Annotated in this window: 42 protein-coding genes; 22 read left to right on the forward strand and 20 right to left on the reverse strand. The window is 75.0% G+C overall.

Annotated features, from left to right (window positions below):
- Window positions 1-223: 223 nt before the first annotated feature.
- Both ACFVHB_RS31630 and ACFVHB_RS31635 read right to left on the reverse strand, forming a co-directional pair.
- Window positions 224-1,000, reverse strand: coding sequence for a hypothetical protein (locus tag ACFVHB_RS31630; RefSeq protein ID WP_380329060.1), 777 nt, complete (start codon window positions 998-1,000; stop codon window positions 224-226).
- Between the two features lie 344 nt (window positions 1,001-1,344).
- A complete protein-coding gene (locus ACFVHB_RS31635; RefSeq protein ID WP_380329122.1) occupies window positions 1,345-2,301 on the reverse strand; it encodes a hypothetical protein in 957 nt (318 codons plus the stop codon).
- A gap of 192 nt (window positions 2,302-2,493) precedes the next feature.
- Here ACFVHB_RS31635 and dapE point away from each other — a divergent pair, with 192 nt between their 5' ends.
- Window positions 2,494-3,567, forward strand: coding sequence for a succinyl-diaminopimelate desuccinylase (gene dapE, locus ACFVHB_RS31640; protein ID WP_380329062.1), 1,074 nt, complete (start codon window positions 2,494-2,496; stop codon window positions 3,565-3,567).
- A 121-nt stretch (window positions 3,568-3,688) separates the two neighbouring features.
- The gene (locus ACFVHB_RS31645; RefSeq protein ID WP_380329064.1) at window positions 3,689-4,498 is read left to right on the forward strand and encodes a TIGR00730 family Rossman fold protein; all 810 of its coding nucleotides are present in this window, start codon (window positions 3,689-3,691) and stop codon (window positions 4,496-4,498) included.
- A 17-nt stretch (window positions 4,499-4,515) separates the two neighbouring features.
- Here the strand turns inward: ACFVHB_RS31645 and folP are convergent, their stop codons facing one another.
- Entirely contained in the window at window positions 4,516-5,328 is an 813-nt protein-coding gene (gene folP / locus ACFVHB_RS31650) for a dihydropteroate synthase (protein WP_380329124.1), read from the reverse strand.
- Window positions 5,329-5,467: 139 nt separating this feature from the next.
- On the opposite strand from folP, the gene ACFVHB_RS31655 reads away from it, so the two are divergent.
- Both ACFVHB_RS31655 and ACFVHB_RS31660 read left to right on the forward strand, forming a co-directional pair.
- On the forward strand, window positions 5,468-5,905 hold the full coding sequence (locus tag ACFVHB_RS31655; protein WP_380329066.1) for a DivIVA domain-containing protein: 438 nt from the start codon (window positions 5,468-5,470) through the stop codon (window positions 5,903-5,905).
- Window positions 5,902-6,513: a DNA-3-methyladenine glycosylase I gene (locus tag ACFVHB_RS31660; RefSeq protein ID WP_380329068.1), complete on the forward strand. Its 612-nt coding sequence runs from the start codon at window positions 5,902-5,904 to the stop codon at window positions 6,511-6,513. Before ACFVHB_RS31655 ends, ACFVHB_RS31660 begins: the two co-directional genes overlap by 4 nt.
- A gap of 50 nt (window positions 6,514-6,563) precedes the next feature.
- Here the strand turns inward: ACFVHB_RS31660 and ACFVHB_RS31665 are convergent, their stop codons facing one another.
- Window positions 6,564-7,364 (reverse strand): enoyl-CoA hydratase-related protein, encoded by an 801-nt coding sequence (locus ACFVHB_RS31665; protein ID WP_380329069.1) that lies wholly within the window; start codon window positions 7,362-7,364, stop codon window positions 6,564-6,566.
- Window positions 7,365-7,663: 299 nt separating this feature from the next.
- Here ACFVHB_RS31665 and ACFVHB_RS31670 point away from each other — a divergent pair, with 299 nt between their 5' ends.
- Window positions 7,664-7,831, forward strand: a complete 168-nt coding sequence (locus tag ACFVHB_RS31670; protein ID WP_014137929.1) for a DUF3117 domain-containing protein — start codon at window positions 7,664-7,666, stop codon at window positions 7,829-7,831.
- A 188-nt stretch (window positions 7,832-8,019) separates the two neighbouring features.
- Here ACFVHB_RS31670 and ACFVHB_RS31675 read toward each other — a convergent pair whose 3' ends face one another.
- Window positions 8,020-8,652 (reverse strand): O-methyltransferase, encoded by a 633-nt coding sequence (locus ACFVHB_RS31675; protein ID WP_380329126.1) that lies wholly within the window; start codon window positions 8,650-8,652, stop codon window positions 8,020-8,022.
- 375 nt (window positions 8,653-9,027) lie between these two features.
- Between ACFVHB_RS31675 and sigE the strand changes: the two genes are divergently transcribed.
- The 4 genes from sigE to ACFVHB_RS31695 all read left to right on the forward strand — a co-directional run bounded on the left by sigE (window position 9,028) and on the right by ACFVHB_RS31695 (window position 12,366).
- On the forward strand, window positions 9,028-9,762 hold the full coding sequence (gene sigE / locus ACFVHB_RS31680; RefSeq protein ID WP_380329128.1) for an RNA polymerase sigma factor SigE: 735 nt from the start codon (window positions 9,028-9,030) through the stop codon (window positions 9,760-9,762).
- Complete coding sequence (locus ACFVHB_RS31685) at window positions 9,759-10,826, forward strand: anti-sigma factor family protein (protein WP_380329070.1); 1,068 nt, start codon at window positions 9,759-9,761, stop codon at window positions 10,824-10,826. Before sigE ends, ACFVHB_RS31685 begins: the two co-directional genes overlap by 4 nt.
- A gap of 126 nt (window positions 10,827-10,952) precedes the next feature.
- Window positions 10,953-11,402 carry a sec-independent translocase gene (locus tag ACFVHB_RS31690; RefSeq protein WP_380329072.1) on the forward strand — a complete coding sequence of 150 codons (450 nt, stop codon included), beginning with the start codon at window positions 10,953-10,955 and terminating at the stop codon, window positions 11,400-11,402.
- Window positions 11,403-11,691: 289 nt separating this feature from the next.
- Window positions 11,692-12,366, forward strand: a complete 675-nt coding sequence (locus ACFVHB_RS31695) for a hypothetical protein (protein ID WP_380329073.1) — start codon at window positions 11,692-11,694, stop codon at window positions 12,364-12,366.
- 84 nt (window positions 12,367-12,450) lie between these two features.
- Here ACFVHB_RS31695 and ACFVHB_RS31700 read toward each other — a convergent pair whose 3' ends face one another.
- The 4 genes from ACFVHB_RS31700 to ACFVHB_RS31715 all read right to left on the reverse strand — a co-directional run bounded on the left by ACFVHB_RS31700 (window position 12,451) and on the right by ACFVHB_RS31715 (window position 16,308).
- The gene (locus ACFVHB_RS31700; RefSeq protein ID WP_380329075.1) at window positions 12,451-13,611 is read right to left on the reverse strand and encodes an Mrp/NBP35 family ATP-binding protein; all 1,161 of its coding nucleotides are present in this window, start codon (window positions 13,609-13,611) and stop codon (window positions 12,451-12,453) included.
- A gap of 56 nt (window positions 13,612-13,667) precedes the next feature.
- The gene (locus ACFVHB_RS31705; RefSeq protein WP_380329130.1) at window positions 13,668-14,252 is read right to left on the reverse strand and encodes a DUF1003 domain-containing protein; all 585 of its coding nucleotides are present in this window, start codon (window positions 14,250-14,252) and stop codon (window positions 13,668-13,670) included.
- A 37-nt stretch (window positions 14,253-14,289) separates the two neighbouring features.
- Complete coding sequence (locus ACFVHB_RS31710; RefSeq protein WP_380329076.1) at window positions 14,290-15,573, reverse strand: magnesium transporter MgtE N-terminal domain-containing protein; 1,284 nt, start codon at window positions 15,571-15,573, stop codon at window positions 14,290-14,292.
- A 192-nt stretch (window positions 15,574-15,765) separates the two neighbouring features.
- Complete coding sequence (locus tag ACFVHB_RS31715; RefSeq protein ID WP_380329078.1) at window positions 15,766-16,308, reverse strand: hypothetical protein; 543 nt, start codon at window positions 16,306-16,308, stop codon at window positions 15,766-15,768.
- Window positions 16,309-16,443: 135 nt separating this feature from the next.
- Here ACFVHB_RS31715 and ACFVHB_RS31720 point away from each other — a divergent pair, with 135 nt between their 5' ends.
- Window positions 16,444-17,427: a DMT family transporter gene (locus ACFVHB_RS31720; RefSeq protein ID WP_380329080.1), complete on the forward strand. Its 984-nt coding sequence runs from the start codon at window positions 16,444-16,446 to the stop codon at window positions 17,425-17,427.
- Window positions 17,428-17,470: 43 nt separating this feature from the next.
- Here the strand turns inward: ACFVHB_RS31720 and corA are convergent, their stop codons facing one another.
- The gene (gene corA / locus ACFVHB_RS31725) at window positions 17,471-18,595 is read right to left on the reverse strand and encodes a magnesium/cobalt transporter CorA (protein WP_360182068.1); all 1,125 of its coding nucleotides are present in this window, start codon (window positions 18,593-18,595) and stop codon (window positions 17,471-17,473) included.
- A 456-nt stretch (window positions 18,596-19,051) separates the two neighbouring features.
- On the opposite strand from corA, the gene ACFVHB_RS31730 reads away from it, so the two are divergent.
- Window positions 19,052-19,708: a suppressor of fused domain protein gene (locus ACFVHB_RS31730; protein ID WP_380329082.1), complete on the forward strand. Its 657-nt coding sequence runs from the start codon at window positions 19,052-19,054 to the stop codon at window positions 19,706-19,708.
- 134 nt (window positions 19,709-19,842) lie between these two features.
- Here the strand turns inward: ACFVHB_RS31730 and ACFVHB_RS31735 are convergent, their stop codons facing one another.
- The 5 genes from ACFVHB_RS31735 to ACFVHB_RS31755 all read right to left on the reverse strand — a co-directional run bounded on the left by ACFVHB_RS31735 (window position 19,843) and on the right by ACFVHB_RS31755 (window position 25,279).
- Window positions 19,843-20,703 carry a PHP domain-containing protein gene (locus ACFVHB_RS31735; protein WP_380329084.1) on the reverse strand — a complete coding sequence of 287 codons (861 nt, stop codon included), beginning with the start codon at window positions 20,701-20,703 and terminating at the stop codon, window positions 19,843-19,845.
- Window positions 20,704-20,748: 45 nt separating this feature from the next.
- Window positions 20,749-21,387: a DUF6758 family protein gene (locus ACFVHB_RS31740; RefSeq protein ID WP_380329086.1), complete on the reverse strand. Its 639-nt coding sequence runs from the start codon at window positions 21,385-21,387 to the stop codon at window positions 20,749-20,751.
- Between the two features lie 318 nt (window positions 21,388-21,705).
- A complete protein-coding gene (locus ACFVHB_RS31745) occupies window positions 21,706-21,852 on the reverse strand; it encodes a hypothetical protein (RefSeq protein WP_380329087.1) in 147 nt (48 codons plus the stop codon).
- Window positions 21,853-22,287: 435 nt separating this feature from the next.
- Window positions 22,288-23,169: an alpha/beta fold hydrolase gene (locus tag ACFVHB_RS31750; RefSeq protein WP_380329089.1), complete on the reverse strand. Its 882-nt coding sequence runs from the start codon at window positions 23,167-23,169 to the stop codon at window positions 22,288-22,290.
- Between the two features lie 169 nt (window positions 23,170-23,338).
- Window positions 23,339-25,279: a DEAD/DEAH box helicase gene (locus ACFVHB_RS31755; protein WP_380329132.1), complete on the reverse strand. Its 1,941-nt coding sequence runs from the start codon at window positions 25,277-25,279 to the stop codon at window positions 23,339-23,341.
- A gap of 607 nt (window positions 25,280-25,886) precedes the next feature.
- On the opposite strand from ACFVHB_RS31755, the gene ACFVHB_RS31760 reads away from it, so the two are divergent.
- Entirely contained in the window at window positions 25,887-26,615 is a 729-nt protein-coding gene (locus tag ACFVHB_RS31760; RefSeq protein ID WP_380329091.1) for a ferritin-like fold-containing protein, read from the forward strand.
- Between the two features lie 3 nt (window positions 26,616-26,618).
- Here ACFVHB_RS31760 and ACFVHB_RS31765 read toward each other — a convergent pair whose 3' ends face one another.
- The 3 genes from ACFVHB_RS31765 to ACFVHB_RS31775 form a co-directional block, all read right to left on the reverse strand.
- Window positions 26,619-26,936 carry a hypothetical protein gene (locus tag ACFVHB_RS31765; protein ID WP_380329093.1) on the reverse strand — a complete coding sequence of 106 codons (318 nt, stop codon included), beginning with the start codon at window positions 26,934-26,936 and terminating at the stop codon, window positions 26,619-26,621.
- A gap of 152 nt (window positions 26,937-27,088) precedes the next feature.
- Window positions 27,089-27,316, reverse strand: a complete 228-nt coding sequence (locus ACFVHB_RS31770) for a DUF3107 domain-containing protein (RefSeq protein WP_380329095.1) — start codon at window positions 27,314-27,316, stop codon at window positions 27,089-27,091.
- Between the two features lie 132 nt (window positions 27,317-27,448).
- A complete protein-coding gene (locus tag ACFVHB_RS31775; protein WP_380329097.1) occupies window positions 27,449-28,111 on the reverse strand; it encodes a TetR/AcrR family transcriptional regulator in 663 nt (220 codons plus the stop codon).
- Between the two features lie 241 nt (window positions 28,112-28,352).
- On the opposite strand from ACFVHB_RS31775, the gene ACFVHB_RS31780 reads away from it, so the two are divergent.
- From ACFVHB_RS31780 to moeZ, 5 genes are all read left to right on the forward strand, one after another.
- Window positions 28,353-29,282 (forward strand): alpha/beta fold hydrolase, encoded by a 930-nt coding sequence (locus tag ACFVHB_RS31780; protein ID WP_380329099.1) that lies wholly within the window; start codon window positions 28,353-28,355, stop codon window positions 29,280-29,282.
- Window positions 29,283-29,664: 382 nt separating this feature from the next.
- A complete protein-coding gene (locus ACFVHB_RS31785) occupies window positions 29,665-31,350 on the forward strand; it encodes a DUF3492 domain-containing protein (RefSeq protein ID WP_380329101.1) in 1,686 nt (561 codons plus the stop codon).
- Entirely contained in the window at window positions 31,350-32,447 is a 1,098-nt protein-coding gene (locus ACFVHB_RS31790) for a hypothetical protein (protein WP_380329103.1), read from the forward strand. Before ACFVHB_RS31785 ends, ACFVHB_RS31790 begins: the two co-directional genes overlap by 1 nt.
- A gap of 163 nt (window positions 32,448-32,610) precedes the next feature.
- The gene (locus ACFVHB_RS31795) at window positions 32,611-33,612 is read left to right on the forward strand and encodes an NAD-dependent epimerase/dehydratase family protein (protein ID WP_380329105.1); all 1,002 of its coding nucleotides are present in this window, start codon (window positions 32,611-32,613) and stop codon (window positions 33,610-33,612) included.
- 295 nt (window positions 33,613-33,907) lie between these two features.
- On the forward strand, window positions 33,908-35,086 hold the full coding sequence (gene moeZ / locus ACFVHB_RS31800) for an adenylyltransferase/sulfurtransferase MoeZ (protein WP_380329107.1): 1,179 nt from the start codon (window positions 33,908-33,910) through the stop codon (window positions 35,084-35,086).
- 80 nt (window positions 35,087-35,166) lie between these two features.
- On the opposite strand, the gene ACFVHB_RS31805 is transcribed toward moeZ, so the two are convergent.
- Window positions 35,167-37,929, reverse strand: a complete 2,763-nt coding sequence (locus ACFVHB_RS31805) for a flippase-like domain-containing protein (RefSeq protein WP_380329108.1) — start codon at window positions 37,927-37,929, stop codon at window positions 35,167-35,169.
- Window positions 37,930-38,063: 134 nt separating this feature from the next.
- Between ACFVHB_RS31805 and ACFVHB_RS31810 the strand changes: the two genes are divergently transcribed.
- The 4 genes from ACFVHB_RS31810 to ACFVHB_RS31825 all read left to right on the forward strand — a co-directional run bounded on the left by ACFVHB_RS31810 (window position 38,064) and on the right by ACFVHB_RS31825 (window position 46,611).
- A complete protein-coding gene (locus ACFVHB_RS31810; protein ID WP_380329110.1) occupies window positions 38,064-38,420 on the forward strand; it encodes an MGMT family protein in 357 nt (118 codons plus the stop codon).
- A 113-nt stretch (window positions 38,421-38,533) separates the two neighbouring features.
- The gene (locus tag ACFVHB_RS31815; protein ID WP_380329112.1) at window positions 38,534-41,860 is read left to right on the forward strand and encodes an ATP-dependent helicase; all 3,327 of its coding nucleotides are present in this window, start codon (window positions 38,534-38,536) and stop codon (window positions 41,858-41,860) included.
- Between the two features lie 57 nt (window positions 41,861-41,917).
- On the forward strand, window positions 41,918-45,208 hold the full coding sequence (locus tag ACFVHB_RS31820) for an ATP-dependent DNA helicase (protein WP_380329114.1): 3,291 nt from the start codon (window positions 41,918-41,920) through the stop codon (window positions 45,206-45,208).
- 191 nt (window positions 45,209-45,399) lie between these two features.
- Complete coding sequence (locus ACFVHB_RS31825; protein WP_380329116.1) at window positions 45,400-46,611, forward strand: PP2C family protein-serine/threonine phosphatase; 1,212 nt, start codon at window positions 45,400-45,402, stop codon at window positions 46,609-46,611.
- A gap of 81 nt (window positions 46,612-46,692) precedes the next feature.
- On the opposite strand, the gene ACFVHB_RS31830 is transcribed toward ACFVHB_RS31825, so the two are convergent.
- Entirely contained in the window at window positions 46,693-47,670 is a 978-nt protein-coding gene (locus tag ACFVHB_RS31830) for an endonuclease/exonuclease/phosphatase family protein (protein ID WP_380329118.1), read from the reverse strand.
- Window positions 47,671-47,742: 72 nt separating this feature from the next.
- On the opposite strand from ACFVHB_RS31830, the gene ACFVHB_RS31835 reads away from it, so the two are divergent.
- Entirely contained in the window at window positions 47,743-48,402 is a 660-nt protein-coding gene (locus tag ACFVHB_RS31835; protein ID WP_380329120.1) for a PadR family transcriptional regulator, read from the forward strand.
- The last annotated feature ends 356 nt before the right edge of the window (window positions 48,403-48,758 follow it).

Here is a 48,758-nt window from a genome sequence, read left to right on the forward strand (position 1 = left end):
AGCTTCACAGGCCCCTGAGCCGTCCGGTCCTCACGGATCTCGAAGTCCAATGCATCCCCTGAACTGGGGTGTTGCAACGACTCCTAGAACGCAAGGGACGGACACCGGCCCTTCGCCGTACTGCTCCGGAGCTTGCCCGGCGGCGCTGCTTGGGGCCGCTGCTTGGGGGTGCTGCTGAGGGGTGCTGCCGCTGAGCCGGGTGCTGCTCCGGGGCCGCGGTGGGTCAGCCGATCGGCAGGCCGCCGAGGCCGCCGCCGCCGACGCCGTTGAGCAGACCGGTGATCGGGGAGAGGCCGGACAGCGGGGAGTTCGGGCCCAGGTCGGCGCCGCCGAGGCGGTTGGCCGAGCCGTGCTCGGCCAGGCCCAGCACGTCGGCACCGGGCAGCGCGGAGGTGGCCTCGGCCGGCAGCGCGCGGCTGACCGCCCCGAGCGGGAGCGCGTCGGTGACGGCGTTCGCGCCGGGGACGGCGCCGGCGAGCGAACCGGCGCCGGGCAGGTTCTGGGTCAGGCCCGCGGTCTGGGAGAGGCCGCCGACCGGGTTGGCGGCGGCGCCCGCGCTGCGGCCGGTCGCGCCGTGGCCGCCGGTGACGGCCTCGCCGAGCTTGTCGGCCAGCGTGGCGGCGACCTTCGGGGTGATGGTGGAGAGCTGGCCGGTGGTGGCCGCGGTCTTGTCGACCGGGGCGGTCAGCGAGCCGGCCTTCTCGTTCGCCTCGGGGAGCTGGTGGGCGACGATGTTGCCGGTGGCGTCGGCGGTGGCCGGGACGCCCGCGGCGACGGTGGCCGCTCCGGTGCCCCCGGCGGCCTGACCCAGCTCGTGGGTGGTGTGCTGCAGGGTCGAGCCCGCGTCGGTGTTGGTCAGCTGGCCCAGCGGGGCGGCCAGGTCGGACTTGGGCAGCAGGGCGTCTGCGGCGGACGCGGAGCCGGCCGCGACCAGCGGGGTCGCGCCGGCCGCCACGAGCAGCGCGGCCTGGGCGATCCGGCGCGTGAGGGGGTGAGACATGGGGCTCCTCGAAGGGTCTGGGTCCGTCCCGTCCGCCGGGCGGACGAGGGTATTACCGCTCCAGGAGCCAGAAGGTTTCGGCCGGGGCGAGGAAAAGGACCGGCCGACGATCTGATCGTATGTTCGGTGCCGGGCCGGGTCGGCCGCCCCGGCCGCGGGGCGGAGGTCCCGTGCGCCAAGGGAGAGACGGTTCTGCAACCCGGCCCGCCGCAACGTCCGCCCCGTCCACCGGAGTTGACAGCAACCACCCGTTCGGCGGCCACCCGGACACCAGTGCGTCAACACGACGCGCACCGCCGGAGCGGGCGTTCGCGCAGGCCCGCGCGGCCCGCGGCCGGGCGCGTTCAGGACTTGGCGAGCGAGACCAGCACCAGCTTGGTGGAGGTGCCGGTCGGCTGCGGCTTCCAGCCGTCCTCGGACTTGGCCTTGCGCCAGATCTTCCCGTCGTAGGCGACCGTCTCGATGCCCAGCTGCTGGGCCTGGGTCACCGCCCAGTGCGCCACCGCCCAGCCGTTCTGCCGCTCGGCGTCCGGCCCGGCGTCGGTGCTGGCGGTCGGGTCCGGGGTGAGCGAGACGGCGTTCTCGGCGCCCTTGACCGACGAGTTGTACCCGGGGGCGGGCGTCACCGTGCGGCCGAACTCGCGGCGCACCCGGTCGCCCAGCACCTGCGTCCGGTCCGGCTTGGCGGCCGGGGAGGCGGAGGGCGTCGCGGGGGCGGAGGCCTGGTCGGTCGCCGCCGCCGAGGCGGCCGCGTCGTCGCTCTCCGGCGCGGCGAAGTCGTGCACCACGCAGGTGAGCGAGGCCGGCTCGCGGCCGGCCAGGGCGGAGGCCAGCAGCGTCGCCTTGGTCTCGTGCTTGGCGTACGCCTGCGGGTAGCCGCTCTTCTGGACCTGCTGGGCGGCGTCGGTCAGCGGCAGCCGGGTGTAGCCGGGCACCTTGACCAGGCCGTCCAGGAACTTGTTGGTCGCGTAGACCGGGTCCATGATCTGCTGCACCGTGCCCCAGCCCTGCGAGGGCCGCTGCTGGAACAGGCCGATCGAGTCCCGGTCGCCGCCGGCCAGGTTGCGGATCTTGGACTCCTGCATCGCCGTCGCCAGCGAGATGGTCACCGCCCGGTCCGGCAGGCCGCGGGCGTGCGCCACGGCGGCGATCGTCGCCGCGTTGGCCGCCTGCGGGATCTCCAGGGTGCCCTCGCCGGCCGGGGTCTTCACCGAGCAGCCCTCGGGGGTCAGCAGCTTCTGGTCGCGCAGCCAGAACAGGCCCACGGCGACCACCGCGAGCACCAGCAGCCCGATCAGCACCAGGCGCAACGGCCTACGGCGCCGCCTGGGCGCCGCGTCGCCGCCCTGCCCGCCGCTCTTCCTCCTGCCGGCCACCGCCGCCCCTCTCCACCGTGATCCTGCCCCGACACCGTACCCACTCGGACGGATGTGCGGCGCCCACGGTTCTCGGATTCCCCGCCGCCGGGCCCGCCCCGACTAGGCTTTTCCACCATGAGCAGCCCGAACACGCCCCTGGACCTCACTCTCGACGGCGGCGCGCTGACCGCCCGGCTCGTCGACTTCCCGTCGGTCAGCGGCGACGAGCAGGCGCTCGCCGACGCCGTGGAGGCCGCCCTGCGCGGCTACCCCCACCTCACCGTGGACCGGCACGGCAACAACGTGGTCGCCCGGACCGACCTCGGCCGGGCCGAGCGCGTCCTGCTCGCCGGCCACCTGGACACCGTGCCGATCGCCGACAACCTGCCGTCCTACGTCGAGGGCGACCTGCTCTACGGCTGCGGCACCTCGGACATGAAGTCCGGCGTGGCCGTCCAGCTCCGGCTGGCCGCCACCCTGCCCGAGCCCAACCGGGACCTCACCTTCGTCTTCTACGACTGCGAGGAGGTGGAGGCCCACCGCAACGGCCTCGGCCACCTCGCCGCGGAGCACCCGGACTGGCTGGCCGCCGACTTCGCGGTGCTGATGGAGCCCAGCGGGGCCACCGTCGAGGGCGGCTGCCAGGGCACCCTGCGGGTGCAGGTCCGGCTCACCGGGGTGCGCGCCCACGCGGCCCGCAGCTGGCTCGGCGACAACGCCATCCACCGCGCCGCCGAGGTGCTCACCCGGCTCGCGACGTACCGGCCGCGCCGGGTGGAGATCGACGGCCTGGAGTACCGCGAGGGCCTCAACGCGGTGCGCGTCGACGGCGGCGTGGCCGGCAACGTCATCCCGGACGAGTGCGTGGTGACGGTCAACTTCCGCTACGCGCCCGACCGCAGCGAGGCGGACGCGGAGAAGCACGTCCGCGAGGTCTTCGACGGCTTCGAGGTGACCGTCACCGACTCCGCCCCGGGCGCCCTGCCCGGCCTCGACCGGCCCGCCGCACGGGCCTTCCTGGCCGCGACCGGCGGCGTCGCCCGGGCCAAGTTCGGCTGGACGGACGTCGCCCGGTTCAGCGCCTTCGGCGTGCCCGCGGTCAACTACGGCCCCGGCGACCCGAACCTCGCGCACAAGCGGGACGAGCACTGCTCGCTCACCGCGATCGCCGAGACCGAGGCGCGGCTGCGCGCCTGGCTGACCGACTGACTCCGGCGGGACGCCGCGGCGGGGCGGCCGGGGGAGGAGGGGCTGAACGCCATCTTCCGGTCGCCCAGCCGACCTTTCGCCGTTGCCCGTAAACGGGGATCAACGGGCGTAGGGTTTCGTCATGACAGGCACTGGAGACGAAAAGCACTACGGTCACGGTCCCGAGCGGGTGGGCGAGCCGCGCCCGAAGAAGGCCTGGCCCGAGAAGCAGAAGGGCCCGGTGCTGGTGCGCCGGGACCAGGTCGGCGAGAGCACGACGGACCAGCGCCTGCTGGACACCACCGGCCCGACCGACTGGCTGCACACGGACCCGTGGCGGGTCCTGCGGATCACCTCCGAATTCGTCGAGGGCTTCGGCGCACTCGCCGAACTCCCGCCCGCGATCAGCGTCTTCGGATCCGCCCGGACCCCGGTCGACTCGCCCGAGTACGCGGCCGGCGTGGCCATCGGCCGGGCGCTGGCCGAGGCCGGCTACGCGGTGATCACCGGCGGCGGCCCGGGCGCCATGGAGGCGGCCAACCGCGGCGCCTCGGACGCCGGGGGCCTGAGCGTCGGCCTCGGCATCGAGCTGCCCTTCGAGCAGGGGCTCAACGAGTTCGTCGACCTCGGGCTGAACTTCCGTTACTTCTTCGTCCGCAAGACGATGTTCGTGAAGTACGCCCAGGGCTTCGTCGTGCTGCCCGGCGGCCTCGGCACGCTGGACGAGCTCTTCGAGGCGCTCACCCTGGTGCAGACGAAGAAGGTCACCCGCTTCCCGGTGATCCTCTTCGGCAGCGAGTACTGGGGCGGTCTGGTCGACTGGCTGAAGAACACCCTGGTCGCGCAGGGCAAGGCGGCCCCGCACGACCTGGAGCTGTTCCACATCACCGACGAGATCGACGAGGTCATGAAGATCCTCGCCGACGCCCGCCGTCCGGTGGACGAGATCTAGGACCGGCGGGCGCCGGTTCAGGCCAGCCCCCGGCGGGCCACCGCCGGGGGGCGGGTGCCCCGGATCGAGGCGACCATGTCCAGCACCTGCCGGGTCTCGGCGACCTGGTGGACCCGGTAGACCCGCGCGCCGAGCCAGGCCGAGACGGCCGTGGTCGCCAGGGTGCCGAGCAGCCGCTCGTCCACCGGCTTGTCCAGCGTCTCGCCGACGAAGTCCTTGTTGGAGAGCGAGACCAGCACCGGGAACCCGGTCGCGGTCATCTCCGGCAGCCGCCGGGTCGCCTCCAGCGAGTGCCGGGTGTTCTTGCCGAAGTCGTGTCCCGGGTCGATGATCACCGCGTCCCGCCGCACGCCCAGCCCCACCGCCCGCTCGGCCAGCCCGACGGTCACCCGCAGGATGTCCGCCATCACGTCCTCGTACCCGACCCGGTGCGGCCGGGTGCGCGGCTCGGCGCCGCCCGCGTGGGTGCAGACCAGGCCGACGTCGTGCCGTGCGGCCACCTCGGCGAGCTTCGGGTCCACCCCGCCCCAGGCGTCGTTCAGCAGATCCGCGCCGGCCTCGCAGACCGCCTCGCCGACCTCGTGCCGCCAGGTGTCCACGCTGATCACGGCCTCCGGGTGGCGCTTGCGCAGCTCCGCCACGAACGGGACGGTGCGCCGCAGCTCCTCCTCGACGGTGACCTCGTCGCCCGGCCCGGCCTTCACCCCGCCGATGTCGAGGATCGCGGCGCCCTCGGCCATCGCGCGGTCGGCGGCGGCGAACGCGGCCTCGTCGGCGAAGGTGGCACCCTTGTCGAAGAACGAGTCCGGGGTCCGGTTGACGATCGCCATGATCACCAGCTCGTCGTCACCGAATTCCCGTGGTCCCAGGCGCAGTGCCACCGATGTCTCCTCCACAGCTGCCGCGGGTGCGATGATGGCCCCCGGTCTCTCGGGAACCATGATCCCACCAGGACGGAGGCCGGCCGGGATGTCGGGAGGACAGCACGTGTTCTGGGTGATCGTGGTGGCCATGGCCGTGGTGGTCGGCGGCGCCGCGCTGGTGGCGCTGGGCGGGGGCGGCTCGCTGCCGGAGGCGGTTCAGGACCGGATCGCCGCACGGCTGCCGCAGGACCGGCCGCTGAGCCAGGACGACGTCGACGGCATCCGGCTGCCGATGGCCGTCCGCGGCTACCGGATGGACGAGGTGGACGACGTCCTCGACCGGCTGGGCGCGGAACTCGCCTACCGGGACGCGCGGATCGCCGAGCTGGAGGCCGCCGCCGCGCTGCGCGGCGCGATCGAGGCCGGCGACGGCCCGGCCGCCGGCGCCGAACCGCTGCCCGGCCTGGAGGAGTTCGCCAAGGTGGTCGAGCCCGCGAACCTCACCAAGCGGCCCGAGGACGCGAAGCCGGCGGCGGACCAATGAGCGCGAACGGCGCCGTGGTCGGCCCGGACGGCCTGCTCCGCTGCGGCTGGGGCGACTCCACGGACGACTACCGGGTCTACCACGACACCGAGTGGGGCCGTCCGGTGCGCGGCGACGACGCGCTGTTCGAGCGGGTCTGCCTGGAGGCCTTCCAGTCCGGGCTGTCCTGGCTCACCATCCTGCGCCGCCGTGAGGGCTTCCGGTCCGCGTTCGCCGGCTTCAAGATCGCCGAGGTCGCCGAGTTCGGCCCCGCGGACGTCGAGCGGCTGCTCGGCGACGCCGGCATCATCCGCAACCGCGCCAAGATCGAGGCCGCCATCGCCAACGCCAGGGTCGCCCGTGACCTCGACGGCGGCCTGGACGCGCTGATCTGGCAGCACGCCGGCGACCCGGACCGGCCGGCCCCCCGCAGCCTGGACGAGGTACCGGCCGTCACGCCCGAGTCGACGGCGCTGGCGAAGGCGCTCAAGAAGGCGGGCTTCCGCTTCGTCGGCCCGACCACCGCCTACGCGCTGATGCAGGCCTGCGGCCTGGTGGACGACCACCTGGCGGACTGCCACGTCCGCGCCGCCCTCGCCGAGGCCCGGAAGGGCCCCGGGCGGGCGTAGGGCCGCCGGGGGCAGCCGGGGGAGCCGGGGTAGCCCCGGCGGTTTCATACCTAGCGGCCGAGGTACTTCGGCTTCTCCTTGGCGATGAACGCGCGGACCGCGATCCGGTGGTCCTCGCTGCCGCCCGCCAGCGTCTGCAGCTCGTCCTCCTTGTCGAGCAGCTCGTCCAGCGAGTGCGAGGCGCCGTACGCCAGCGACTCCTTGATGGCGCCGTACGCCACCGTCGGGCCCTCGGCCAGCTCCTTGGCGAAGACCCGCGCGGTGGCGGCCAGCTCGGCGAGCGGGACCACCTTGGTGGCCAGGCCCAGCTCCATCGCCTCGGTCGCCTTCACGGTGCGCGGCAGCATCAGCAGCTCGGTCGCCTTGGCGTGCCCGACCAGCCGCGGCAGCGTCCAGGAGGCGCCCGAGTCGGCGGTCAGCGCGATCCCGGCGAACGCGGTGTTGAAGCCGGCGGTGTCCGCGATGATCCGGAAGTCGCAGGCGAAGGCCAGCGAGGCGCCCGCGCCCGCGGCCACGCCGCCGACCGCCGCCACCGTCGGCTTGCGCATCCCGGCCAGCGCCCGCAGCAGCGGGTTGTAGTGCTCGGCGACGGTCTTCAGCGCGCCCTCACCGGTCTCCTCGGCCTGCTTGAGCAGGCCCAGGTGCTCCTTGAGGTCCTGTCCGACGCAGAAGGCCCGCTCCCCGGCCCCGGTCAGCAGCACGGCCCGCACGGCCGGGTCCTCGGCCGCGGCGACCACGGTGTCGCGCAGGGCGACCTTGGTCGCGGTGTCCAGGGCGTTCATCGCCTCCGGGCGGTTGATGGTGATGACGGCCAGGCCGCCGTCCAGCTCGTACAGCACGGAATCGGACATGGGCGAGGGGCTCCCTTGGGTGATCGTCACGGGTCGGTCGTGTGTCAGGATGCCGGAGCGCACGGCCGGGTGGGGAGTGTGAGGTATCGCACCTTCCGGTGGCGTACGCACCTGCGCCGCGCCGGGGCTTATGGCGGTAAATGTGCCGGTTGGGGCCGGTCCGGCCCTGGTTGCACCGAGAGTGATGTTGGTCATCAGGCCGTGGCATGCGGGATAATGGCTTCCGATCAATGCGTTCGATACCGGCGGTGGACGGACTGCCGGTGCGTAGCTGAGCGGTTGCAGGAAGGGGAACGAGCATGGCGGCCATGAAGCCGCGGACGGGTGACGGCCCGCTCGAAGTCACCAAAGAGGGGCGGGGCATCATCATGCGCGTTCCGCTCGAAGGCGGCGGACGCCTCGTGGTGGAGCTCACGCCTGACGAGGCCGACGCCCTCGGCGAGGCCCTGAAGAAGGCCTGCGGCTGACCGCAGCGGGTGCTCGCCATCTCCTGGAGATGTGCTGCCGGGCCCGGGTACGACGATCTCGTCGACCCGGGCTCTGTGGTTCCCGGAGTCCGTGGTTCCCGGCCCTGTGCTTGCCGGGCCCTGTTGCTTCCCGGGCCCTTTGTTTCCCGGGGCGGCCCCGGGCCCGCCCGCTACCGCCTCGGGCCGCTCTACCGCTTCACGGCGCAGAGCAGCCCGTCCGAGACCGGCAGCAGGGCCGGCAGCAGCGCCTCGCTCTCCCGGACGTCCCGGACCAGGTCGCGCACCGCGTGCGTCTGCGGGTCCTGCAGCTCCGGCTCGGCCAGCCGGCCCTCCTGGAAGACGCCCTCGAAGCAGACCATCCCGCCCGGCCGCAGCAGCCGCAGCGACTCCGCCAGGTACTCCCGGGACTCCGCCGGATCCCCGTCGCAGAACACCAGGTCGTACTGGCCGTCCGCGAGCCGGGGCAGCACCTCCAGGGCCCGCCCCGGTATGAACCGCGACCGGTTGGCCGCGAACCCGGCCGCCTGGTACGCCTCCCGGGCCAGCTGCTGGCGCACCGGCTCGGAGTCCACCGTGGTGAGCACGCCGTCCGGCCGCATCCCGCGCAGCAGGTAGACCCCGGAGACGCCCGTCCCGGTGCCGATCTCGGCCACCGCCTTGGCGTCCAGCGCCGCCGCGAGCAGGCGCAGGCAGGCCCCGCCGCTCGGTCCGATCGCCTTGATGCCGGTCCGCGCGGACTGTGCCCGGGCGTAGGTCAGCACCGCGTCCTCGCCGACGTAGGTGTCGGCGAGGGCCGCGCGCGCGGGCCCGAACTCGCTGATGGCTGCCTCTTTCGGAGCCCCGGGCGGCGGCCCGGTGCGGAGCGGATGTCGAAGCGGATGTCGATATTTCCTGCCACAGATTACTGGCCGACCGGGAACCGCGTACGGCGGCGGGCCGTTGGGTGGAGCAGGGACCGGGTGAGCCGGTGCCCCCGGGCCGGTGGTCCGGGCCCGGTGCGTCCGGGCCGGGCCCGCGAGGGCCTGACGTACGGGGCTTGACGGCCCCGGCACTTTTATCCGGGCTTGACGGGTGAGGTGGATATGGTGGTGGCCCTGCTGGGCAGAAGAGCCGACCGAGGAGGTGTGGCCGAGGGCGACGTCCCTGTGCGGCGGCACATCCGCGGCACCACGTCGGCCCGTACGCCGAAGCCCGTGATGAACCAGCCTGCGCACTCCCCCCTGGACCTGCCGGCCGCCGAGACGCCGGCCGCCGGTACCACCGAGGCCCCCGCCGCCCTCGCGAGCTTCGCCGAGGGTCCCGACGCGCAGACCTGGACTCCGCCCACCTGGGAGGAGATCGTCGAGGCCCACAGCGCCCGCGTCTACCGCCTCGCCTACCGCCTGACGGGCAACCAGCACGACGCCGAGGACCTCACCCAGGAGGTCTTCGTCCGGGTGTTCCGCTCGCTGTCCACCTACACCCCCGGCACGTTCGAGGGCTGGCTGCACCGGATCACCACCAACCTCTTCCTGGACATGGTCCGCCGCCGCCAGCGGATCCGCTTCGACGCGCTCGGCGACGACGCGGCCGAGCGCCTGGCCAGCCGTGAGCCCAGCCCGGCCCAGGTCTTCAGCGACACCCACTTCGACGCCGACGTCCAGCAGGCGCTGGACACCCTCGCCCCGGAGTTCCGCGCCGCCGTGGTGCTCTGCGACATCGAGGGCCTCTCCTACGAGGAGATCGCGGCCACGCTCGGCGTCAAGCTCGGCACCGTCCGCAGCCGGATCCACCGCGGCCGCTCGCACCTGCGCGCCGCGCTCAAGCACCGCGCGCCCGGCGCGGCCCCCGGCCGCGAGCGCCGGGGCGGCTCCGAGGAGCCGGTGCCGGTCGGCGCCGTCGTCGGCGAGGCCACGGGCGCGCCCGGCGGGCGCGGACGGAGGCGATCGTGAGCGGAACCGGCCGGTCAGGGCCGGGCCGGCCGGACGCGGCCGGCAAGGCCGCCGCCCGCCGAAGCGGCTGGCCCCAGCTGGGCCGCCGCGGCCAGGACGGGCCCGACGTGCCCCTGCCGCCCGCCGCCGCCCTGCCGGGCGAGCCGGGGCTGCGCGCGGTCGCGGTCCGGCCCACCGAACCCGCCGCCGAGGAGCACCACCTCGGGGAGCGGCTCTCCGCCTTCGTCGACGGCGAACTCGGCCACGACTCGCGCGACCGCGTCCAGGCCCACCTGGCGACCTGTCCGCAGTGCCTCGCGGAAGCCGACGAGGGCCGCGCCGTCAAGCACCTGCTGACCCGCACCGACACCCCCGGCCCGTCCTCGGCGCTGATGGCCCGGCTGATGGCCGTGGGCGCCCTGCCGGACGAGCTCCCGGAGGAGCGGCCCCGGGCGGCGGACCGGCCGCGCCGGGACGACGACGACCTGCCCGGCGGCGGCCTCCCCGCCGCCGGGGGCACGCTCGGCGGCAGCCGGCTGAACGGCGGCTCCTTCGGCCGCGGCGCCGGCGCCTCCTTCGGCGCGGGCGCGCTCGGCGCCGACGCGCCGGTGCCGGGCATCGACCCGCGGGCCTTCGGGCGCGGCGGCTCGGTGCTGCGCCCGCTGATGGGCCGGCGGTCCGGCCGTCCCGAGGCCGCCGTCCGGCCGGAGCCGGCCGCGGCCGCTCCCGCCGCTCCCGCTCCCGCCGTCGCCCGGCAGGCCCCGCCGCGCGGGCGCCGCTTCGTGTTCGCCGCCGCCGGGGCCTTCTCGGTGGCCGCGGTGACGCTGGGCGGGGTCGGCGGTTTCGCCGCGCAGAGCGAGGAGCAGCACGGTACGTCGGTCAGCCCGGTGGGCAACACCGGACGCGGCGGCGGGCTGGTCCCGATGAACGCGCAGGTCCCGGTCGACTTCCCGGTCCGCCCGGTGGCCGCCACCCGCAGCGAGGCCCCGCCGCAGTCGCTGCCGGACCGCGCCGTACCGGATCGTGCGGTCCCGGACCGCGTGCCGAGCTCCGGCCTGGCCGGGCTGCACCACGAGACCCGGTAGCGCACTCCGGCCGCTCCGGCCACGGCCATCGGCAGGTCTTCACCACGGCTTCATCACATCGTGGGGCCGGGACCGGCCGGTGGCCATTACGCTGTAGGAACCGGTCCGACGAGCTAGGGAGCACAGGTGTTCAGCGACGTAGGCGGGCTGGAGGTGCTGACCCTGGTCATCATGGCCATCGTGATCTTCGGTCCGGACAAGCTGCCGAAGCTGATCCAGGACTCCATGGGCTTCATCCGGAAGATCCGGTCCTTCGCCGACAACGCGAAGGAGGACATCCGCAGCGAGCTCGGCCCGGAGTTCAAGGACTTCGAGTTCGAGGACCTCCACCCGAAGACCTTCGTCCGCAAGCAGCTGATGGGCGGCCAGGAGGACCCGCTGGGCCTCAAGGAGATGCGGGACGGCCTGGACATCCGCTCGGTGCTGGACGACAAGCCCGCCACTCCGGTGAACGGCCACGGCCGCACCGGCACGGTCAGCATGGACAAGTCCGCCGCGGCGGCCGCGGCGACCGCCTCCGCGGGCACACCGCTGCAGCCCGGCGAGCGCCCCCCGTTCGACCCTGACGCGACGTGACGCGCTAACCCGCTCCGTCGCTCCGTCGCTCCCCCGCTCCTCCCGCCCGGCACCGGTGCGCCGTTCGGCTCGGGGCGGGAAACGCACTCACCCGACGACGCCACCGCCCCGCCCGGCCGCCCGGCTGAGCGGGGCGGCGGCGTTCACGCCGCTATTGTGCTGATTGTCCCGCTGTGCCGTCTGTCACTTCCGGCCCCTTCTTGGGCCGAAGACGCCCGGCGGAGACGCCGCGGTACGCCACCATGGGAGCGCGCTGCGGCAGGCAAACGTGCGTTGAGGAGGCCCGGGGATGGACGCGACGAGTCATGCGGTGGGGACGGCCACGGCCGGTGGCCGGGTGGTCGGCGGTCAGGCCGGCCCGGCGGACCCGCTGGTGCCCTACCTGTCCGCGGACTTCCCCTGGTACGGCCTGGACGACGGCTGGACCGGCCGCCGCTACCTGATGCAGGCCGGCGCCGGAGGCCCGCGCACCGGCGCGCCCGGCAGCGTCGACTACGGCACCCTCGGCCACGGCGAGGAGCCGGCCCGCCAGTACGAGCCGCGCGACATGCGTCGGTTCGCCGTCGTCGTCACCGTCGCCCGCCGGGACAGCCGCCGCAGCGCCGACAACACCGGCACCCTGGAGGCGACCTCCGCCTCCTCCGCCGCCTGGCTGGCCGGCTCCGGCCTGCTCGCGGCCACCTGGCCCGGTCAGCTCGACCGCACGCTGCGCCAGGACTGGCTGGACCAGCAGTCGTCCCTCGCCTGGGACCTCGCCGACGACCTGGCCGGCCCCGGCTGGTCCACCCTCAGCCTCCCGGTCAACGGCCTCCCGCAGCCCTTCCGCTACCGCGAGTCCGAGTACGGCTGGGTCCTCGCCGGCGAGGCCCCCGGCGTCCTCCTCGGCGCCTACGGCCGCGGCGTCAGCGCCTACGGAACCGGCTTCTCCACCGTCCCCGACCTCACCGCCTACACCCGCCCGTAACGCCCCCGTGCCCCGCGCCCCGGGCACACGAAAGGGGCCGGACGCAGCGCGCGCCCGGCCCCTCTCGAGTGCCCGTGGGGCCGATCAGAACTTGTTCTTCGGCGTCAGGCCGAGGGAGAGGCCGGAGAGGCCGCGCTGGCGGCCGCCGAGCTTGCCGGCGACGGCGCGCAGGGCGGCGCCGGCCGGGGAGTCGGGGGCGGCCAGGACGACCGGGCGGCCGTCGTCGCCGCCCTCGCGCAGGCGGACGTCGATCGGGATCGAGCCGAGGACCGGGACGGTGGCGCCGACGGTCCGGGTGAGCGCGTCGGCGACGGTCTGGCCGCCGCCGGTGCCGAACACGTCGATCATCTCGTCGCAGTGCGGGCAGGGCATGCCGGACATGTTCTCGATCACGCCGACGATCTTCTGGTGGGTCTGCACCGCGATGGTGCCGGCCCGCTCGGCCACCTCGGCGGCGGCCATCTGCGGGGTGGTGACGATCAGGATCTCCGCGTTGGGGATCAGCTGGGCCACCGAGATCGCGATGTCGCCGGTGCCGGGCGGCAGGTCCAGCAGCAGGACGTCGAGGTCGCCCCACCAGACGTCGGCGAGGAACTGCTGCAGCGCGCGGTGCAGCATCGGGCCGCGCCAGACCACCGGGGCGTTGCCCGGGGTGAACATGCCGATCGAGATGACCTTCACGCCGTTCGCCTGCGGCGGCATGATCATGTCCTGGACCTGGGTGGGCCGGCCCTCGACGCCCAGCATCCGCGGCACGCTGTGGCCGTAGATGTCGGCGTCGACCACGGCCACCTTCAGGCCGTCCGCGGCCATCGCGGCGGCGAGGTTGACCGTCACCGAGGACTTGCCGACGCCGCCCTTGCCGGAGGCGACCGCGTAGACGCGGGTCAGCGTGCCGGGCTTGGCGAACGGGATCTCCCGCTCGGGCGCGCCGCCGCGCAGCAGCTGGGAGAGCTCCTTGCGCTGCTCGTCGCTCATCACGTCGAGCTCGACCTCGACACCGGTGACGCCCGGCACCCGGCCGACCGCTTCGCGGACCCGGGTGACGATGGTGTCGCGCATCGGGCAGCCGGAGACGGTCAGGTAGACCGCGACGCTGACGGCCCCGCCCTCGGCGATCTCGACCGATTTCACCATGCCGATCTCGGTGATCGGGCGGTTGATCTCCGGGTCGTTGACGGTCGCGAGCGCCTGGCGTACGGACTCCTCCGTGACGCCGGCCGCGACCTCTGTCTCGTTGGCCATGCCTTGATGGTACGGCGCCGGGCGTACCACTTGACTCGCCGGTAGCGTGCCGCCGGTCACAGCACGTCGGAGGTCTCCCGGCGCTCGTCGATCTCCTTGAGCAGCGACTGGAGTTCGGAGCGGATGAAGTCCCGGGTGGCGACCTCGCCCAGGCCGTGGCGCAGCGACGCGACCTCGCGGGTGAGGTACTCGGTGTCGGCGATGTTCCGGTCGCTGCGGGCCCGGTCCTGCTCCATGTTGACCCGGTCCCGGTTGTCCTGCCGGTTCTGCGCCAGCAGGATCAGCGGCGCCGCGTACGAGGCCTGGAGCGAGAGCATCAGGGTGAGGAAGATGAATGGGTAGTCGTCGAAGTGGACGGCGTCCGGCAGCAGGGTGTTCCAGCCGACCCAGACGATGACCACCACCGTCATCCAGACGATGAACCGCCCGGTGCCGAGGAAGCGGGCGATCCGTTCGGAGAGCTTGCCGAAGGCCTCCGGGTCGTAGGTCGGCAGGGTGATCAGGCCGGGGCGGGCGGTGCGCGGCTGGTCCAGCCGGGCGCGGGCGGGGCCGGCGCCGGCGGGCTCGGCGCGCCGGTCGCGGCCGCCCTCGCGGGCGCGCAGTTCGCGCAACCGGCGCAGCTCCCGCAGCTCGCCCTGCAGCCGCTGGCGGGGGGACTCGTCCCGGCGGCCCTTGCGGTCAGCGTCCACCGGTCACCTCTCTCTCCTCGGCCGGCCCGTGCAGGGCGGCCTCGCGCCAGTCCTCGGGCAGCAGGTGGTCGAGCACGTCGTCCACGGTGACCGCGCCGACCAGGTGGTCGGCCTCGTCGACCACGGGGGCGGCGACCATGTTGTACGTCGCCAGGTAGCTGGTGATCAGCGGCAGCGGGGTGTCCGGCGGCAGCGGGTCGAGGTCGTCGTCCACCAGCGAGCCGACCAGGGTGTACGGGGGCTCGCGGAGCAGCCGCTGGAAGTGCACGATGCCCAGGTACTTGCCGGTGGGGGTCTCGTTCGGCGGGCGGCAGACGAAGACCTGCGCGGCCAGCGCCGGCTTGTTGTCGGCGACCCGGACCCGGGCGAGCGCCTCGGCGACGGTGGAGTCGGGCTCCAGCACGATCGGCTCGGTGGTCATCAGACCGCCGGCGGTGTTCTCCTCGTACGTCAGCAGGCGGCGGACGGGCTCGGCCTCGTCCGGCTCCATCAGCTGGAGCAGCCGTTCGGCCTCGTCGCCGGGGAGTTCGGAGAGCAGGTCGGCGGCGTCGTCCGGGTCCATCGCCTCCAGGACGTCGGCGGCCCGTTCGTCCTTCAGCTTGCCGATGATCTCGACCTGGTCGTCCTCGGGCAGCTCCTCCAGCACGTCGGCGAGCCGCTCGTCGTCCAGCGCGGCGGCCACCTCGGCGCGCCGCTTGGAGGACAGGTGGTGCATGACGTTGGCGAGGTCGGCGGGGCGCAGCTGGTCGAAGGTGGCGAGCAGGTTGGCGGCGCCCTGGTCCTCCTCGGTGACGGAGAAGCCGGTGACGTCCTTCCAGTCCAGGGTGAGCGTCTCGCCCTTGGCCTTGCGCAGCCGGCCGACCCGGCCGACCTGGACGAAGACCTTGCTGATCTCCCACTCGCGCAGCCGGGTCTGCACCATCGCCACGTCCAGGACGGTGACCTCCTGGCCGGTCTTGCTCCAGGTGACGGTGCGGTCGAGCAGTTCGCCGAGGACGAGGGTCTCGGACGGGCGCTGCTCGAAGCGGCGCATGTTGATCACGCCGGTGGTGAGCACCTGGCCGGACTCCAGGCTGGTGACCCGGGTCATCGGGAGGAAGATCCGGCGGCGGCCGATCACCTCGACCACCAGTCCGAGCACCCGGGGCGGGCGTCCGCCGAGGCGCAGCGAGACCACCACGTCGCGGACCCGGCCGACCTGGTCGCCGTTCGGGTCGAAGACGGCGACGCCGGAGAGGTGCGAGATGAAGACCCGGCTGCCTGGCCCTGCCATGGACTCCCTCGCCTAGCTAGACGCCCTCACGGGCGCGCGGGAGCGGCCCCGGGGCCAAGGCTACCCGGGCACCCGGGGCCCGGCCCGGCGAGCCGTGGCCGGCCGGGGGCGGGGGAGGGAAGGGTGACCTGCGGGGGAGTCGGCACGGGACGTCGGCCGGGCCGACTTTCCGCGCGGGGAGGCGGGCCGGGCTCAGCCCTTGCGGCGCTTGAGCAGCAGCTTGGGGAGGCCGGCCGGGATCGGCATCCGGGTGGTGGCGGTGGTGGGCATCGGGGCGGTGGCGTGCGAGGCGTCCGGCATCGCCCCCGGGCGCTCGGTCAGCCCGGCGGGCTCCAGGCGCAGCACCCGGCACTCGCGGGCCCAGCGGTCGGCGATGGTGTCGGTGTCGGGCGCGTTCAGCCGCTTGCCCTTGAGCTCCTCGACCGCGCCGAGCCAGGCCTCGCTGCCCGGCGCCAGCTCGGAGACCCGGGCCGGCCAGCCGGTCAGCCGGCCGCCCTTGTCCTTGCTGCGGACGGTCACCACCGCGCCGGCCCCGGCGGCCAGCCCGTGCAGCGGCTGCTCGCCGCCGTCGCCGACCACCACCACGGCGCCGTCGTACCAGGCGTGCCAGAGCGCCCGGCTGTGCTCCTGGCCGTCCGCCCGGACCCAGAGCAGTCCGGACTTCTTCGCGGCCTCCTCCACCAGGGCCTGGTCGAGGAAGTCGTCGGCGGTGGCGGTGGCGGGCGTACGGTCCATGGCCGACAGCGTAGCCCCAGGCCCGGTTCCGGGCGTCCAGCGGATGTCTCACCCGTCGGGCGACAGTGCCGTGGGGGCCGCACGGGCCTTACCGTAGGAGCCGCCCACACCCTCACCCCGAGCCAGAGGAGCGCCGTGCCCGCCGCCCGGCCCGAGTCAGCCTCCGCCACTCCAGCCTCCGCCGCCCCCGGCACCGGCATCGCCGGCACCGCCACCCCCGGCACCGGCATCGCGACCGGGCCGGTCCCCGGGCACCCGCTGCCCAAGCTCGACCTGCTGCTGCTCGCCGTCTCCGTCTCCGGCATCTCGCTCTCCGCGCCGCTGATCAGCGCCACCGCCGCCCCGGCGCTGGCGATCGCGTTCTGGCGCAACGTCATGTCGGTCGGCGTGCTCGGCCCCTACGCGCTGCTGCGCCACCGCGCCGAGCTGCGCGGGATCGGCCGCCGGGCGCTGCTGCTGGCGGCGGCGGCCGGGGCGCTGCTCGCCGTGCACTTCGCGCTCTGGATGCCCAGCCTGCGGATGACCTCGGTGGCCTCGGCGACGGCGCTGGTGACCACCACCCCGCTCTGGACCATCCTGCTGATGCGGCTGTTCGGGGTGCGGGCGCCCCGGCTGGTCTGGATCGGCATGACGGTGGCCTTCGCGGGCGTGCTGGTGCTGACCGGGGTCGACCTGACGCTCTCCCCGCGCGCGCTGCTCGGCGACGCGCTGGCCCTCGGCGCCGGGCTCGCGGCGGCCGGGTACATGCTGCTCGGCGCCGAGGTCCGCAAGACCGTCAGCACCACGGCGTACACCCTGGTCTGCTACGCCACCACGGCGGTGGTGCTGCTGGTGATCTGCCTGGCCGCCGGTACGCCGATGAGCGGCTGGCCGGCCGGGGTCTGGTGGCAGATCGTGCTGCTGATGGTCACCGCCCAGCTGCTCGGGCACTCGCTCAGCAACCGGGTGGTGCGCACCCTCGGCCCGTCCGTCACCTCGACCGCGATCCTGCTGGAGACCCCCGGGGCCGCGCTGATCGCCGCGCTCTGGCTCGGCCAGTGGCCCCCGGTGGCCGCCTACCCGGCGGTGGTGCTGATCCTGCTCGGCCTGGTCCTGGTCGCCCGCGGCGGGCGCCGGTAGCGGCGGGCACCGCCCGGGCGGTGCCCCTGCGGCCGCTACGGCCCTACAGCCAGCCGTTGCGGCGGAAGCCGCGGTACATGCCGATGCAGATCAGCACCACGCTGCCGAGCACCATCGGATAGCCGTACTTGTGGTGCAGCTCGGGCATGTAGTCGAAGTTCATGCCGTAGACGCCGGTGATCATGGTGGGCACGGCGAAGATCGCCGCCCAGGCGGTGATCTTGCGCATGTCCTCGTTCTGCGCCACCGAGACCTGCGCCAGGTTGGCCTGGAGCAGCGAGTTGAGCAGTTCGTCGAAGCCGTGCACCTGCTCGGTGACCCGGGCGAGGTGGTCGGCGACGTCGCGGAAGTACTTCTGGATGTCCGGGTCGACCAGCCGCTGCAGCGGTTCGGAGAGCTGCTGCATGGGGCGCAGCAGCGGCGCCACCGCCCGCTTGAACTCCAGCACCTCGCGCTTGAGCTGGTAGACCCGGCCGACGTCGGTGCCCCGGCCGCCCTTGTTGGAGAAGACGTCGAACTCGATCTCGTCGACGTCGGTCTGCAGCCGGTCGGCGACCAGCAGGTAGTTGTCCACCACGTGGTCGGCGATCGCGTGCAGCACCGCGGACGGGCCCTTGGCGAGCAGCCCGGTGCCGTCCGCGTCGGCCTCCAGCCGGTGCCGCAGCTCCTGCAGCGAGCTGTGCCCGCCGTGCCGGACGGTGATCACGAAGTCCCGCCCGGCGAACACCATCAGCTCGCCGGTCTCGACCACCTCGCTGGTCGGGGTGAGCTGGTCGTGCTCGACGTAGCGGATCGTCTTGAAGACGGCGAACAGCACGTCGTCGTACCGCTCGACCTTGGGCCGCTGGTGCGCGTGCACGGCGTCCTCGACGGCCAGCGGGTGCAGGCCGAAGCGCTGGGCGATGCCCTCGAACTCGGCCTCGGTCGGCTCGTGGAGCCCGATCCAGCTGAACGATCCCGCGCCGTCCGGCAGTTGCTGCGAGGCCTTGACGCGGCGGACCGCCTCGCGTGGGCTGCAGCTGTCGCCGTTCCGCTTGCCGTGCTGGTAGACCGCGCAGTCCACCACCGCCGAGGTGGACGCGCCCGGGTGGATCGAGTCGTACAGGCCGGCCGCCGAGCGGCGGCGGTTGGTGCGGACGGCGGCGCGCAGGCTGTTGATCATCGACATGGCAGGCTCCCTGGGGCAGGAGCCGCCGCACGGCGGCGCGGTGACGGCTGGCCGTGGTGCGACGGCGGAGGAACACCGGTGGAAGGGCGGCTGCGGTCGGTCCTCGGCCTTGCTGGGGCGCGCAATGGAACGACCGGACGCCGGTGAATGTGCTCTCCCGGGCCGGACCGGCACTGCCTCGGTCGTCTCGGCGGACGCGGCGCGATCAGCTACCGGTGGTGCTGTTTCAGCCTGCGTGGCGAGGGGTACGGGGAAGGCGTCCGGGCCGGGTAGAGCTGCCGGTACTGCATGGTCGGCTGGTATCCACCGCAACCACCTCCTTCACGCCGCTGCCCCGGAGAGAAGCATCCCCGGTGGCCAGTCGCTCACACTAACATCTGACCGGCCATCGCCGCTGCGGCCTTACCGTGACGCTGGTGACAGCCGCGCCGGTGCGCCGGGGTTACGCTCACCGGCATGGCGCACGACTTCCCGCTCTTCGGCGACCCGACGGATCCGCACGGCGGCCCCCACGACCCCTCCGGCCTCTCGCGCGAGGCGGTGCTGGCCGCCGTCGAGGCCCGGCTGCTGACCACCTTCGGCGAACCGAGCGGCCGCGCCGCGGTCACCTTCCTCGGCGCGGACCGGATCGAGGTGCTGCGCTTCGGCCCGGACGCCGACGGCCTGGTCCGCTACGCCACGCTCGGGATGTCCGCCGCGCCGATGGCCGACCCCACCGCGATGGTCGCCGACCAGGTCCGCGGTCCGCGCGCCGAACTGGTCCTGACGATCCGTGGGGGCCGCGACAGCGTGCTCCGGACGCTGGCCACCTTCGCCGCGACCCCGCAGGTGGAGGGCCTGGTGGTGGCCCCCGGCGGCTCGCTGGACCTCGGCTCCCCGCTCTGGGACGGCGCCCCGTTCACCTCGGTGCTGGCCGCCGAACCGGGCGGCCTGGTGCCCGACCTGGAGCTGGACGAACCGGCCGACCCGGTCCGCTTCCTGCCGCTGCTGCCGATGACACCCAACGAGGCCGGCTGGAAGCGGGTGCACGGCGCGGCCGCGCTGGAGGAGCGCTGGCTCAAGCACGGGACCGACCTGCGCGACCCCGACCGCCGTGCGGTGCCGCTGGACTGACGGCGGGTCGGAGCCCGGGCGGCGCGGGTCCGGAGCCCGGGCGGCCCGGCCCGGGTCGAGCGGGTGACGGCCCCCGGTGCCGGCGCGCACCACGCCGCCCGCTCCCGCACCCCGGCGTGCGCGCCGGGGCCGTCCTACCCCCCGAGCGGCTTCGCGCCGGTCGCCTGGGCCACCAGCGCCTCGTAGACGGCGGGATCGGTGGTGTGCTCGCCGAGCCGGACGGTCTTTCGGCCGCCGTGGTAGTCGCTGGACCCGGTGGTCAGCAGGCCGAGTTCGGCGGCCAGCCCGCGCAGGTGCGCCCGGGTCGGCTCGTCGTGGTCGACGTGGTCCACCTCCAGCGCCGCCAGCCCGGCCGCCGCGAGGTCCGCGATCACCTGGTCGGACACGGTCCGCCCGCGCTTGACCGCACCCGGGTGCGCGAAGACCGGCACCCCGCCGGCCGCCCGGACCAGCCGGACCGCCTCGATCGGGTCGGTCTCGTGCTTGCGGACGTCCGCCCGCCCGCCGTTGGCCAGCCACTCCGGGGTGAACGCGTCCGAGACGGTGGCCACCACGCCGGCCTCGACCAGCGCGCTGGCGATGTGCGGCCGCCCGACCGAGCCCGCGCCCGCGATCCGCTCGACCTGCTCCCAGCTGATCTCCGCGCCCAGCTCCCGGCAGCGTTCGACGATCGCCCGTCCGCGCCGGAACCGGTCGGTGCGCACCAGCTCGCGCTCCCGCGCGAAGGCCGGCTCGGCCGGGTCGAACAGGTAGGCCAGCAGGTGCATGCTGATGCCCTCCACCACGCAGGAGAGCTCGGCGCCCGGGACGAGGGCCAGCCGGCTGCCGGCCGGCAGCGCGTGCACCGCCTCGGCGGCCTCCGCGTGGCCGGCCACCGTGTCGTGGTCGGTGAGCGCCACCACGTCCAGGCCCGCGGCGACCGCCGCCGCGACCAGCTCGGCGGGGCTGTCGGTGCCGTCGGACGCGTTGCTGTGGGCGTGCAGGTCGATGCGCACGGGGGTGGGCTCCTGGGGTGGGCGGCGGGTGCCGCCCAGGATAGGTCAGCCGAGCAGGCGGGGGGAGAGCGCGCCGCAGGGCAGCAGGTCCAGCTCGGCGCCGGCCTCGCGCAGGTCGGTGAGCACCAGTTCGTCGTACATCACCAGCGCGGACTGCTCGGGCCAGGCCACCGCCCAGAGCCAGAGGCCGCGGGCCTCGCCGACGAAGACCGCGCGGTCGGCCGGCGCGTCCGGGACGTGGAACATCGGGGTGGGCCGCCCGGCCGCCATCAGCTTGGCGTCGGCGGGCTTGTAGAGGGCGACCGACTCGCCCGGGTCCGGACCGGCCAGCCCCGCGTACCGGGCGCCGAGCCCGACGCCGAGCTCCTCGGCGACCAGCACCAGCTCCCCGAAGCCGCCGAGCGGCGCGGGGCCGGAACAGGCCACGGCGGTGGCCCGGGCGCCCGAGACGTCGTCACCGACGTGGGCGATGCCGGTGTAGAGCCAGCCGACCGGGAGCGGCCAGGGCAGCCAGACGGGGACCTGCGAACGGGCGACGGCGACGCCGAGCGCCTCGACGCTCGGGGGCAGCACCGGCTGCATCGGGTGCACGGCTCCGTGCCGGTCGCACTGCCAGGTGTCTGAGAACAGACCGGGGGCGCGGACCCGACCGGCGCACCTCGGGCAGCTTGGCTCGCCCCTCATAGCCGACAACGCTCCTCCCTCCGGACCGCCGCGTCAAGGACGATCACCCGTACGGAGGGCTCGGCGGCACCTGTCGGTGGCGGGTGCCCGTCCGGCGCGGGGTAGGCGTGGTACGGGCGGCTCCCGGTAGGGGATGTCCAGCGGCGGGCGGCGGCAAACGTCGGCCCCGGTGGCCTGCGGCGGGCCCGGACGCACTGACGCCCCGTCATCGTCGGATCGCGGTGACGGGGCGTCAGTCGGGTATCGGAACGTCGGGATCGGACGCTCCCGGGTCGTCGGCGGCGGGTGAGGGCTCCCGGTCGGAGGCGCCGCGCTGGGTCAGACGGCCGGGCACGGGCGGATGAGCAGGCGCTCGCCGGTGCGGGCGGCGTCCTGGACGAGCTCGCGGACGGTCTCGGCGTCGGCGATCAGGCGGTCGGTGGCGGTGCCGTGGGCGTCGTCCAGTCGGAGGATCTCGAAGCGCATGGGCGTCTCCTGTTCCTGCCCCGGCTGGCGGGGCGGTCGTGGCTGAGTCGGTATCAGCCCTTTCGGGGTCTGTCGTGCCGAACGGTCGGCGGTCTGCTGCGGCAAAGGGCTCCCCCCTGCTTGCCGGGGACTCCTGGTCCCTCGTGAACCACTCTGTCGTGGTGCTGCTACCGGGCCGTTGCCCGTCCGTAACGTCCTGGTTTCGGCCGATTCATGCCGACGTCGATGTCGCCGTCGCGATGAGGCTGGCGATGTTTCCCGGACAGAATCAAATATTACCGCAACTAACGAATTTTGTCCTGTGCGCAACCGAATCGGGGTGCGGACAGGGGTCGCCGGGCGTGCGGACAGGGGGTGCCGGCGTGCGGGTAGGGGGTGCCGCGTGAGGAGCAGGGGTGCGGGCGTCCGCCGGGCCTGTCAGGTTCTTCGGGTCCGTCAGGCCCAGAAGTCCACGAGGGCCTTCGCGGTGGCGGCCGGCTGCTCGGCGTTGGGGGAGTGGCCGGCGTCCTCGATCACCGCGCGGCGGGCGCCCAGGCGCTCGGCCATCCCGGACTGCTCGGGCACCGGCCAGGCGTAGTCGCGGACGCCGGAGAGCACCAGGGCGGGCAGCTCGGCGGCCTTCGCGGCCGCGGCCAGCTCGTCCACCCGGTCGGGCGCGGCGATCAGGTGCCCGCCCGTGGTGATGAGCGCCTGCGGCACGTTCGCCAGCCAGCGGCGGTGCAGGAACTCCGTGACCTCGGGCGCCGGACGCCGCGTCGGGTCTCCGGAACCCTCCTCCATCTGCTGGAGCACCTGCCAGATCTCCTCCAGGCTCATCGTCGGCAGCACCGAGATCAGCAGCTTGGTGCGCTCCGCCTCGCCCGGCTCGATCGCGCCCGGCCCGGTGGACATCAGGGTCAGCGAGCGCCAGGGCAGCGGACCCTCCGCGGCGGCCGCCAGGACGGCCTCCCGGACCACCTGGCCGCCGAAGGAGTGGCCCAGCAGGTGCAGCGGCACCCCGTCGTCGGCGAGCACCGCGGAGAGCGCCCGGACGTCCGCGCCGAGCGCGTCGACGGCGTAGGCGGCGGGGTCGTCCGTGCCGCCGGTCTCGTACTGGCCGCGCTGGTCGACCGCGGTCACCCGGTAGCCGGCCGCCGCGAGCGGCTCCAGCAGCGCGATGAAGTCCTCCTTGCTGCCGGTGAACCCGGGCACCAGCAGCGCCGAGCCGCGCAGCGCGCCCGCCGGTTCGGCCCGCAGCGCGGCGAACTCCCCGCGCGCGGTCGTCAGTCGCAGCGCCCGTGCGCAACCGGGGAGGGTGAGGAACGGCGGCGTGCTCATGGGCGGATCTCCTGGGACTCCGGGCGGACGGTACTCCGGGCGGACGGCTGCACCGATGGGGGGTGACCGGCCGGTAACCCCGAGCGTAGCGGGGCGGGCACGCCGGAGGGGGCGGCCCCGTCCCGACGTGCGGGACCGGACCGCCCCCTCCGGGCGGTGCCTGCGGCGCTCAGCTCTCCGGCGTCGCCTCGGGGGCGGCGGCCGGGCGACGGGTCCGGGTCCGCTTGCGCGGCGCCGGGGCCTCGGCGGGGGCCGCGGGCGCGGCGGTGGCCTCGGCGGTCGGCTCGGTCTTCGGCTCGGCCTTCGCCTTGGCCCGGCTGCGGGTGCGGCGGGCCGGCTTCTCCTCGGCGACGGCGGCGTCGGCTGCCGGCACGGCGGCCTCGGCGACCGCGGCCGGAGCCTCGGCCACCGCGGCGACGGCGGTCTCGCCGGCCGCGGTGCTGCGCGGACGGCGACGGCGGCGGCGCGGAGCCCCGGCCTCGCCCTCGGCGGCCTCGACGGCCGGGGCCGCCGGAGCCTCGACCGCGGTGGCGGCCTCGGCGGGCGCCTCGGTCACCGTCCCGGCCGCGACCGCGCTGCCGCCACGGGTGCGGCGGCGCTCACGGGTGCGGCGGGCCGGCTTCTCCTCGGTGGTGGTCTCGGCGGCGGGCTTGCCGGCGGCACCGCGCGCACCGCCGCGGCCACGGCCGCCGGCCGAGCGCGAACCGCGCCCGCCGGTCTCGCCGAGGTCCTCGACCTCCTCCGCGCCCAGACCGGCCCGGGTCCGCTCCGACCGCGGCAGCACACCGGTGGTGCCCTTGGCGATCTTCAGCAGCTCGTACAGGTGCGCCGAGGTGGAGTAGGTCTCCTCCGGCTCGTTGAACGGCAGGTCCAGCGCCTTGTTGATCAGCTGCCAGCGCGGGATGTCGTCCCAGTCGACCAGCGTCACGGCGGTGCCGGACGCGCCGGCCCGGCCGGTGCGGCCGATCCGGTGCAGGTAGGTCTTCTCGTCCTCGGGGCACTGGTAGTTGATGACGTGCGTGACGCCCTCGACGTCGATGCCGCGGGCGGCGACGTCGGTGCAGACCAGCACGTCGACCTTGCCGTTGCGGAACGCGCGCAGCGCCTGCTCGCGGGCGCCCTGGCCGAGGTCGCCGTGGACCGCGCCGGCCGCGAAGCCGCGCTGGGTCAGCTGGTCGGAGACGTCGGCGGCGGTGCGCTTGGTGCGGCAGAAGATCATCGCCAGCCCGCGGCCCTCGGCCTGCAGGATGCGCGAGACGACCTCGACCTTGTCCAGCGAGTGCGCGCGGAAGATGTGCTGCTCGATGTTGGCGACGGTCGTGCCGGTGTCGTCCGGCGCGGCGGCCCGGATGTGGGTCGGCTGGTTCATGTAGCGGCGGGCGAGGTTGATCACCTGGCCCGGCATGGTCGCCGAGAACAGCAGGGTCTGCCGCTTGGCCGGCAGCATGGTGAGGATCTTCTCGACGTCCGGCAGGAAGCCGAGGTCGAGCATCTCGTCGGCCTCGTCCAGGACCAGCGCGCGGACCTGGGACAGGTTGAGCTTCTTCTGCCCGGCCAGGTCGAGCAGGCGGCCCGGGGTGCCGACCACGATGTCGACGCCCTTCTTCAGGGCCTCGACCTGCGGCTCGTACGCCCGGCCGCCGTAGACGGCGAGCACGCGCACGTCGCGGACCTTGCCGGCGGTCTGCAGGTCGTTGGTGACCTGGGTGCAGAGCTCGCGGGTCGGGACGACGATCAGCGCCTGCGGGAAGTCGGAGAGCTGGTCCTCGGTGGCGCGGCCGGCGTCGACGTCGGCGCGGACGACCACCCGCTCGATCAGCGGGAGACCGAAGCCGAGCGTCTTGCCGGTGCCGGTCTTGGCCTGGCCGATGACGTCGTGGCCGGTCAGCGCGACCGGGAGGGTCATCTCCTGGATGGGGAAGGGGTGGACGATGCCGACGGACTCCAGGGCCTCGGCGGTCTCCGGGAGGATCCCCAGCTCCCGGAAGGTGGTCTTGGTGGGTTCAGCGGTGGTGGACAGGGTGCTGCCTCTTCCGTGTGGAGGGGCCGAGAGCGAGCGGCGGGCGGGCAGCCGCGCGGCTGCGTACGGGCCTGGACGGCCCTGATACAGCTGCGCGGACGCACAACCGCGCCGGTCCCTGCGGCCGGCCGGTGGTTCGCGCGGCCCGGTGAGGGGCGCGTCGCCGGCGGCGTCGGGGAGGATTCCCGTGAGGGACCTGCGCGGGACCTGCGCCGGGCTGGCGCGGTCTCGGCGGCCCTCGCTCGGCCACTGATGCGGTGCCAAGGCTTGAAGTCCAAGCCATGGTCGGAGCCGATCGGCTCTCCGACCGGGCATCCGCGTACGTGAGTACCCGGCTTCCGGTACGGGCACGTCCTGACGGACGGCGCCGCTGCGGAGCGGGCTTGCCCGGCGCACCGAGACGGCGGTGACACCGTGCGAGCACTACGGGTCTCCCTACCACCATACAGTCACGCGACGACTCGAACACGTGACGCGTGCGACATCGCTGCTCGGAGGGCCTGCGGGGCGCCTGCGGCGGGCCTGCGGGGGGCCGGTGGCGACCTTCTCGACCGCGCCGGGCCGGGGTGGTGGGGGTGGGGTGTGAGGCGTGCCCGGCGTCGCTGCTCGGAGGGCCCGCGGGGGCCGGGCGGCGCTGGGGCGGGCTCGGCGGCACCGTGCGTGTGCGGGAGGGCGGGCGGGACTAAGGTGGCAGGTCATGGAGACCCATGCTGAGACGCAGGACGACGCGGCAGGCTCGATCGGCGACTGGGCGAGCTGCTCGGCCGACCCCGGGTACCGGGCGGCCGTGCTGGACCTGCTCGGCGCCCTCGCCTACGGCGAGCTGAGCGCCTTCGAGCGCCTCGCCGAGGACGCCAAGCTCGCGCCGGACCTCGCCGACAAGGCCGCGCTGGCCCGGATGGCCTCCGCCGAGTTCCAGCACTACCAGCGGCTGCACGACCGTCTCGCCGAGGTCGGCGCGGACCCGCAGGAGGCGATGCGGCCGTTCGTCGAGCCGCTGGAGCTGTTCCACCGGATGACCGCGCCCTCGGACTGGCTGGAGGGCCTGGTCAAGGCGTACGTCGGCGACGCGATCGCGACCGACTTCTACCGCGAGGTGGCCGTCCGCCTGGACGACGACACCCGCGACCTGGTCCTCGGCGTCATGTCGGACACCGGGCACGCCCAGTTCGCCGTCGACAAGGTGCGGCAGGCGATCGAGGCCGACCCGCGCGCGGGCGGCCGGCTGGCGCTCTGGGGCCGGCGGCTGATGGGCGAGGCGCTGAGCCAGGCCCAGCGGGTGGTGGCCGAGCGGGACGCGCTCTCCAACCTGCTGGTCGGCGGCGTCCGGGTGCAGGGCTTCGACCTGGTCGAGGTCGGCAAGATGTTCAACCGGATCACCGAGGCGCACACCAAGCGGATGGCCGCGCTGGGTCTCGCCTCGTAGGGTTCACGCGTGCCGGTGCCGGTGGTGCGCGCCGGCCCGGTGCGGGTGGTGCCGGTGGGCGGGGCGCCGGCCGGCCGCGAGGTCGGGCCGGGCCAGGACCGAGGTGAGCAGTGCCGAGGCGGTCGCCGAGATCGCGACGCCGGCCGCCGGGGCCGCGCCGTTCAGCGCGAAGTGCGCGATCACCCCGCTGAGCAGGGCCGAGACCAGTGCCGTCCCCATCGTCAGAGCCCGTCCGGACGGGAAGTAGGCGGGCAGGGACAGCAGCGCGGTGGCGCCGACGACCAGGCCGACCAGGACGAAGGCGAGCGTCTCGACCAGCAAAAGTGCCTCCCCGGGGTGCGGGCGCGCGGCGCACGGACGGCCGCACTGTCGCCGTACCCCGGCCGCCCCGCCCGTACACACGGCGGTTCCCCGGCCGTACACACGGCGGTGCCCCGCCCCCGGTGAGGAGGGCGGGGCACCGCGGTACGACATCAGAGCGTGCCGAAACCGACCTTCCGGACGGCCTGCTCGCCGATCTCCACGTACGCCAGGCGCTCGGCCGGGACGATGACGCGGCGGCCGTGCTCGTCGGTCAGCGTCAAGAGCTTCTCGGTGCCCTCCAGCGCCTTGGCGACCGCGCTCTGGACCTCATCGGCAGTCTGCGAGCTCTCGATCACGATCTCGCGCGGCGCGTTCTGCACGCCGATCTTGACCTCCACGGCTTCCGTCCCTCCGGGGTTGCAGCCATCCACGCGCGGCACCCGGACCGCCCGGGACAGGCGATCGCGGCGACCGCGCCGTACGGCTTCACCATAGAGCACAGGATCAAGGCCGAGGCGAAGGTCGGTGGATCACTGCTCGGCGGAGGGGGCCTCGGACTGCTCGGCACCGGGGTGCATCGGGAAGCCCTTCAGGCCGCGCCAGGCCAGGCTGGCGACCAGCCGCACGGCCTCGTCGCGCGGGATCTCCAGGCCCTGCGAGAGCCAGTAGCGGGCGGTGATCTGGGCCAGGCCGCAGACGCCGGCGGCGAGCAGCTTGGACTCGGACTCGGGGAGGTCGGTGTCCTCCTGGATCACCTTGCTGACCAGCGTCGCGCTGGCCTCCGAGGCCCGCTCGACCCGCTCGCGCACGGCCGGCTCGTTGGTCAGGTCCGACTCGAAGACCAGCCGGAAGGCGCCGGACTCGCTGGAGACGTAGTTGAAGTACGCCTCCATGGTCGCGGCGACGCGCTGCTTGTTGTCGGTGGTCGTCGACAGCGCCTCGCGGGTCGACTCGACCAGCGCGTCGCAGTGCTTGTCGAGCAGCGCCAGGTAGAGCTCCAGCTTCCCGGGGAAGTGCTGGTAGAGAACCGGCTTGCTGACCCCGGCGCGGTCGGCGATGTCGTCCATGGCGGCCGCGTGGTAGCCCTGCGCGACGAACACCTCCTGGGCGGCACCGAGCAGTTGTTCACGGCGGGCGCTTCGCGGCAGGCGGGCACCGCGCGGGCGCTCCTGCGCCTCCTGGATGGCCGTCACGGCGCTCCTCACTTCACGGGTTGTTCGGGGCTGGCAAGATGACCGATTCTACTTTTCGGTAACCGTGTTCGCGCTTGGCAGACGCGAGAAAACCACGGCGCCCCCTTGTCAGGAGCCCACAATACGGCGCTGACCACGGCATCGGCAGTGGTGGGACGAGGGACGGGACGCCGGCCCCGGTCACCGCGAACCAGGTGCCGCGACCCGGCGCGCCGAGGGCGAGTCAATACCATCGTCCACCATGAGCAGCGCTGAGCAGCAGATACGCACAGAGGCGGGGGAGCCCGCACCGTTCCGTACGGTCGAGGTTCCCGGTGCGGTGCTGGCGGTGCACCGGGCCGCGGGCGGCGGCGGTCCGGCCGACGGGCGGGAGCCGGCGCTCTTCGTGCACGGGCTCGGCGGCTCGGCCGGGAACTGGACGGCGCTGATGGCGCGGCTCTCCGGCGTGGTCGACGGCGAGGCCGTGGACCTGCCCGGCTTCGGCCACTCCGTGCCGCCGGCCGACGGCAACCTCTCCCTCTCCGGGCACGTCCGCGCGGTGATCGGCTACCTGGAGGCGGCCGGGCGCGGCCCGGTGCACCTGTTCGGCAACTCGCTGGGCGGGGCCGTCTCGGTCCGGCTCGCCGCGCTCCGCCCGGACCTGGTGCGCAGCCTCACGCTGATCTCGCCCGCGCTGCCCGAGCTGCCGCCGCAGCGCAGCGCCTGGCCGACCGCCCTGCTGGCGCTGCCCGGCGTGCCCGCGCTGCTGAGCCGGCTGCCCGCGAACGGGCGCAGCCCGGAGGACGCCACCGACGGCCTGCTGCGGCTGGTGTACGGCGACCCGGACGGCCTGTCACCGGACGCCCGGGCCGAGGCGGTGGCCGAGTTCCGGCGGCGGTCCGAGCTGCCGTACGCGACGCAGGCGCTGATCGGCTCGGCGCGCGGGATCGTCTCGGCGTACACCGAGCGCGGGGACCAGGCGCTCTGGCGGCAGGCCCGGCAGGTGAAGGCGCCGACGCTGCTGGTGTACGGGCTGCGGGACAAGCTGGTCTCCTACCGCTCGGCGCGGCGGGCCTGCCAGGCCTTCGCGGACGCCCGGCTGCTGGTGCTGCCGGAGTCCGGGCACGTGGCGATGATGGAGCACCCCGACCACGTGGCCCGGGCGGTGCGGGAGCTGCTCGCGCGGGCCTGAGCCGGGGCGCGTACGGGACGGGCGTACGGGGCCGGCGTACGGGATCGGCGTACGGAAGGGGCGGGGCGGGGACAGGCAGGGGACGGAGCGGAGCACCGGACCGCGGGCGTCGTAACGCGGCGGTCCCGCGCGAGGTCACGCCGGTTCACTCGTTCAGGTGGCTGCCAGGCATGTGACCGATGGATCGCCGGGGGCCGGTCCTACCTTTCTGCTGTCGGACCGAACACATGTGGGGGAGTCGGTGCCGCCGGAGCATCCGGGAGGATCCGGACGGCGGCCGCGAGCGGGGCACCGGCCTGCGGCTCCACGGTCCCCATGCCCGTTCGAGTAGCAAGCCCTTGGTCTTCAACGCCCTTCCATGGGCGGCATAAGGAGGTCTCCCGTGCGCGTGGCCCTGCTGACCGAGGGTGTCCGCCGGCATCCGGAGCGTGGTGCCGGCGGCTGGTCCGAGCGGCTGGCCGAAGGCCTCCGCGAACACGACTTCGAGCTGTACCTGCTGGCCGGCCAGGAGACCGGAGCGAACCCGCGGGGCCGCTGGCTCGGGACGCACGAGCTGGCCCTCTGGGGGCGCCGCCCGGGCGGCCGCGCGCCGGGGGCGTTGCGCAGACGGCAGTACGCGCGGGCGTACGAGGAGCTCGTGCGGGCGCTGGTGATGCCGGGTGCGCGGGGCGGCTTCGGGGCCGGGCTGTACCGGCTGGCGGCGCTCGCCCGGGAGGACGGCGCACTGCCGGCCTTCCTCGCCTCGGCGCACGCCCGCCGCACGCTGGAGCGGGTCTGGCGCTCCCCGGGGGCCGACACCTCGGCCGGGCAGCCGCTGGTCTGCGACGTCCTGGTCGCGGCCGACCTGCTGGAACAGTGCCTGCGGCCGCTCTCCGCGCCCTGGTACGGCACCGGGCCGGGCGGCCTCGGCGCGGCGGACCTCTGCCACGTGGTCGGCGGCGGCCCGGCGGCGCTGCCCGCGCTGGTCGCCAAGCACCTGCACGGCGTGCCGTTCGTGGTCACCGAGCACGGTCTGCACCTGCGCGAGCAGTACCTCGGCTACCGCGAGGCGCCCTACCGCTGGCAGGTCCGGGCGCTGCTGCTCTCCTTCTTCCGGGCGCTCACCGAGGAGACGTACCGGCAGGCCGCGATACTGACCCCCGGCAGCGCCCACGACCAGCAGTGGCAGCGGCGCTGCGGCGCCGACCCGGAGCGGACCAGGGTGGTGTACGAGGGCACCCCGGCGGTGGCCCGCGCGGCGGCCGGCCCCGAGCCGGACCGGCCGACCCTGGTCTGGGCGGGCCCGTTGGAGCCCGGCCGGGACGCCGAACTGGTGCTGCACGCCTTCGCGCGGGTCCGGGCCGAGCTGCCCGCGGCGCGGCTGGTGGTGCACGGCGAGGAGACCGTCCGCGGCTACCGGGCGCACTGCGAGGCGGTGGCCGGACGGCTGGGGGTGGCCGGCGCGGTGGAGTTCGCCGGACGGCCCGAGTCGGCCGCGGCGGCCTGGGAGGGCGGCACGGTGGTCGTCTTCTCGGCGCTCTCCCAGCGCAGCCCCCGGCTGCTGGCGGACGCGATGCTGAGCGGCCGCGCGGTGGTCTCGACCGACGTCGGGGTGGCCCGGGAGGTGGTCGGCCCGACCGGGCTGCTCGTCCCGCCGCGCGACCCGCAGGCCCTGGCCGGCGCCTGCCTGGCGCTGCTGCGCGACGAGGAGCGGCGGGCGCGGCTCGGGCTGGCCGGACGCCTGCGGGCGCAGGAACGCTTCGCCGTGGAACCGGTGATCGGGGCGTTCCGGGAGATCTACCTGGAGCTGGTCTCGCAGTGGCCGGCCTTCCCGGCCGCCGCCGGCCCGGCCGGCGAGCAGCCGCGCCCGTTCGCCCGGCCCGCCGAGTACTGGCTGGCCGACCGCCACGGCGGGGGCCGGCCGGCGGACGGGGACGGCGCGGAGGGCGGCGGCGCGCGCGGCGACCGGCCGGGCACCGAGAGCGGCGGCGCGCGCGGCGATCGACCGGGCGCGGAAGACGGCGGGCCGCGCGCCGACGGGCCGGACGCGACGGCCGACCGGCCCGCCGCCCTCGCGGAGGCGGTCTGATGGCCGGCGGCGGGCGGGCGGCCGGGGTGCCCGCGGCCGCCGGGCTCTCCGGTGATCCCGTCCGGGAGGTGATGGCGGAGCACCGGCTGCTGTGCGAACGGGCGGTCGACCCGCTGGAGATCGCCGCCGGACTGGAGGAGGCCGGGCTGGGCCCGGAGACGGCCGCGCGCTGCCGGCACGCCGACCTCTTCGGGCTCGCCGAGGAGCTGTACGCGCGGGTGCCGCGCCGCCCGCCGACCCCGCCCGACGGACCGGAGGAGAGCTGGCGGCGGCGCTGCCGCGCGGCGCTGCGGTCGTCGGCGCTCGCGGTGCTGCCGGTCGCGGCGGCCGCCGCGCTCGGGGGCCGCTGGCCGGCGCTGCTGCCGGCGGCCGTCCCGCTCGTCCTGCTGCCGGCCGCGACGGCGGACCAGGTGCCGCCCGGGGCCGCCGGGGAGCCCGGGACGGCGGGGGAGCCCTGGCCCGGCCCGCCGCGCCCGGCGGCGCGTCGGTGGCGGCCGGCCTCGCTCGGCCACGGCGCCGGGGTGGCCGGGCTGCTGCTGCTCCCGCTCGCCGGCGCGACCGGGGACGGCCGGGTGACGGCCGCGCTGGTGCTGGCGGCGGCGCTGTCGGCCGGGTCGGCCGAATGGGCGGCGCGCTGGTTCCGCCACATCGGCCGCGGCCATCTGCGGACGGCGGGCACCCTCGCCGAGTTCCGGGCCCGGATGCGCCCGGTGCTGCCGGTGGCGGTGGCCGTGCACCTGGCCGTGCTGGCGGTGCTCAGCTTCGCCGCGCTGGCCGTGCTGACGGCCGTCGCGCCGCGCCCCGGCCCGGGCCACGGCGGCGGGCTGCTGCACCTGGCGGCCGAGCGCGCCGACCCGCTCCAGTGGGCGACGCAGGGCGTGCTGGGCCTGCTGCTGGTGCTGCCCGCCCTGCTGGCCGGCTGCGGTCGCCGCGCCGCGGCCGCGCTGGGCGCGCTCGCCGGGGCGGCCGCCGTCGCGGCACCGCTCGCGCTGGGCCGGTCGGCGCCGGTGGCCGGGCTGCTCGGCGGCGGGGCCGTCGCGCTGGCGCTGTTCGGGTACGCCTGGCCGGTGCTCGGCCGGGCCGGCGCGCACCGCTGACCGTCCGCGCCCGGGCCGGCAGACGGGCCGGCCGCCGGTCGTCCGACCTCCCGACCTCCCGACCTCCCGACCTCCCGATCACCTGATCGTCCGGATCCTCTGCTCCGTACTCACACTGTCCGCCAGGTCGAACCCGACCTCGCTTCGTGGAAGGACACCCCCGATGAGGGTGCTGCTGCTGGGCGCCGACGGCTTCATCGGCCGCCGGGTCACCGATCGTCTGCTCGTGGACCAGGATTTGCAGGTGACGGTGCTCGGCCGGCGTGACTCGGCCGACATCCGCTTCGACCTGACCACCGGCAGCCCGGGCGCACTGGCCCGGTTCCTGGACGCGGTCGCGCCCCAGGTGGTGATCAACTGCGCGGGCGCCACGTACGGCAGCTCGCGCACCCTGATCCGGGCCAACACGCTGGCCGTGGCGACCGTCTGCGAGGCGATCCGGCGCAGCCGCGAGCCCGCCCGGCTGGTGCACGTCGGTTCGGCGGCCGAGTACGGCCCGGTGCCGGGCGGCGTGCCGGTGTCGGAGGCCGCCGAGCCCCGCCCGGTCGGCCCGTACGGGGTCTCCAAGCTGGCCGGTACGGAACTGGTGCTGGCCTCCGGGCTGGACGCGGCGGTGCTGCGGGTGTTCGACGTGGTGGGCCCGGGGGCGCCGACCGCCTCGCTGTTCGGGCGGCTCGCCGAGGGGCTGCGCCGGGCGCTGGAGCGGGACGAGCCGCAGGTGCGGATGCCGGACCTGTCCGGATACCGGGATTTCGTGGACGTCCGGGACGTCGCCCGGGCCATCCGGGCCGCGGCCGTTTCGGCGGCCACCGGCGTGATCAACATCGGCAGCGGGCACGCCGTCCGGGCCCGCGAGGCGGCCCAGCTGCTGGTCCGGGCGTCCGGGTTCGAGGGGGCGATCGTGGAGGAGAACCGGCAGGTCGTGCTGCCCGCGCAGGCCGGCGGGCCGGCCGACCACCTGGTCCCGCACCCGGGGCAGCACCACCTGCCCGGGCACCGCCCGGCGGAGTCGCGGCCGGCGGAGTCGCGGGTGGCGCCGGGGGAGCCGGTGCCGTGGCGGCAGGCGGACGTGCGGACCGCCCGCGACCGTCTCGGCTGGCGGACACAGGTGCCGCTGGAGGAGTCGCTCGGGGACGTCTGGCTGGAGACGGCGTGCCGGGTCTGAACCGTCACCGGGACGGGGCGGCGGGGCCCGGCCGGGGGCGCGGAGGCCCGGCCGGGGGCGCGGAGGCCCGGTGAACGGCGGGCTGCGGCGCCCCTGACCCGCCCCGGGCGGCGGCGGCCGCGGTCGTCCGGGCGGTCCCATCATCCGGTGCCGGCCGTCTCGCCAGTCGGACGGGCTGTCTCGGAATACCGGGGCGGCATGACACTGTTGGCGTAGCAGAGCCACCGCTGGTGGCGGATCGCAAGCCACAAGAGGTTGGCCCTGGCCACCTGAACTGACGACCATCGGAGTCCCCGTGTCGCTGCCACCCCTGGTCGAGCCGGCCGCCGAGCTCACCGTTGACGAGGTCCGCAGGTACTCCCGCCACCTGATCATCCCCGACGTGGGCATGGCCGGGCAGAAGCGGCTGAAGAACGCCAAGGTGCTGTGCGTCGGCGCCGGCGGCCTCGGCTCGCCGGCGCTGATGTACCTGGCGGCGGCGGGCGTGGGCACGCTCGGCATCGTCGAGTTCGACGTGGTGGACGAGTCCAACCTGCAGCGGCAGATCATCCACGGCCAGTCGGACGTGGGCCGCTCCAAGGGCGAGTCGGCGCGGGACTCCGTCAAGGAGATCAACCCCTACGTCAACGTGATCCTCCACGAGGAGCGCCTCGACAACTCCAACGTCATGGAGATCTTCTCCGGCTACGACCTGATCGTGGACGGCACCGACAACTTCGCCACCCGCTACCTGGTGAACGACGCCGCGGTGCTGCTCGGCAAGCCGTACGTGTGGGGCTCGATCTACCGCTTCGACGGCCAGGCCAGCGTGTTCTGGGCCGAGCACGGTCCGTGCTACCGCTGCCTCTACCCGGAGGCGCCGCCGCCGGGCATGGTCCCGTCCTGCGCCGAGGGCGGCGTGCTGGGCGTGCTCTGCGCGTCCATCGGCTCGATCCAGGTCACCGAGGCGATCAAGCTGCTGGCCGGCGTCGGCGAGCCGCTGGTCGGCCGGCTGATGATCTACGACGCCCTGGAGATGAACTACCGCCAGGTGAAGGTCCGCAAGGACCCGAACTGCGCGCTCTGCGGCGAGAACCCGACGGTCACCGAGCTGATCGACTACGAGGCCTTCTGCGGCGTCGTGTCGGAGGAGGCGCAGGCCGCCGCCGCCGGTTCGACGATCACCTCCAAGCAGCTCAAGGAGTGGCAGGACGAGAAGGAGGACATCTTCCTGATCGACGTCCGCGAGCCCGGCGAGTACGAGATCGTCAACATCCCCGGCGCGGTGCTGATCCCGAAGAACGAGTTCCTGATGGGCAACGCCCTGGAGTCGCTGCCGCAGGACAAGAAGATCGTGCTGCACTGCAAGTCGGGCGTGCGCTCGGCCGAGGTGCTGGCCGTGGTGAAGTCGGCCGGCTTCTCCAACGCCGTCCACCTGGGCGGCGGCGTGCTCGGCTGGGTCAACCAGATCGAGCCGCACAAGCCCGTCTACTAGGAACGCGGCGAACCGGTGCAGCAGAACCGGTGCAGCAGAAAGGGCCCGCTCCGGCGGGCCCTTTCGCGTACGTGCGGGCGCTACAGCGCGCCCTTGCGCTGGAGCACGTTGTAGGAGATCCAGCCGGGCAGCACCGGCAGCCAGAAGGTGAGCGCCCGGTAGAGGAAGACCGCCGGGGTGGCGACGGCCGGCGGCACGTCGGCGACGGTGAGCGCACCGATCAGGGCGACCTCGACCGGGCCGATGCCGCCGGGGGTGGGGATGGCCGAGCCGGCCGCGTTGGCGGTCAGGAAGACCACCGCCACCGCCGAGAAGCTGATCGAGCCGCCGAAGGCCTGCACCGAGGCGTCCAGGCAGGCGGTGAAGGACAGCGTCAGCAGCAGGATGCCGCCGAAGCCGGTGACCAGCTTGCTGGGCGTCTGCATCAGGTCGAGCATCCGCGGCACCACGCCGAAGAACAGCGAGCGCAGCCGGTTCAGCACGAACCGCCGCAGCGGGGCGACCGCCGCGACCACCAGGGCGAGCACGGCGGCGGTCAGCACGCCGATGATCACCGCGCGGGAGGCGGAGAGGTCCCCGTTGGTCTGGCTGCCGGTGATCAGACCGAAGCTGAACAGCAGCAGCAGGTGCCCGGCCAGGCCGGCCAGCTGGGAGGCGCCGACCGAGGCGACCGCCTGCCCGGAACGGATGCCGGCCTTCTGCAGGTAGCGGGTGTTCAGCGCGATGCCGCCGATCGCGGCCGGCGCGACCAGCTTGACGAACGACCCGGCCAGCTGGGCGGCGACGGTGCGCCGGAACGGCAGCTTCTCGGGGACGAAGCCGGTCAGGCTCATCGACGCGGCGACGTAGCTGAACGCGGCCGCGAACAGCGCCGCCGCCGCCCAGGCCCAGTTCATCTGGGAGAGCTTGAGCTGGGCCGGCTTGATGGTGGTCAGCGCCAGGTAGGCGGCGAAGGTGAGCGCGATCACCATGATCAGGCTCTTCGGCTTGAGCCGCTCCAGCTTGGCCGGCTCCATCGGCGCCTCGGGCGCGATCTGGAGGATCTGGCCGCGGATCCGGCTGAGCAGGTCCTCGCCGGCCGCCGCGATGTCCTCCTCGGCCTGCTGCTGGGTGCGCTCGCCGGCGGCGACCTGCTCCAGCGCCCGGGCCTGGGCGGCGGCCTTGCGCTCCTTGGTGAGCTTGCGCAGGTCGACGCGGGTCGAGCGGCTCATCCCGACCGGCTGGAGCAGCGGCAGCGCCTGGGCGACCCGGTCGGCGCCGAGCACGGCGTTGGCGGTGGCGACCGCCCGCTCCGGGCCGATCCGCAGCGCGAAGGTGGTGACCAACTGGGCGACGTCGATGCGCAGCGTCAGGTCGGTGGCCGCGATGTCGCCGCCGGAGAGGTTGACCAGGCAGGCCGTCTTCTCGTCGACGACCAGCAGCGACTCGCCGGTGAGCCGGCGGTGCGCGATCCGGCGTTCGTGCAGGGCGGCGACGGACTCCCAGAGCGAGGCCATCACCTGGTCGGTGACCTCCTCGTCGGCGAGCTCGTCCAGGGTGCGGCCCTCGACGTTCTCGTAGACCAGGATCGCGGCGTCCGGGCCCAGCTCGGAGGTGGCGACCAGCTGGGGGGCGCGGGCGCCGGAGGCGGCGGCCGCGTAGGCGATCAGCGCCTCCTGCTCCAGCGCCTGACGCAGCGACTGCGGGCTGCGGCGGACGGCCACCGAGCGCAGCCGCAGCCGCCGCCAGGCCCGGTAGAAGAAGCCGGAGGCCTGCTGTTCGCGGTCGACGATGTGGACGTCCAGCGGCGGGCCGCTCTGCTGGGCGACGAAGTAGCGCCGGGTACCGCCGGGCGCGTCCGGGGCGCGGTGGGCGCTGGCCGGGGTGAAGCCGACCTTGCGCAGGCCGATCATCAGGTGTTGGCCGGTGGGCCGGATGTTCGGCGAGCCGATCGCGTACAGCGTGCCGTAGGCGACGGACCAGCCGATCAGGACGGTGAGCAACAGCGAGAGCGGGGTGGTGTAGCCGCCGAGCAGCTCGGTGATCCCGCTGAAGATCACCACCACCCAGAGGGCGACCCGCCAGCGCGGCCGGCTCGACATGCCGACCGCGGTCATGTACGCGATCACCGGTGCGAGGTAGCCGTGCACGGGGTCGGTGAGGGTGTTGGTGCTGTCCAGCGGGAACCGGGTCAGGGCGTCCCGGATGTGGTCCGAGGCGCCCTCGGCGACCCACCAGTCGATGCCCAGCGAGACGCCGTAGGCGAGCACCGAGGCGAGCACGCCGTCGGCGACCCGCAGGCCGTCCCGTTTGATCAGCCGCTCGACCGCGAAGGCGAGCGGGACGGCGAGCACGGCGACGCTGGAGACCAGGCCGGTGATGGTGGAGAGCACCGGGGAGAAGCGCGGCGCGTTGGAGGCGATGTCTATCTCGATGCCGGTGGTGGTCGAGGTCGCCACCCCGGCCAGGATGAACACGGCGACGATGCCGAGCACGCCGGCCACGAAGCGGATCAGGTCGGACGGGCGGTGCGCGCGGGCGGCGAGCAGCGGCTCGTCGACGTCCAGGTGCGGGGTGTCGTCGTGGCCCTCGGGGTCCTCGGACGACGCCGGGTCCGCCGGGTCCGCCGGGTCCGCCGGGGGAGCCGGAGGCCCGGGCGGCTGGGCCGGGACGCCGGCGGCCGGCGGCGCCGGCTCTGGCCGGGGCTCGGGCGCGGTGGGCTGTGGGGTCTTGATCGTCCCGTCCTTGATCAGGGAGACTTCCGGGGACGGCTCGGCGGTGGGCTCGTCGCCCGGACCTGCGCGCATGGCGTCGGCGGACTCGTCGGAGTCCTCGTGCGCGCCCACGTCAGCCGTCCCGGTCATCTGGTCTTGTCCTCGTATCACCACTCACCGCCCCGAAGATGGTGGCATGCCGCGGCGCCCCGTGCTGGACAGGGGCCGGATCGGGCGCGGCGGATCGTTCGTACGGGACCCCGCCGCTTCTCCCATGAGGAAGAATGCCGCAGGTGACGGACGCTGACGACGACGGCGACCGCGGCGCGCTGCCGCCCTTCGCCGAACTGGTGCTCGACCTGACCGAGCGGATTCCACCCGGCCGGGTGATGACGTACGGGGACGTTGCCGAGTACCTCGGCCAGGGCGGCCCCCGGCAGGTCGGCCGGGTGATGGCGCTCTACGGCGGCGCCGTGCCCTGGTGGCGGGTGATCCGCGCGGACGGCCGGTTCCTGCCCGGCCACGAGCAACGGGCCCTCGCCCACTACGGCGAGGAGGGCACCCCGCTGCGGGAACTCGCCGACCCGCCCCGGGTCGACCTGAAGCGGGCCCGCTGGGACGGCGAACCGTCGGGGGATTGAGCCGAACCGGGTGCGCGGACGGGAATGACGGGGCAGGATCGTAGGCTCGATACGGACGGGCCCCGGGCGGGGCCCGCCTTCCGTGGCCCGCAGCACAACCCCCCAGGACATCCGTGAGCTCCCCCTACCGTCTGGTGCGCAGCCGCCTCGCGCAGCCCGCCCCGCCCGTGCTGGACGAGTACCAGCGCGCCGTGGCCGAGCACGCGGGCGGCCCGCTGCTGGTGCTCGCCGGGCCCGGGACGGGCAAGACGACGACGCTGGTGGAGGCCGTCGCACGGCGGATCGAGCGCGGCACCGACCCCGAGCGGATCCTCGTCCTCACCTTCAGCCGCAAGGCCGCGATGGAGCTGCGCGACCGGATGTCCGCCCGGCTCGGCGCCTCCTCCACCGCCCGCGCCGCCGCCCCGCAGGCCACCACCTTCCACTCCTTCAGCTACGCCCTGCTCCGCGCCCACCAGGACCCGCGGGACTACGCCGAGCCGCTGCGGCTGCTGTCCGGCCCCGAGCAGGACGTGATGGTCCGCGAGCTGCTGGCCGGCGGCGCCGAGGACGCCCGGGCCGGCGACGGCCGCATCTCCTGGCCGCTCGACCTGCGCGCCTGCCTGACCACCCGCGGCTTCGCCGACGAGGTCCGCGCCGTGCTCGCCCGCAGCCGCGAGCTGGGCCTGGGCGAGGCCGAGCTGGAACGCTTCGCCGAGGGCGTCCAGCGCCCCGACTGGGCCGCCGCCGCCCACTTCCTCGCCGACTACCTGGACGTGCTCGACCTGCGCGGCGTCCTCGACTACGCCGAGCTCGTCCACCGCGCCGTCCTGCTCGCCGAACGCCCCGAGGTCGGCGAGGAGCTGCGGCAGCGGTACGACGTGGTCTTCGTCGACGAGTACCAGGACACCGACCCCTCCCAGGTCCGGCTGCTGCGCCGGCTGGCCGGCGGCGGGCGCGAGCTGATCGCGGTCGGCGACCCGGACCAGTCGATCTACGCGTTCCGCGGCGCCGACGTCAACGGCATCCTGGAGTTCCCGCAGACCTTCCGGCAGGCGGACGGCAGCCCCGCCGAGGTCAAGGTGCTCCGCGTCTCCCGCCGCTCCGGCGCGGTGCTGCTCGCCGCCTCCCGCGAGCTCGCCCGGCGGATGCCGATGGGGCGGCTGCCCGCCGACAAGCTCGCCCAGCACCGCGCCCTGCTGCCCTCCCGCGAGGGCGGCCGGATCGAGGTGTACACCTACCCCACCCCCGGCACCGAGCTGGACTCGATCGCCGACCTGTTGCGCCGCGCCCACCTGGAGGACGGCGTGCCGTGGGGCGAGATGGCCGTCCTGGTCCGGGCAGGCGCCCGGTCCATCCCGGGCGTGCGGCGGGCGCTCGGCGCGGCCGGCGTCCCGCTGGAGATCGACGGCGACGACCTGCCGCTGCGCGAGGAGCCGGCCGTCGCCCAGTTGCTGCTCGCCCTGCGGGTCTGCGCCGAGCAGGCCGCCCGGGACCGGCACGGCGACGCCGCGGCCCCCGACCCGCTCACCACCGAACTCGCCCACACCCTGCTCACCGGCCCGCTCGGCGGCATGGACGGCTCCGACCTGCGCCGCCTCGGCCGCGCCCTGCGTGAGGAGGAACGCGCCGCCCTGCGCGCCGACGGCCGGCCCGCCGCCGTACCGCGCCCCGCCGGGGAGCTGATCCGCGAGGCCCTCGGCGAACCCGAGCGGCTGATCGCCCTCGACCCCTCCTACGCCCGGCGCGCCCGCGACCTCGGCACCCTGCTGCGCAAGGTCCGCGAGCGGCTGGCCGGCGGCTGCACCGCCGAGGACGCGCTGTGGGAGCTCTGGGACGGCAGCCGCCGCTGGCGCGAGCGCCTGGAGCGGGCCGTGCTGCGCGGCGGCGCGGCCGGCCGCAACGCCGACCGGGACCTCGACGCGCTCTGCGCCCTGTTCGAGACCGCCGCCCGCGCCGAGGAGCAGGTCACCGGCCACCGCAGCGCCCTCGACCTGCTCGCCGAGCTGGAGGCCCAGGACATCGCCGCCGACACCCTCACCGTGCGGGCCGTCCGCCCCGAGGCCGTCCGGCTGATGACCGCGCACCGCTCCAAGGGCCTGGAATGGCGCCTCGTCGTGGTCGCCGGCGTCCAGGAGGGCCTCTGGCCGGACCTGCGCCGCCGCGGCTCGCTGCTGGAGGCCGACCGGATCGGCCGCGACGGCCTCGCCGAACCGCTCTCCCCGGCCGCGCTGCTCGGCGAGGAACGCCGGCTCTTCTACGTCGCCGCCACGCGAGCCAGGGAGCGGCTGATCGTCACCGCGGTCAAGGCGCCCGCCGAGGACGGCGACGAGCCCTCGCGCTTCCTGCGCGAGCTCTACCGCGAGGAGGTCGATCCCCGGACCGGCCGGGTCGTCCGCCGCACCCCGCCCGCCACCGTCGAGGACGTCACCCACCGGCCGCGCCGCCCGCTCTCCGTCCCCGCGCTGGTCGCCGAGCTGCGCGCGGTCACCGTCGACCCGGCCCGCTCGCCCGAGCTGCGCCGCGCCGCCGCGGAACGGCTCGCCACCCTGGCGCTGGCCGCCGACGAGGACGGCCTGCCGCTGGTGCCGGCCGCCCACCCGGACCGCTGGTGGGGCCTGGACGACGCCACCGCCGCCCCCGAGCCGCTGCGCAGCGCCGACCTGCCGGTCCGGCTCTCCGGCAGCGGCCTGGAGCAGCTGGAGAACTGCTCGCTGCAGTGGTTCCTGGACAAGGAGGTCAAGGCGCGCGGCTCCTCCTCCGCCGCCCAGGGCTTCGGCAACGTGGTGCACGCCCTCGCCGACGAGGTCGGCTCCGGCCGCACCCCCGCGGACCTCGCCGTCCTGATGGAGCGGCTGGACACGGTCTGGGACGCGCTGGCCTTCGACGCGCCGTGGAAGTCCCAGCAGGAGAAGACCGAGGCGCGGGCCGCCCTGGAGCGCTTCCTCAACTGGCACGTGCTGGAGCGCGGCCGGGACGTCGTCGCCACCGAGCACGGCTTCGACGTCACCCTGGACGCGGGCGGGGTCCGGGTGCGGATCCGCGGCTCGATGGACCGGGTCGAGAAGGACGAGGCCGGGCGCGCCTACGTGGTCGACTTCAAGACCGGCAAGGAGGCGCCGACCGGCAAGTCGCTGCCCGAGCACAAGCAGCTCGCCGTCTACCAGCTCGCCGTCCGCGCGGGCGCGCTCAACGAACTGCCCGGCTTCGACGGCGCCCCCGAGTCCGGCGGTGCCGAGCTGGTGCAGCTGCGCAAGCCCGACAAGGCCGTGCCGGAGGCGCCCAAGGTGCAGCGGCAGGAGCCGCCCGAGGGCGAGCCGTGGATCGAGAACCTGCTCGCCGACGCGGCCGGGCGGGTGCTCGCCGAGCGCTTCGTGCCGCAGACCGGCGGCGGCTGCGACCGCTGCTCGTTCCGCCGCAGCTGCTCGGCCCAGCGCGACGGCGCCCAGCTGGTCGAGTAGCGAGGGTCACCCCGCTCGGGAGTCCGGACTGTCGGTGCTCCCCGTTAACGTTGCGGGGTGACCGCCGTGCTCGACCGCCCCGACCAGCTCAAGGACCTGCTCGGCATCCCGTTCAACCGGGAGCAGATGGCGGCCATCGGCGCCCCGCTGGAACCGGCCGTCATCGTGGCCGGCGCCGGCTCCGGCAAGACCACCGTGATGGCCGCCCGGGTGGTCTGGCTGGTCGGCTCCGGCGCCGTCCGGCCCGAGGAGGTGCTCGGCCTCACCTTCACCAACAAGGCCGCCGGCGAGCTGTCCGAGCGCGTCCGCTCCGCCCTGCGTCTCGGAGTGCTGGGGGTCTCCGCCCCCAGCCTGGCGGCCGGGGGGTACCCCCAGGCCGAAGGCCGGGGGAGGGGCGCCGAGCCGGACGAGGAACCGCTCGGCGAACCGGAGATCTCCACCTACCACGCCTTCGCCGGCCGGCTGCTCAAGGAGCACGGCCTGCGGATCGGCATCGAGCCGGACGTCCGGCTGCTCGCGGACGCCACCCGGTTCCAGCTCGCCGCCAAGGTGCTGCGCACCGCCCGCGGCCCCTTCCCGGCACTCACCGGCACCTTCGCCAACCTGGTCGCCGACCTGATCGCGCTGGACGGCGAACTCGCCGAGCACCTGGTCGAGCCGGACGCGCTGCGGGCCTTCGACGAGGACCTGCTCGACACCCTCGCCACCGCCAGGCTCACCAACGACGACCTGCGCGCCGTCCCCGGCACCGCGCGGGCCCGGCTGGAGCTGCTCCGCCTGGTCGAGGAGTACCGGCGCCGCAAGGCCGCCGCCGGGCTGATGGACTTCGGCGACCAGATAGCCGCCGCCGCCCGGCTCGCCCAGCAGCGCCCCGAGGTCGGCGAGCTGCTGCGCGGCCAGTTCAGGGTGGTGCTGCTGGACGAGTACCAGGACACCTCGGTCGCCCAGCGGCTGATGCTGGCCGGCCTCTTCGGCGCCGGGCCGGACGGGCGCGGCAGCGGCCACCCGGTCACCGCGGTCGGCGACCCGTGCCAGGCGATCTACGGCTGGCGCGGCGCCTCGGTGGCCAACCTGGACGAGTTCCCCCGGCACTTCCCGCGGGCGGGCGGCGAGCCGGCCGCCCGGTACGCGCTGAGCGAGAACCGCCGCAGCGGCGGCCGGCTGCTGGCCTTCGCCAACGAGCTGGCCGCGCCGCTGCGCGCGATGCACGAGGGCGTCGAGGCGCTGCGTCCGGCCCCCGGCGCCGAGCAGGACGGCTACGTCCGGACGGCGCTGCTGCCGACCCACGCCGAGGAGATCGACTGGCTGGCCGACTCGATCGCCCACCTGGTGCGCACCGGGACCGCCCCGGGCCGGATCGCCGTGCTCTGCCGGGGCGGCGCGGCCTTCCCCGACATCCACGCGGCGCTGGTCGCCCGGGAGGTGCCGGTCGAGGTGGTCGGCCTCGGCGGGCTGCTCCAACTCCCCGAGGTGGCCGACCTGGTGGCGGTCTGCGAGGTGCTCCAGGACCCGACCGCCAACGCCGCCCTGGTCCGGCTGCTGATCGGCCCGCGCTGGCGGATCGGGCCGCGCGACCTGGCCCTGCTCGGCCGGCGCGCCGCCGACCTGGTCCGCACGGCCCGGCCGGAGGGCGTCGAGGCGCTGGCCGCCGCCGTCGCCGAGACCGATCCGACCGAGGTGGTCTCGCTCGCCGACGCGCTGGAGACCTTCCTCACCGGCCCGGCCGACGAGGAGGGTTCGCAGCCCGACGACCTGCCGTTCTCCGCCGAGGCGAGGCTGCGCTTCGCCCGGCTCGCCCGGGAGCTGCGCGAGCTGCGCCGCTCGCTCGCCGACCCGCTGATGGACGTGCTGCACCGGGTGCTCGCCGTGACCGGCCTGGAGGTCGAACTCGCCGCGTCCCCGCAGGCGCTGGCCGCCCGCCGGCGGGAGACCCTGCACGCCTTCCTGGACGTCGCCGCCGGCTTCGCCGACCTGGACGGCGACCCGGGCCTGCCGGCCTTCCTCGGTTTCCTGCGCGCCGCCCAGGAGTACGAGCGCGGCCTGGACAGCAGCCTGCCCGGCGGCGAGGACACCGTGAAGGTGCTCACCGCGCACAAGTCCAAGGGCCTGGAGTGGGACGTCGTGGCCGTCCCCGGGCTGGTCAAGGGCGCGTTCCCGTCCTCGACCGCGCGCGAGCGCTGGACCAGCACCAAGCGGGTGCTCCCGCACGCCCTGCGCGGCGACGCGGCCACCCTCCCCGACGTCCGCGACGGCTGGACGGCCAAGTCCATGGCCGCGTTCAAGGCCGCACTGGCCGGGCACTCCGGTACCGAGGAGCTGCGGCTCGGCTACGTCGCCTTCACCCGGCCGCGCTCGCTGCTGCTCGCCTCCGGGCACTGGTGGGGGCCGAGCCAGAAGACCCCGCGCGGCCCGTCGGCCTTCCTGGAGCAGTTGCGGGAGCACTGCGAGCGGCCCGGTGCGGGCGAGGTCGAGCACTGGGCCGAGCCGCCGGAGAAGGGTGCGGCGAACCCGGCGCTGGCCGCTCCCGCCGAACGGCCCTGGCCGCTGCCGCTGGATCCGGCCGCCCAGCACGCCCGTCGCCGGGTCGCCGAGGTGGTGTACCGCCGGCTCGCCGGGCAGCCCGCCCCCGAACCGGAGCCGATGGCCGCCGAGGACCGCCGCCAGGTGGAGTCCTGGGACCGCGATCTCACCGCGCTGCTGGGCGAGTTGGAGCGTTCCCGGCGCAGCGTGCGGGAGGTGCCGCTGCCCGCCGCGCTCTCGGCCACCCAACTGCTGCGGCTGGCCGCCGATCCGGACGGCTTCGCGCACGACCTGGCCCGTCCGATGCCCCGCCCGCCGCAGCCCGCCGCCCGCCGGGGCACCCGGTTCCACGCCTGGGTGCAGTCCCGGATCGAGCCGCTGCTGCTGATCGAGCCGGGTGCGCTGCCCGGCGCGGACGACGACGGCATCGAGGACGAGCAGGACCTGGAGCGGCTCAAGGAGGCGTTCCTGCGCACCCCGTACGCGAACCGGGAGCCGTACCGGGTCGAGGCGCCGTTCCAGCTGGTGCTGGCGGGCCGGGTGGTGCGCGGCCGGATCGACGCGGTGTACCGCGAAGGTGACGGCCGGTCAGGATCCGGCGGCGCGTCACGCTACGAAGTGGTGGACTGGAAGACGCACCGCGAGGAGACCGCCGACCCGCTCCAGCTCGCGGTCTACCGGGTCGCCTGGGCCGAACAGGCGGGCGTTCCGCTGGAGCAGGTCACGGCGTCGTTCCTGTACGTCCGCAGTGGTCGGATCGAACAACCCGCAGGACTTCCCGACCGAAAAGAGTTGGAACGGCTCCTGATCGGGAACAGTGAAGAATGAGTCACGGAGAGCATTCAAGTCATCACGGCATCGGGCGAAACCTGTGCGTAGTGCACGTTTCGCGCCTATTGTGGGGTCGGTAACCGGTCAATCCCCGTACTCCGGCCGCCAGCGAGGCCCGCATTTCCTAACCCTCAGTCATCACCGCAGGTGCCCACGGGCATCGGCGTCTTCTGCTGGAGAGACCGAAGTTGAGCGCGACCGGATGGATCAGAGAGCGGTTCGCCGGGCCGACCCCGGGGGCCGCTCCGGGCGCGACCGGCACCTGGCCGAGGACGGCGCTGTCGCTGCCGTTCATCGGCATGGCGCTGGTCGTCGTCCTCGACTACTTCACTGACGCCGCGGTGACCGTCGAACCGGCGCTCACCGCCGTCCCCGCGCTGGCCGCCGTGGTCAGCCGCCGAACCTGGTACCCGCTCGCGATCGGCCTCCTCACCGAGGCCGCCGCCTTCCTGATGGCCATCCACAACGACGTGCTCGGCGAGTCCGTGCACAGCGCCACCGTCTTCGCGATCGTGCTGGTCGCGGCGATCGGCTGGGTCAGCGCCACCCTGCGGCTGCGCCAGGAGAGGGCGCTCGCCGACGCCCAGCTGGTCGCCTCGATCGCCCGCCGGGTGCTGCTGCGGCCGGTCCCCGAGCGGGTCGGCAGCGTCCGGGCCGCCGTGCACTACGCGGCGGCCGCCGCGCACGCCCGGATCGGCGGCGACCTCTACGAGGTGGTCAACACCCGGCACGGCGTCCGGGCCGTGGTCGGCGACGTCCGCGGCAAGGGGCTGGGCGCGGTGGAGACCGCGGCCGCCGTGCTCGGCGCCTTCCGCGAGGCCGCCCACCAGGAGCCCGCGCTGGACCGGGTGGCCGGCTGGCTCGCCGTCAGCCTCGACCGGGCCCTGCACGAGAACGACCACCCCGGCGTGGAGGAGGAGTTCGTCACGCTCGTGCTGATCGGGGTCCGGCCCGACGGCACCGCCGAGATCGTCAACTGCGGCCACCCCTCGCCGCTGCTGCTGCGCGGCGACGAGCCGGTCCGGCCGCTGGAGCTCGCCGAGACGGTGCCGCCGCTCGGCGTCCTCGACCCGGCCGACGTCCGGCCGCCGGTGCACGAGGTCCCGCTGCGCGGCGGCGACCGCGTCCTGCTGTTCACCGACGGCGTCATCGAGGCCCGCGACCGGGCCGGCGCCTTCTACCCGCTCGCCGAACGGCTGCCGCACTGCGCGGACGGCGGCCCGGCCGAGGTCCTGCGGCGCCTGCACGAGGACGTCGTCCGGCACGTCGGCCGCCAGCTCGGCGACGACGCGGCCATGCTGCTGCTCCAGTACGACCCTCCCCCGGCATCCGGCCGGGGGGACCGTCAGGTCGCCGGGGCGCACGTCCCGCACCAGAACGGCGTGCTGACCAGGCGTTAGGGGCCGGGTCCGGCGGATCTCGGCGGACCCGGCGGGCGCCGCCGGGCAGCCGCCCGGGGCGCCGGAGCGTCCGGGCGCGGGTCAGAGCGAGACCCGCACCACCAGCGGGCGGTGGTCCGAGACCGCCGTCCGCGGGGCGGCCGCCGGGCCGACGGCGGACCGCGGCACGCCCACCGCCAGCACGTGGTCGAACTGCACGGCCGGCCGGTGCGAGGGGTAGGTGGGGGTGCGCGCCAGGTCGTACCAGCCCTGGAGCCGCGCCCGCGGCTCCCGCACCCGCCGCCGGCGCTGCGCCGGCAGGGCCGGCCTCGCCCGCCGGGCCGTCCGCAGTTCGCGCACACGCACCCGCGCCCGGGGCGCGGTCCGGTCCAGCGCGGTCGCCCCGCCCAACACCGTCCGGGGCACCGCGCCGATCAGGTTGAAGTCCCCCAGGACGAGGTACGGCTGCGGCAGGTCGGCGATCCACCGCCGGATCCCGGCCAGCTGCGCCATGTTCCAGCCCGGCACGAAGGACAGGTGCGCCGCCACCACGGTGAACGGCCCGTGCTCGCCCTCCAGGACCGCCGCCAACGCCGCCCGGGGCTCGTCCGGGACGGGGGTGAGCCCGCGCCGCCCGGCCACCCGCAGCGGCAGCCCGAACGGCGCCGGGGCGAACCGGCGGGCCCGCCAGTGCCGGACCGGCAGGCGGGTGAGCAGCGCGGTGCCGTACGAGGGCGGGGCCTCGTCGCCGACCTCGCCCGGCCCGTACACCCGGATCCCGGCGGGCGCCGAGAGGTCCGGCACCCAGCCGGCCACCGGTGCCGGCCGGCCGTGCAGCGCGGCCGCGAACCGCCAGTCCGCGGCGCCCATCGCCTTGGCGGCGACCGCCGCCTGGTCGGTGCCGCCGGAGCGCGGCTGGTACCGGTCCACCTCCTGGATCGCCAGCACGTCGGCGTCCAGCGCGGCCACCGCCTCGGCCAGCGGCCCGCCGGCGTCGTCCGGGTAGGGCCGCGGGGCGCCGTCCGGCGCGAGCGGCTGACCGTGCAACAGGTTGAAGGTGGCGATGCGCAGCTGGCTCACACCGCATGACGGTACCCGCTCGGCGGGGGGCGCCGCTTGACCCGTCGAGCATACCGGGTATACATACTCGGTATGTCCATCCGTCACGGCCTGCTCGCCCTGCTCGACCAGGGCCCGCGCTACGGCTACCAGCTGAGAACCGAGTTCGAGGCGCGCACCGGCGCCACCTGGCCGCTCAACGTCGGCCAGGTCTACACGACGCTGTCCCGGCTGGAACGGGACGGCCTGGTCGAGCCCGCGGGGGAGGACGAGGAGGGCCACCAGTTCTACGCGGTCACCGAGGCCGGCCGCGCCGAGCTGCGCGCCTGGTTCGACAGCCCGGTGCCCCGCACCAACCCGCCGCGCGACGAGCTGGCGATCAAGCTGGCCATGGCGGTGACCGTCCCGGGGGTGGACGTGCCCGCCGTCGTCCAGGGCCAGCGCCGGCACAGCGTCAAGGCGCTCCAGGACTACACCCGGCTCAAGGGCCGGGCGCTCGCCGGCGAGGCCCGCCCCGGGGGCACCGGCCAGTCGGCCGGGTCCGGCGCCGACCTCGCCTGGCTGCTCGTCCTCGAACAGCTGATCTTCCAGACCGAGGCCGAGATCCGCTGGCTCGACCACTGCGAGACCAGGCTCGCCCAGCAGGCCGAGATCGAGCAGGCCCGGGCCGCCGAGGCGCGCAAGGCCGAGCCCGCGCCCCGGACCGGCTCCGCCGCCCGGCTCGGCCGCCGCCGGACCAAGGCCCAGCCCTAGGGCCTGACTTCAAACTCCCGCCTGCCGGGCGACGCCTGGGCACGCGCCTCGCCGCGTTGTCGTCGGTCGCCGATGCTCCGCATGGACTCCCTCCTCCGCCTTGCGATGCACGCACCCAGACGCCGCCCGGCCCGCCCTTCGGGCGGACGGCGGGAGTTTGAAGACAGGCCCTGGGCCCGTCAGACCTCACGAACCACCGGCCCGGGCGGACACGCCGACCCGGGCCCACGAAACAGCAGGGGGAAGTGTGTCCCACACCGATCCGTCCGGGAGCGCCGTCCGACCGGTGCTGCACCTGGACCACGTCACCCGGGTCCACGGCCAGGGTGCCGCCGAGGTCCAGGCGCTGCGCGGGG

Source organism: Kitasatospora sp. NPDC127111 (assembly GCF_042677465.1).
Classification (GTDB): domain Bacteria; phylum Actinomycetota; class Actinomycetes; order Streptomycetales; family Streptomycetaceae; genus Kitasatospora.

Bases quoted from the DNA above. Each gene is read 5' to 3' on its own strand.
- ACFVHB_RS31710 (WP_380329076.1), bottom strand. From the start codon at position 15,573: ATGGCAGGGCCAGGCAGCCGGGTCTTCATCTCGCACCTCTCCGGCGTC.
- ACFVHB_RS31780 (WP_380329099.1), top strand. From the start codon at position 28,353: ATGAGCAGCGCTGAGCAGCAGATACGCACAGAGGCGGGGGAGCCCGCA.
- ACFVHB_RS31645 (WP_380329064.1), top strand. From the start codon at position 3,689: ATGACAGGCACTGGAGACGAAAAGCACTACGGTCACGGTCCCGAGCGG.
- ACFVHB_RS31655 (WP_380329066.1), top strand. From the start codon at position 5,468: ATGTCGGGAGGACAGCACGTGTTCTGGGTGATCGTGGTGGCCATGGCC.
- ACFVHB_RS31660 (WP_380329068.1), top strand. From the start codon at position 5,902: ATGAGCGCGAACGGCGCCGTGGTCGGCCCGGACGGCCTGCTCCGCTGC.
- ACFVHB_RS31790 (WP_380329103.1), top strand. From the start codon at position 31,350: ATGGCCGGCGGCGGGCGGGCGGCCGGGGTGCCCGCGGCCGCCGGGCTC.
- sigE (WP_380329128.1), top strand. From the start codon at position 9,028: ATGAACCAGCCTGCGCACTCCCCCCTGGACCTGCCGGCCGCCGAGACG.
- ACFVHB_RS31715 (WP_380329078.1), bottom strand. From the start codon at position 16,308: ATGGACCGTACGCCCGCCACCGCCACCGCCGACGACTTCCTCGACCAG.
- ACFVHB_RS31810 (WP_380329110.1), top strand. From the start codon at position 38,064: ATGCCGCAGGTGACGGACGCTGACGACGACGGCGACCGCGGCGCGCTG.
- ACFVHB_RS31730 (WP_380329082.1), top strand. From the start codon at position 19,052: ATGGCGCACGACTTCCCGCTCTTCGGCGACCCGACGGATCCGCACGGC.
- ACFVHB_RS31670 (WP_014137929.1), top strand. From the start codon at position 7,664: ATGGCGGCCATGAAGCCGCGGACGGGTGACGGCCCGCTCGAAGTCACC.
- ACFVHB_RS31760 (WP_380329091.1), top strand. From the start codon at position 25,887: ATGGAGACCCATGCTGAGACGCAGGACGACGCGGCAGGCTCGATCGGC.
- ACFVHB_RS31695 (WP_380329073.1), top strand. From the start codon at position 11,692: ATGGACGCGACGAGTCATGCGGTGGGGACGGCCACGGCCGGTGGCCGG.
- ACFVHB_RS31750 (WP_380329089.1), bottom strand. From the start codon at position 23,169: ATGAGCACGCCGCCGTTCCTCACCCTCCCCGGTTGCGCACGGGCGCTG.
- ACFVHB_RS31665 (WP_380329069.1), bottom strand. From the start codon at position 7,364: ATGTCCGATTCCGTGCTGTACGAGCTGGACGGCGGCCTGGCCGTCATC.
- ACFVHB_RS31740 (WP_380329086.1), bottom strand. From the start codon at position 21,387: ATGAGGGGCGAGCCAAGCTGCCCGAGGTGCGCCGGTCGGGTCCGCGCC.
- ACFVHB_RS31630 (WP_380329060.1), bottom strand. From the start codon at position 1,000: ATGTCTCACCCCCTCACGCGCCGGATCGCCCAGGCCGCGCTGCTCGTG.
- ACFVHB_RS31745 (WP_380329087.1), bottom strand. From the start codon at position 21,852: ATGCGCTTCGAGATCCTCCGACTGGACGACGCCCACGGCACCGCCACC.
- corA (WP_360182068.1), bottom strand. From the start codon at position 18,595: ATGTCGATGATCAACAGCCTGCGCGCCGCCGTCCGCACCAACCGCCGC.
- ACFVHB_RS31700 (WP_380329075.1), bottom strand. From the start codon at position 13,611: ATGGCCAACGAGACAGAGGTCGCGGCCGGCGTCACGGAGGAGTCCGTA.
- dapE (WP_380329062.1), top strand. From the start codon at position 2,494: ATGAGCAGCCCGAACACGCCCCTGGACCTCACTCTCGACGGCGGCGCG.
- ACFVHB_RS31835 (WP_380329120.1), top strand. From the start codon at position 47,743: ATGTCCATCCGTCACGGCCTGCTCGCCCTGCTCGACCAGGGCCCGCGC.
- folP (WP_380329124.1), bottom strand. From the start codon at position 5,328: ATGGCGATCGTCAACCGGACCCCGGACTCGTTCTTCGACAAGGGTGCC.
- ACFVHB_RS31795 (WP_380329105.1), top strand. From the start codon at position 32,611: ATGAGGGTGCTGCTGCTGGGCGCCGACGGCTTCATCGGCCGCCGGGTC.
- ACFVHB_RS31805 (WP_380329108.1), bottom strand. From the start codon at position 37,929: ATGACCGGGACGGCTGACGTGGGCGCGCACGAGGACTCCGACGAGTCC.